Here is a 57,671-nt window from a genome sequence, read left to right as displayed (position 1 = left end):
GTGTCGATCACGCGTTGACCGCGCATGGTAAAGCTGGGCGTGTTGGACCCGCGCGGCGACTGGGAGACAGTAAGCGATGGGGCGACACGCCCAAGATCCAGCAGCGTCTGCACCCCTTCCGCGCGCAGAGCGTCGCCGCTTTTGGCGGTCACGGCCACCGGGACGTCGATCAGCCGCTCCTCCTTCCGGCGGGCCGTCACCACTATGTCTTCCGAACCGTCAGGCGCCTGAGCGGCTGAAATGGGTTGATTTTGCGCCCAGGCCGGCGTCGCGGCGGACAAGGCGATCCCGCTCGCAGCCTGCAGTAATATGGATGCCGATATCTTCATCATCTTCCTCCCCTTTTTGATGTTCAGATTATATTTCGGTGGATGCATGCCCTGGGCGCCACCAACCCGGCGCCGCGAAAGTCAAGGCGAAGGACAGCGCCAGCAGCGCGGCGAACATCATCCATACCGGCGCATAGTCACCCGTCGCATCGGAAATCAGTCCGGCGAATATCGGGCAGACCATGCTGATGGGGGCCATCGCCGCGCGCGTCCATCCCAGTGCGCGTCCATAGCTGCCCAGGCCAAAGATCTTCGCGACGATCCCGCCCCAGACTGGCAGCATCGCGCCAAGGCCAAAGCCGAACAGCATCGCGCCCCCGAGCAGCATCGGGTAGAGCAGGCCGGTCGCAAGGACGATCAGACCGGATGCCATGAGAGCCAGGCCGATGCGCAGCGCAATGACGGGCGACAATCTGTCAGCGGCAATGCCGAATACCAGCTTTCCCGCCACCGACGTTGCGCCGATCACGGACAGCAGGGCTGAACCTTCCAGGCTGCTGAAGCCGCGCGATACGGCAAAGGCGACGATCGAAACCATGGTCCCCGTATTGGCCCCGATCATGGCCCCGATCGTCAGCGTGACGATCCAGAAGGCAGGGGAACGGAACATTTCACTAAGGCTGATGGGCGGGCCGCCGGGCCGGCGAAGGGCGAGGGGAAGCCGCTCATGCTCGGCTATGTTGTCGGGCAGTCGCGCCAGGAACCAGATCGGCGGTATCAACACCAGCATCAGGACCGCGTAGATCAGGAAAGTCGCGCGCCAGCCGAAGCGCGAAAACAGAATGTCCGTCAGTGGTGGAAAGATGACGGCGGCAACTGCGGTCCCGATCACGGAGAGGCCGATCGCCAGGCCGCGACGTCTTTCGAACCAGTGCGACACCAGGATGTTCGTGACCACGGTACCGATGCAGATGTCCGCCAGGGCGATAAGCGTGCTGAACACCAGCAGGACCTGCAGGATCGAGGACGCGGTCGACACCAGTGCGAAACCGGCGGCGGTGCCCAGCACGCCCAAAAGCGCAACGCCCTTGATCGGCCAACGCTCGGCCATCATCCCCACGGGGGCCGAGCCGAGATTGCCCAGCAGCAGCACCATCGTGTAGCCGATGTTGATGGTGGCCCGATCCGCGTTGAAGCTTTGGGCGAAAGCCAGGGCGTAATTGCCGTAGGCATAATAGACAGGCCCGGCGCCCAGCATCAGCATGGCGAAGCAAAGTGCGACGACGGCCCAGCCACGATATATGCCGGCGGACCCCCCAGCGCTTTGGCTGGTCGTCCCATATGAAGATGGGCGCCTTGTCACGATCCTGCTCCTCCCGCGCAGCCCTTGTATTTTATGGCCTTGGGTTGCCGGGCGAGATTCCATACAACTTGTATGGTGGTCAATGACAAGCTTGCCAGTCGGGGCGGCTTGCGGCCATAATCGTCAAAACATCACATGGGCGTAGGATATGGGCGTAGGATGACATTGGCGGCAGAATCGACCTGTGGTGCGCCGGTTGTCAGCACTGCGGCGGCGCGTCGGCGGGCAAGCGGGCCGCGAGGACAATCGCAGGGGGACGTGCGAACTCGCCTTGTCATGGCGGCGACGCGCCTGTTTGTCGAGCGCGGGTTCCTCCAGACAAGTGTCGAGGATCTGCTGGGTGCGGCCCGGATCAGCCGCGCCAGCTTCTACACCTATTTTGAGAACAAGATCGCCTTGCTTGCTGCGCTGGCCGATGACCATATCGAACGCAGGATGCGCCATTTCCATGATCTGGCGCAACTCGGCCGGCCCGATGTGGAGCAAGTTGCCCTGTGGTTCAGAAAAGTGGGCGAAACGAGCCAGGAGCAAGCCGGTATCGTCCGGCTCATGCGTCTGGCTGTCGCACTGGATCCTGATCTGATGCGGCGGTTCGTCAGGGCTCGCGATAAATATGCGGAGATCCTGGGGCAGAATTTCCGTCGACTGGACCTTGCGATCAGCAATCGCGAGGAACGGGAAGAACGTCGCGCGGCGGCCCATCTCCTGATAATTCAGGTGGAACAATTCGCATCCAGTTCGGCCGACGGCACCTGGTATCTGGATGTAGACATTACTTCGCGAACTTTCGCGCGCTCATTGATGCAATATGCTTGAAGACGCTCGGGTGAATGCGGTCGACGCCTGATCTTTCGTCCATTGCTTCCCGATGGGATGAACCGGGCTGATCCACAACATGGCGGCGATGAGGCGGGTCATGCCCGTCGGCGACAGAGCGGAACCAGGGCGCTTGTTGCGGCGTCACGCCAAACGCCCATCCCTCAAACCAATGGAATGCGTGCCGAGGCTTCCGGTCCGATCAGGGCGGCCAGCAGCCGGATGCCCTTTTCAAGCCGATCCCGCGTCAGCGCTCCACCGATCGAGATGCGCAGTGCCGGGGCCGCCGCCGACCTATCGACGGCAAAGGCCTCGCCGCCCACGACCGATAGCCCATGCGGTCGCAACGCTTCCATCACCGCGGCGCCATTGATGTCGGCAGGAAGCGGCACCCAAAGATGATAGCCTGTTTCATGGGCCCGGAAGCTGCCTTCATGGAGCCATTTCCGTACGAGAAGTTGCCTTGCGGCAGCCTCGCTGCGAATTTCGGCGACAAGGCGCTCGAACAGGCCGTCCCCGACCCATCTCGCCACTATTGCGGCATTGAGCGGCGGGGCCATGATGGCGGTGTCATGGACATCGGCCGCCAGCCGCCAGGCATCGGCCACGCCGGGCGCGCAAAGCCAGGCGACGCGAAGACCCGGGGACAGGATCTTGGACGTGCTCGCAATGTGCCAGCTCTGCTCTGGTGCAAAGGAAGCGATGGGTGGCAGCGGGTCTTTCGGCAACAGGCCATAGGCGTCATCCTCGATCACGATCAGCCCATGGCGTCGCGCAACGGCGGCGATCGCCTTGCGACGGCTTACCGACATCGTCGCCGTTGTCGGATTGTCGTTGGTCGGAACGACATAGACTCCCCTGAGCTCGGCGGTCCGGCAAAGGGCGTCGAGCGCATCGGGATCAATGCCTTCGCTGTCCGAGCCGATCGCGACCAGCCGGATGTCGAAGCGGCGAGCGAGCGCGAGCACTCCCGGATAGACATTGCCGGCCACTGCCAGCACGTCTCCTGCCCGCAACTCGGCGCTGAATATCGCGTGGAGCGCATGTTGGCCGCCGGCTGTGACCAGCACAGTGTCGTCCAGGCAGGGTATGCCGCGCTTCTGCAGCAATTGGGCGCCGGCTTCTCGCGTAGCCGGCATTCCGCCTCGCGGCGGATAGGAGAGGGAAAGTGACTCATGATCGCCGAGCAAGGCTTCGGCGGTGCGCCTATATTCTCTCGACAGCAGGCTGCCAGCCTGTTCGGGCGGTGCGTTCATACCCGCGTCGCCCAGCCTGGCGAGCGCATATTTCGGTGTTTCGACCCTTTGTTCCCGTACGAAGCTGCCGCGACGGCCATCGCTTTCGATAAGGCCCAGTCGCTGCGCTTCACCATAGGCGCGGGTCACGGTCGTCAGGTCAATGTCCAGCGCATCGGCAAGGACGCGTTGCGGGGGCAGGCGCACGCCCGCGGTCAGCCTGCCTGCCTTGATATCCAGCATCATTGCATGGGCAATCGCGAGATATTTCGGCCCTGCCACTCCATCTATGTCGGGCATCCAGTTTTGCATGGATCAATCCTTGAACTGCATGCCTTCACAATCCAGACAAAAGGCCATCAATCGTCAAAGGCCTTGCCGGAGCCGTTGCCATAGAGATGCGCCCAGACCTTTTCCGTGCCCGCTTCCTGTGCCCTGTTCACATATTGCGACGCGACAAGCCAGCCTTTGATCGGTCGTAAAGGCAGCAGGCAACCCAGGATCATGAGTGGAGCCGAGACCAACATATGGACCCACCATGGTGGCGTGAAGGCGACCTGCAACCACACCACCATGAAGGTGAGCGGAAAGGCGATGATGCAGAGCGAGAAAAAGGCCGGGCCGTCGTCCGGACTGGCGAATCGATAGTCCAGGCCGCAGCGGTCGCAGGTCTGCGCGATCTTGAGCCAGGATGCGAACATCCGCCCCTCGCCGCAGCGCGGGCAGTCGCCATGCCACCCTTTGCTGAGGATCCATTGGAATTTGTCGCTACCGTTGGTCATGGGTCTGTTCCGAATCGTCATTGCTGATGCCGACATAGAATATTATGTATGGAAAATATAGCGGTATATGTATGGATATACGAGCCTATCGCCGCCGCGATCCCAAGATTGCGGCGGGCGTCTTCAATTACCTGGGCCACCTTGTCCGGCATTCCGATCAACGGGGTCCACCATCACATCGAAGCCGCTGAGAATGGGCATGGCATTGATGGTCTGGCGGCCTTGGATCAGGCTGGTCAGGCTGTTCACATTGGCGCCTCGCCCGTCGCCCCAACCGTGCGGCATGGTCACGACGCCTGAACGCAGATTGCGGTCCGGGGCCACCGTGACGCGCAGCTCACCATGTGCCGAGCGCACGCGAGCAAGGGCACCAGGGACGAGTCCCCGGGAAGCCATGTCGTCGGGATGCATGCTGAGCGGGTTTTCGGGCATGCGCCGCGCGATCGATGGCAGGTCATGGTACATGCTGTTCTGCACATGTCGCACCCGTCCGCAGACAAGGCGTAGTGCAGAGGTTTGACGACGGACCCCGGCCAGCGTCTCAAGTTCAGCCAGGACGTCGCTCGGCGCCACCTGGAAGCGGGGCGGGCAGGGCTCGGCGGGTTTGACGCACATGGGATCCCCGCGCAACACGACCCCCCGCTTTTCCGCCAGCAGATCCTCCGCCGGGAAGGCCGAATGGCGCAGGAGGATACGGAACAGGTCCTCGGTCTCAGGGCGGGTCTCCATGGAGATCGGCACGTCGTCGAAAATGATCTTGTGGCCGGTGCGCTTTGCGAGTTCCCAGAAGACCTGCCAATCCTCGATCAGTTCGCTGTTCTCAGGCGGCCGGGCAACCATTTGCGCGAACTGGTGGAAGGGTTCGTGCAGGGTGTAGCTCTCCCAGTCGCGGCTGCGTATATCGGCCCGTTCCAGCATCATCGGCGGCGGCAGGATGAAATGGGCGAGCCGCGACGTCTCGTTGAGGAAAGGGTCGATCGATACCAGCAACTGCAAATTGCCGAAGGCCGCTGCTGTTTCGGCGGTTTCCGCCAACGCATTGACGGGATTGCCGCCATCCACCACGAGCGCGCGAACAGCGCCTGTCCCGGTTCCCAGGATCGCCTGCGGAAGGATGGCACTCATGCGCTCACCCATCAGAAGGCCGTATCCCCAGGCGTCACGCCAACCGCTTTCCCAGCCGCGCGTTGGCGCAATCGCCTGCGCGCGGCGCGGCCAGCGAGCCCCCAGCACACCCGGATTGCCGATCGCATCGCCCTCTCGCGCGAACCGGCCGCACAGCACATTGAGACATTCGACAAGATGTTCCGTGAGATTGGAAAAGGCGCCCATGTTCGCCCCGGTGCCCGATGCTGCAGCGCCCCGCTTGCGCCGCCCGTCAGGATGCGGTTCGGCAAAGTCGCGGGTGATCGCGACCAGGTCTTCGGCCGCGATGTTGCAACGCTGCGCCACATGGTCGACAGTGAAAGGTGCAAGGGCGTCCCGCAGCGCTTCCACGCCCTCCACATTATGTTCGCAAAACTCCCTGTCGGCCCAATTCTCCTCCAATATCAGGCGCAACATGCCCGCGACCAACGCCGCATCTTCGTCCGGCAGCGGCTGCAGCAATCGGTCGGCAAAGGCGGCCGTCTCCGTCCGGCGGGGATCGATCACCAGCAGGCGCGTGCCGCGTGCCTTGGCTTCTTTCAGGGCCTTGACCGGGTTCTGCATCACCATGGTGAAAGTGGATAGCGACACCAATGGATTGGCGCCGATGACCAGCAGGACTTCGGCGTTTTCATAGGGGTCCTTGCCAGCCTCCCACACGCCCAGCCGGTCTGCGGTTATCCACTTGGCGGACTGGTCTATGGTCATGGTCGAAAAGAAGCTGTGTGATCCCATCGCCGCCAGCCAGGCCGGCAACATATGCGCTGCCAGGCTGTTGGTGTAGTTCATGGTGCCGCGAAAGCCGGCGACCGCATCCGGGCCATGCTCGGCCAGGATCTTCCCCAACCGTTCGGCGATCTCGTCCAGCGCTTCGTTCATCCCCACCTGGACGAAGCGGCCATCGTCGGTGCGCCGCAAAGGGTGCAGGATGCGATTGGGGCTGCTGTGCGCCTCGCCGAGCGTCAGCCCCTTGATGCAGGCATAGCCCCTTGTAAGCGGATTATCGGGATCGCCCCGGACGCGATCGACGCGGCCCGCCGCATCGAGCTCCACGATGATGCCGCATTGGCCGGCGCAGATCCGGCATGTCGTGATGCGGCTGATATCAGTTTCATGGGGTGCCGCCTTCTTCATGCCACTCTCCCGGTCGAAGATGTCGCCATGTCCATTCCATTATGCCAGAATGGGAAACGCCCTGCACCGCATTGGTCCCGCCCGGACCTGCTGTCGAGGAGCGATCGTCGCGGGAGGGTGGCAGCGCATTCACGGGATGCGCGAAGGGAAGGTGGACATGGCACAATCATGGATAATAAGGGGCGGACATATTTGGTCCGGCGAGACCGGCGATGTTCGCGAGCGGGCGGACGTGCTGGTGACGGGCGACCGAATTGCAGCTACGCAGCTGCCTGGCACGCCTGCGCCGGCCGGCGCGCAAGAGGTGGACGCAAGCGGCGCGACAGTGATTCCCGGCTTGATCGATGCGCATGGTCATCTCAGCTTTCCGACAGTCACCTATGCTTACGAGATAGAGGACACCCCGCCTGAAGAAACTGTTCTTATCACGATGCACAATGCGCGGATCATGCTGGATGCGGGTTTCACAGGTGTGATCGGTGCGGGATCGCCCAAGCTGCGATCGGAGATCGTGATCCGCAACGAAATCGAGGCGGGGCGCATTCCGGGGCCGCGCCTGCTGGCCTCGACGCCCACCCTGACTGCGACCGGCGGGCTTAACGACACGGCGCAACTGCATCAGCGGCGCGATGTTGCGGCGGCTGTCGTCGATGGCGCGGAAGCATGCCGCAAGATGGTGCGGCTGGGTTTTCGCGAGGGGGTCGACGTGGTGAAGGTCAACATGTCGGGCGATGATTTCTTTCCGCGCCCGACCGGCCGAACCACGACCCTGGCAGAGGACGAAGCGCAGGCGATCGGAGAGGCGGCGAGGGAACTAGGTCTGCTGGTAAGCGTCCATGCGCGCTCGGCGGAATCGATCAAGCGGGCACTGCGCGCCGGGGCCACGCTCATCAATCATGCCGACTTTGCCGACGATGAAGCGCTGGACATGCTGGAGGCTGCCAAGGATCGCATCTTTGTCGCGCCGACAATAGGATATTACCACAGTCTGCTGCATGACAGCCCGTTTGACCGCGCGACAATTGATCGCATGGGTGTTGAACCTGCGATGGAAAGCAACATTGCAGTGCACAGTGAATTACGGCGCCGGGGCGTCCGCGCGGTGATTGGCGGCGATTATGGCATGCCCTGGCAGCCCAATGGCGCCAATGCCCGTGACGTGCAGCATTTCGTGAGCTACCTCGGCTATACGCCGGCTGAAGCGCTGTACGCCGCGACCGCCAATGGAGGCGAGCTGATGGGCAAGGGCGCCGGGCGGATTGCTCCGGGCATGTTGGCTGACATGCTGTTGATCGACGGCGATCCCATTGTTGATCCGCGGCTCCTCGCCGATGCCAGGGCGCTCCGGGCGGTGATGAAGGGGGGGCAATGGCACAAGGCGCCCACCCCGATCAGCCGTTCGGTGGAGGAGGCTGCCTGACCTTGATGATCCAGGGACAGCCGCTGGAGCGTCGCGTGGGTTTCCGGGAATGGAGCGCCGGCGCGGGAAGCAGCGGATCGGCTGGAGCCGCAATGACAAGCCGATTACATAGGAGAAAATGATGCCAGCCGACACGCCGCCTTATCCAGGTTTCTTCCAGGTCGCCTATGTCACCCGCGATATCGACAGGGCGCAGGCGCAGTTCGCCGGCACCCATGGCATAGCGCGCTTTCTGGAGATGCGCGACATACGCTACCCCACGGGGCCGGGCCGCGAAGCGCATTGCCATGTTTCCCTGGCCTATGTCGGCGCGACGGAAATCGAGATCATTCAACCGATCGACGGGGACGTGGCCATTTACGTGGAGGGCCTGCCCCAGGCTGAAGGCCCTGTCGTTCGGTTCCATCATCTTTGCCGGCGCTTTGCGACGCGAGAGGCATTCGATGCGGAACTGGACCAGCTCCAGGCATCGGGCCGGACGCTGCCGATCCGCGGTGATGTCGACGGGGTGGGCAGCTATTATTATTGCGACATGCGAAACCTGTTGGGCCACTTTGTCGAAGGCATCGTGTTTGACGATGGAGCGAGCGACTGGCTCGCCTCCATTCCCCGCTTCTGATGGATCACGCCTGTTGCCTGTCGGGCAACGGGCTGAATGCCGATCCGTCCCGGGACTTGCCATTTGAGGGGTAGGCAAGGTCCGTTCGGGCGGCGGCATCAGCTCCCTGATCATGTCTCGGGCTCGGGCGGGCGGCCGGGGCCAAGGCCGTGACGAACGGCCAGCCGACCTCTCTCTGTGCGGCAGATCGCACATGCGTCGGTGGCCGATTCATCGCCGCCTATGATTGCACAGGGCGCAGCAGCAGCAGTGCGCCCGCCGCCGTCAGCGATCCCAGCGCCATGGCGAGCGCGACGATGGGCAGGCCGAAATTCAGGCTGAAGAGGAAACCGGCGATGATTGGCCCCAGCGCGGCGCCGCCCCGGCCCAAGCCGATCACTACCCCGGTGCCGCCGCCGCGCACGGAGGTTGGAAAGGATTGCGCGATGATCGCATAAAGGCCCACCACGCCCGCATTGGTGAAGAAGCCGGCCGCCGCTGCCACACCGGCAAGGCCTGAGAGGCTGGATTGCCCCTGGCCGAAGATCGTGACCATGACCGTGGAAGCCAGCATCGCGGCGATGACCAGCGCCCGAATGCTGATCCGCCAGCTCAGCAGGCTCAACAGCATCGCTCCGGCCAGGCCGCCGACATTGGCCCAGACCAGCACTCCGCCCGCGGCGGACGCAGCATATCCCATGTCGACCACGATCTTGGGCACCCATTTCAGGATGAAATAGAAGGTCATGATATGCGCGAAATAGGCGGCCGTCAGCAGGATGGTGACGCGAGCCAGCCCAGGCGCGAACAGCGCCGCGACCGATGCCCTGGGCGCGATCCCGTCGGGTGGAGGCAGGGCGCTCACCGGCTGATGCCGGTAGCGGACGAGCAGCGCGTTGACGCGCCCTAGCGCGCCCTCGGGCCGCCTTTGGAGCAGGAAGCCGATCGATTCAGGCAGCAACATATAGGCGAGAGGCAGGAAGAAGCCCGTCATGATGGCGCCGAACAGGAACACGTTGCGCCATTCGCCCGAAACCAGGATCAGGGAGGCGATGGAACCGCCGGCGATCGCGCCGATCGGATATCCGGCCGCCATGACCGCCACCGCCAGACTGCGTGACCGGGCATTGGAGAGTTCCGCCACCATCGCATTGGTGGACGCAAGCATCCCGCCGATCCCAAGGCCCGTCGCCAGACGGATGGCGGACAGGGAAAATATGCTGAAAGCCTGCGTGGCGGCCAGCATGCCGCCTGCCATGATGACCAGGCAGAGGAGGATCGTCGGGCGCCGGCCCATGCGATCGGCAAGCCCGCCCAGCAGTACCGATCCCGCCGCCATGCCGATCAGCTCCATCGACAGCACCAGCCCGAGCGCGGCGCGGTCCACGCGCCATTCGGCCGCAATGCCGGGCGAGGCGAAGCTGATCGCCAGCACGTCGAAACCGTCCAGCGCGTTGAGCAGAACGCACAGGATGATCGCCGCGATCTGCGAGCGCGCCATCGGCGCCTCATCCAGCAGGCGTCTGATGTCCCCCTTTTCTCCCGTCATCCTCGTCCTGCCTTCTTTTTTCAATCGACCGCGAATATATCCAGCCGCACATGGTCGCGATAGCGTGCAGCCGTGCAAAGGAAGATGGTGTGCCCAAGCCAGCCGTGGACATTGTCCTGGGCGACATCGAACCGCGGTGTGGTGCGGAAATAATAGAGCGCCGGATCGACATCCTCGCCTGCGGCGATCCGCGCCAGCACGGCGGCGGGCCCATGGCGATAACCGGGATTGACGATGGAGATGTTCGTCCCGTCCCTGGCTTCGATCGTATAGCGGGCAAATATGTCGGCGGTGCCGTCTGCGCGGATCGATTGCCAGTCCGCACCGCCGGCAAGCACCTTGCCCTCAAGCCGTGGCCCCTCGACAGTGCCGCCGGTGATCGGAATGATCCGCTTGCGTACGCCATCGACCATGCCCAACTCCCGCGGTTCGCCGATCAGTACGCGCAGGCGCATCGCCAGGCTCAGCGCGGGCACCGCCAGCGCGGGTTCTGCGGCCTTTGCCGCGGGGGCGATCGTCCCGCCCAGCGCCATGCCGGGCATGGCCTTCAGCAGCGCGCGGCGGCCGACTTCGTCGGTCATTCCGGCAATTCCGGGCCGAACAGCAGCCTCATCGCGTTCTGCTTCACGATCGGCGCCCGGACTTCCGGCTTGAACCCGGCCTCGTCAAAGGCGGCGATCCACTTGTCCGGCGGGATCAGCGGGAAATCGGAGCCGAACAGGAATTTATGCCCAAGCTGCCCATTGGCGTAGCGGACGATCTGGTCAGGAAAATAGCGCGGGCTCCATCCCGACAGATCGATGAAGATATTGGGCTTGTGCAGCGCCATGGAGAGGGACTCGTCGGTCCAGGGCCAGCCGGGATGCGCAAGGATGATCTTCATCCCCGGAAAATCGACCGCAACGTCATCCACCAATATGGGCTGGCCATATTTCAGGCGAATGCCGCCCCCGCCCGCCATTCCCGATCCCATGCCGCTATGGCCGGTGTGAAAGATGACCGGCAGTTGATGATCGTTGATCACCTCATAGAGCGGCCAGGCCATGCGGTCGCCGGGATCGAAATTCTGCAGCGGCGGATGGAATTTGAAGCCGCGCACGCCATGATCCTCGATCAGCCGCCGTGCCTCTATCGCGCCCCGTTTGCCCTTGTGCGGATCGATGGAGGCGAAGGCGATCATGATATCGCTGTTTTCCGCCGCTGCTTCCGCGATTTCCTCGTTCCGGATGCGCTGGATGCCGGTGCCCGCCTCCATGTCCACGGTGAACATGACGAAGCCGATCTGCCGCTCGCGATAATAGGCAAGGGTTTCCGGGATGGTCGGCCGGCGGCGAGGCGCCTTGAAATAGCGGGTGGCCGCATCGGCAAATTCACCGAAGATCGGGTCTTCGGGGTCATGGCAGCTGACCTCCGCATGCACGTGCATGTCGATGGCCCCGAGTTTGGCGAAATCCGCGCGCGTGGCTGCCATGATTCCCTCCGTTCGGCCTTTTCAGCCCGCCCTGGGGGCCGTCAGCATCAATGCGTCCAGCGCCACCGCTCCCTTGCCTTCGGGGTAGACGATCACCGGGTTGAGGTCGATCTCGCGAATGGACGGTTCGGCCAGCAGCACGCGGCCCAGCGTCGCGATGATCTGCGCCACGGCCTCCACGTCAAGTGCCGGCGATCCGCGAAAACCGCGAAGCAGGACGGCTTGCTTGAGCTGATGCAGTTCGCGCACGATCGCGTCCACCGGCAGGTCGGGCGTGAAAAGGCGCACATCCTGGAGGATCTCCGCCGTGACGCCGCCGAAACCGGCCAGGATCACCGGGCCCCAATCGGGATCGCCCTTCGCGCCGATGATCAGTTCCACGCCGCGCTCGCCCATGCCCTCCAGCAGGGCGCCGTCCAGCGTCAGTGCCGGGTCATGAGCCGCGACATTGGCGTACAGGCGCGCCCAGCCCGCCCGCAACTCGTCCGCATCGCGCAGGTTGAGCACCACGCCCCCCGCGTCGCTCTTGTGGCTGAGGTCGGCCGACTGCGCCTTAAGAGCGACCGGATAGCCGATCGTTTCGGCAGCGGACATTGCCTGTTCGACGCTGGTGCAGAAAGCGCCCTGGGGAAAGGGGATGCCGAATCGCGCCAATATCGCCTTCGCCCGATATTCGGGAATGACGCCGCCCTGGTCGGGCAGGGCGGCAGCGCCGAGCGGGCTGGTGTCGCCTTCGCTGAAGTCACGGCGGGCATGGTCGTTGAGGCGCTTCAATGCCCGCATCGCGCGTTCGGTCGAAGGGAAATAGGGGATGCCGAAGGCGCGAAGCTGATGGATATAGTCCTGCGCCACGTCGGCGCCCTCGTCCAACCCGGCGAAGATCACCGGCTTGGCAGGCCGCAGTTCGCCAACGGCACGCAGGATCGGAGGCAGCTTGATGCCGACGGTCACGGGATCGGTCTGGATGATCCCCGCGACGATGCTGCCGAACCGGTCGTCGTCGAACAGGGCGGCGAGCGTGCGGTAATAGAGGTCGGGATCGACCAGCCCCTGGGCCGTCAGGTCGAGCGGGTTGGAGACGCTGACGAAATCGGGCAGGGCGGCGCGCAGGGCGGGGGCATTGCTATCGTCCACCTTCGGCAGATCGAGGTCGAGCGCCTCGCAAAGGTCGAGCGTCAGCGCCTTGAACGCGCCGCTCTCTCCCAGCACGGCGACCCCGCCAGCGGGAATGGTCGGGCAACGCAGCGCGATTTCCGCAATGTCGCCCAGTTCCTCCAGCGTTTCGGCGAAGATTACGCCGGCGCGTTCAACCTTCACGCGCATCAATTGATAATCGCCCGCCATGGCGCCCGTATGAGTCGCGGCGGACTCGCGGGCCGCGCTCGACTTGCCGGGATGAAGCAGCACAATGGTCTTGCCCAGTGCCCGCGCGCGCCGGGCGGCGGCCAGGAAGCGCCGGGGCTTGCGGAACTGTTCGACGATCATGGCGATGACCTGGGTGGAGGCATCGTCCAGCAGATAGTCGACATAATCCTCCACTCCGGAGGCGGCTTCGTTACCGGTAGAGATGGAGAAGGAAAGGCCCAGGTCACGGCTTGCCAGCGTGGTGCCGAGGACACAGGCCATGGCGCCGCTCTGGGAGACGATGCCGATACCGGCGCGGTCGCCCAGCGGCCTGGCGTCCGTCTCGACGAAGGTCAGCGGCACGCGGTCGATGAAGTTGGTCATGCCAAGGCAATTGGGGCCTTCGACCACCATGCCCGTTTCCGCCGCGATCCGGCCGATTGCCCGCTGTTCGGCAAGGCCGTCCTCGCTGCCTTCGGCGAACCCCGCCGAGAAAATCACCGCCGCGCCCACCTTGCGGGCGGCGAGCGCCTGTACCGTTTCCAGCACTGCGACCCGCGGGATGGCCAGCACGGCGGCGTCCACGCCTTCCAGCAAGGCATCGACGGAGGGCAGGCAGGGGCGTCCGCCAATCTCCGCCCTTTTGGGGTTGATGAGGTGGATGTCCCCGGCAAATCCGTTGCGGGTCAGGTTGGAGAGCACTGACGCCCCCAGCGCGCCCGGCTTGTCCGACGCGCCGACGATCACGACCGAGCGGGGCCGCAACAGTCGGTCGAGCGAGGCGGCGGGCGCAGCGGGCAGGTTCAGGGTGTCGACCGTCATGGCCTGTCTCTCCAAAATCTGTCTGTCAGGACGGGCCGCGGGGCGGGGCGGCCCGATCGGTCGTCAGGCGCTCTGCCTCGACTTGTCATAGGCGCCCAGGCCCGGCTTGTAGCTCTTTTCGTCGATGAACTGCTTGATGCCTTCCTTGCGGCCTTCATTATCGTAGCTGTTGGCGGCCTCCTGCGCGCGGACCAGATAATCCTCGGCATTGTCATAGGTCATCTCGCGGACCCGGCGAATGGCATCCTTGGTCGCCTTCAGGGCCACCGGATTCTTGGTCAGCAGCACATTGGCGACCTGGGTGACGCGATCCTTCAACTGCGCGAGCGGCAGCGCTTCATTGACGAAGCCCCATTCGGCGGCCTTCTTGCCATCGACATTCTCGCCCATCAGCGAATGGTACATGGCATTGCGGAAATTGGTCAGCTCCGTGGCGACCTTGGCCGCGCCGCCGCCAGGCAGGATGCCCCAGTTGATTTCGGAAAGCCCGAACTGTGCCTCCTCGGCCGCAAAGGCCAGGTCGCAGGCAAAAAGCGGACCATAGCCGCCGCCGAAGCACCAGCCATTCACCATGGCGATGGTCGGCTTCTGATACCAGCGCAGCCGCCGCCACCAGCCATAGCTTTCCCGCTGTGCGTTGCGCGTGCCGGCCAGGCCATGTGCTTCGGTTTCGCGGAAATATTCCTTGAGGTCCATGCCCGCCGACCAGGCCGATCCTTCCCCGGAGAGGACAAGGACGCCGACATCGGCCCGAAACTCCAATTCGTCCAGGACGCGCATCATCTGGCGATTGAGGCGCGGCGACATGCAGTTGCGCTTGTCGGGTCGATTGAAGCTGACCCAGGCGATGCCGTTCTCGACCGTGAAGGCGACGGTTTCAAGCTCGGACTGTTCGACATTGTCGACATGCAGGATGTTGGTCATGGGAAAATCTCCGACAAAATCAGGAAAGATCGGTTCGGCCAAATTCAGATGGGATAATGGCCGGGCTGGGTCTCCATCGTGATCCAGCGCAATTCGGTGAAGCTGTCGATGCCGGCCTTGCCGCCAAACTTGCCATAGCCCGATGCCTTGACCCCGCCGAAGGGCATCTGGGCCTCGTCATGGACGGTCGGGCCGTTGACATGGCAGATGCCCGACTGGATCTGGCGCGCGACCTTCAGCCCGCGCGCGGTGTCGCGCGTGAAGACGGAGGCGGACAGGCCATATTCGCTGTCGTTGGCCAGCTCGATCGCATGCGCCTCGTCGCGGGCGCGAACGATGCCCACGACTGGGCCGAAGCTCTCCTCGCGAAACAGCTTCATGTTCGGGGTCACGTAATCGATGACATGGGCGGGCATCAGGACGCCGTTCGCGTCGCCGCCGTTGAGCTGCTTCGCGCCGGACGCGACCGCATCCTCGATCAGCGAGCGCACATGCGCGACCGTTTTGGTGTCGACCACCGCGCCCAGCGGCGTTTGGCCCAGGCGCGGGTCGCCAACCGCCATGGTGCTTGCTTTCGCCCGGAACTTTTCCGCAAAGGCATCGGCAACGGCATCGACGACGATGATCCGCTCGGTCGACATGCAGATCTGGCCCTGGTTCATGAAGGCGCCGAAGGCCGCCGCCTTCACGGCTTCGTCAAGATCCGCGTCCTCCAGCACGATCAGCGGCGCCTTGCCGCCCAGTTCGAGCAGGACCGGCTTCAGATGTTCGGCGCAGCGGCGCGCAATGATCCTGCCCACCGCGGTGGAGCCGGTGAAATTGACGCGACGCACCGCAGGATGGTCGATCATCGCTCCCACCACGTCCGCGGCGTCCTGCGGCGCATTGGTGATGAGGTTGACGATGCCGTCGCCAAGTCCCGCCTCGACAAAGGCCTGGATGATGAGGCCGTGCGTGCGCGGGCATTGTTCGGACGCCTTGAGCACCACCGTGTTGCCGCAGGCGAGCGGCACGGCGATCGCGCGGGTGGCAAGGATGATGGGAGCGTTCCAGGGCGCCATGGACAGCACCACGCCTGCCGCTTCGCGGACGGCCATGGCGATGCATCCGGGCTTGTCCGATGGAATGACCTCACCGCCGATCTGTGTGGTGAGGCTGGCGGCCTCCCGCACCATGGCGCTGGAAAGGGCGATGTTGAAACGCGCCCAGCCTTCGGTCGCGCCAATTTCCTCCATCATCGCATCGACAAAGTCGCCAGCCCTTGCGTCGAGCGCATCGGCCGCCTTCATCAGTGCGGCGCGGCGGGCGTTGGGGCCAAGCGCGGACCAGGCCGGAAACGCCGCCTTGGCCGCTTCCACGGCGGCGATGGCGTCATCCACGGTGGCCGCAGCGGCGCGGGTGGCGATGTCACCGGTCACGGGATTTGCGCGGTCGAAGGTGGACATGGCGGCACGCGATTCGCCGCCAATAACCAAGAGAATTTCCGATGCAGGCATATCCTGGCTCCTCATTATTGTTATGTAACATAGCAATATTGATTGTTCTGGGCAATAGCACTATTTCGAAGGTCATGGAAAAGCCGATCGCCGCCAAAACCCTGCAGGATCCCGTCGTTTCGCGGCTGGGCTATCTGTTGCGCCGGGCATCTTCCGCGATGATGACGGATCTTGGCGGCGCGCTGGCGGAGGTCGGGCTGCGGCCGGTGGAAGGCACGATCCTGATTCTGGTCGGCGCCAATCCGGGGTGCATCCAGATCGAACTGGGACGGATGCTGGGGATCAAGCGCGCCAATATGGTGCCTCTCGTATCGGGGCTCGCAGGGCGCGGCTATCTTGAAAAGACGCCGGTCGACGGACGGTCTCTGGCCTTGACGCTGACGGAGGCGGGGGAGGCGATGCGTCGGCAGGTCGAACAGATCATGGACGCGCACGAAGCGCGCTTTGCGCGATCACTGGCGGGGCAGGATCAGGCGGCGCTGCGCACGGCGCTTCTGACGATCGCGCAGGCCGGGCAGGATGATATGGCCTGACCGGTCGTCCTGCCCGCGATGACGCCAGTTGACTGGCACCATCGCCGATCAACAGCCAGGGCTACGCCGGAAACGGCCGGGCGCTCATTCCACTTGATCGACATGGAGCGCGCCCCGCTGCAACTGGTCCCGCTCGATGCTCTGGAACAGCGCGGTGAAATTGCCCTCGCCAAAGCCCTCGTCCTTCTTGCGCTGGATGAATTCGAAGAAGACAGGGCCGATCTGCGGTTGCGCAAAGATCTGGAGCAGGAGGCGGGGGTCGCCGTCCTGCGTCGATCCGTCGAGCAGGATGCCGCGCGCCTGCAACTCGCCCACCGGCTCGCCATGGCCGGGCAGTCGCTCTTCCAGCATCTCGTAATAGGTGGCGGGCGGCGCGGCCATCAGCGGCACGCCCAGCGCCTTGAGCCTGTCCCAGGCAGCGATCAGGTCGTCGCACAGCAGCGCGATGTGCTGGATGCCCTCGCCATTATAGGCGCGCAGGAACTCCTCAATCTGGCCGCCGCCCGCCTTGCCTTCCTCGTTCAGGGGGATGCGGATCTTGCCATCGGGCGCGGTCATCGCCTTGCTGGTCAGGCCGGTATATTCGCCCTTGATGTCGAAATAGCGGATCTCGCGAAAGCCGAATACGCGCTCGTAGAAGCTGGCCCAATGGGCCATGCGGCCGCCATAGACATTGTGGGTGAGGTGATCGATGATCCTGAAGCCCGCTCCTTCGGGGTGACGTTCCACGCCCGGCTCATAGACAAAGTCGATGTCGTAGATCGACAGGCCGCCATTCTCGTCCTCGTAGCGGTCGATGAGATAGATGATCGATCCCCCAATGCCGCGCACGGCGGGCAGGCGCAGTTCCATGGGGCCGGTGCGGACCTCCACCGGCTCCGCCCCGCGCGCGATGGCAAGGTCATATGCCTTGGCCGCATCCTTCACCCGCCAGCCCATGCCGCAGGCGGATGCGCCATGCTCCGCGGCGAAATAGGCGGCCGGGCTGCGCGGCTCGTAGTTCGCGATCAGGTTGATGCCGCCCTGGCGCCACAGTTGCACGTCCTTGGAGCGGTGACGGGCGATCAGGATGAAGCCCATGGCGGCGAAGACCGGCTCCAGCAGGCCCTTTTCGGGCGCGCTGAACTCCACGAACTCGAAGCCGTCGAGACCGATGGGGTTGTCGAACAGGCTCATATCTTCTTCCTCTCTGGTTCTGGTTGGCTGGCGATGCTATCGGTCACTGGGCTCAGGGCGGCCCTTCCGCGATCGCGTCACAGCCTTCCGCCGCGGTGCAGTGGAGAATGGCGGGGGGACGTCACGCGTTCGCCTTCCCGTGGGCATAGGCCTGCGTGCCCGCATGGAGGACCCGATCCGTCGGCAACAAGCAGCCTACGTCGATCGCTTCCTGATCGCGCAGGCGATCGTAGATCGGTCCCAGATCAGCGTCTCGCGTCTGCTGCAGCAGGTCTTCGAAGCTGTCGATCACGAAATAATTCTGCTGGTAATCGTCGATGCGGTACAGCGAGCGCATGACCCGTTCCAGGTCGAAACCGATGCGGTTGGGTGACGGATCATCGATGGCGAACAGGCTTTCTCCGTAGGACGACACGATACCTGCGCCATAAAGCTTGAGATCGCCGCCGTCCCGGATCAGTCCGAACTCGACCGTGTACCAGTAGAGCCGCGCAAGGGCATCGATCATGCCCAGCCTGGCGGCGCGCAACCCTCCCTCGCCATAGGCCTGCATATAATCGGCGAACACCGGATGCACGAGCAGCGGCACATGCCCGAACACGTCATGGAAGATGTCCGGTTCCTCCAGGTAATCCAGCTGCTCGGGCGTACGGATGAAGCGCCCCGCGACGAAGCGGCGGTTGGCGAGATGCTCGAAAAATATCTCGTCGGGAACGAGGCCCGGCACGGCGACGACCTGCCAGCCGGTTGCGCGGAACAGACGATCGTTGAGTTCGTCGAAATCAGGAATGCCCGGTTTCGACATGCGAAGTACGTCAAGGCCTTCCATGAAGGCAGGTATGACCCTGGTCGGCAGCATATTGGCCTGGCGGGCAAACAGCCGGTCCCACATCGCATGTTCGGCCGCGCTATAGGACGCCCAGTCCTGGGGGACGGTCCAGTCGGCTGCCGCTCCGGGCGGCGGTGCATCCATATGTGCCATGCCGAGATAATAGCAGCATTGCGTGAAAATCCGTTTCAATTTTCCAGTTAAATTGCGAAAAGGTGAAATAGATTCATCATATTTTACGGATTTACGAAATAATTTCTGTCAACGGTATCCACGACCTGCCGCTCGCAGTATTTTCCAACAGGACGATGACGTTGCGGCGGTCAGTGGTTGTTATGATATTGGAGTATATCAATCTCCTCACCGGATATTTGCTGCCCTCGTGGATCATCGCGTCGCGGCGGATGAGCCCACTCCACATCAACCGGACAGCGGCCGGCGGAAGAAACCGCGTGATTGCGACGATACGGGCTTTCCGAATCGGGCGAATCCTTCTTTGGTGCAGGATGCGGCGCGATCAGGTCGCCACGCGATATATGAAGATGAAGGGTTCATGGAAGCAGACGGCGCCATATTGAAGGATGAGGATTATGCGGCGCTGGCGGAATTCCGTTTCGCCTTGCGGCAGTTTCAGGCGTTCAGCAGCGACCGGGCGGCCCAGATGGGGCTTACCCCGCAGCAGCATCAGGCTTTGCTCGCGCTGCGGGCCGCTCCTGCGGAGGATGCCACTGTCGGTTATGTAGCGCGGCGCCTGTTGTTGAAACCCCATAGCGCGACCGGACTGGTGGATCGGCTGGAAAAGCTGGGATTGGTGACGCGCCATGCCAGCGCCACCGACCGGCGGCGATCGCAACTGCGTTTGACGCCGGATGCGTTGGACTTGCTGGCGAAGCTGTCCGCCACGCATCGGGACGAGATCCGCCGGCTGCGCCCCTTGCTCAACCAGTTGCTGGCGCGCTTTGCATAGAGCAGTGCATTGCCGTGTTCGATCGGGCAACTGACGGCGAAGCCGCCGCAGGATCATGCGACAGTCATTTGCGCGCTGCCGTAAGCGCGCGAGCACCGGGAAGCAGTGCCCTCAAGGCCCCCGTCAAGGTCCCCGTCGGTGATGCAGGCGCGGAACCGCGTCGGACTGGCGGCGGATCAGGCTGCAGTTCAGTTGCGCCAATCCCTTGACGTCCAACTCGTCTCCGCCCTTCATCGCTTCGGCCAGCAGCGTCATGGCGGCGCGACTCATATCGCGGATCGGCTGGCGAATGGTGGTGAGCGTGGGCCAGATCGCGGCGGCAAGCGGCGTGTCATCGAAACCGCAGACGGTCAGATCGGCCGGCACGTTGATCTGCCGCTGATGCGCGATGGTGATGGTCGCGGCCGCCATATCGTCATTGCAGGCGAAGATGGCCGTCGGCGGCGTCTCCAGGCTGAGCAGATGCGCTGCCGCTTCCAGCCCGGAGCGGTAGCTGAAATCACCTTCGACGATATAGTCCTCTTCGACCGGCAGGCCCTGTGCCGTCATCGCGGCGCGAAAGCCTTCCAGCCGCCGCGCGCTGGAACGATGCTGGGGATTGCCCTGGATGAAGGCGATGCGCCGGTGCCCCAGGTCAATCAGATGCCGCGTCATCTCGCCTGCGGCCTGCCGGTCGTCGATCGCGACCACCATCATGCCACGGCTTTCGTCCGGCGCGATCGCGACCCATGGAATGCCGTGCCGGGAGAGCGCCTGCGCCAGTTCGTCCCAGTCGCACAAAGGCGGGGGCACGATGACGCCGGATACGCGGGCTTGCAGGATCTGGGCGATGATATCTTCCACGGCGGCGCCGGTTTCGCATAGTTCGACCACCAGATGGAGATGATGCTTCGCGGCCTCGTCCAGCCCACCCAGCAGCAGTTCGCCCAGATAGGCCGAAGTGGTGGTGTTGCGGTAAAGAAGGGCTACCCGCCGATCCTCTCCGCCTGCCAGCGCCCGCGCGGAGGCATTGGGTGCATAATTCAGGTCCGCGATCGCCTTTTCCACCCGGGCGCGGGTTTGGGGGCTGACCCAGCTCTGCTTGTTGGCGACGCGCGACACGGTCATCACCGACACGCCGGCTCGCGCAGCGACTTCCCGGATTGTCGGCGGCTTTCGTTCGTTCATGATCGCTCACCGCTTAGCCTTTGTGGCCATTGAATGCCAGTCATGGATTGCCCGGCGCGTAGGGAAAGTTGAGCGACTTATACCAATTCAGATCATGGTCCGGCGCCGCCGCGTCAGCGGGCAGTGGACGTTTGGATATGGACTGGAAATAGGCGATGCTGGCGTCGCGCCACCATTTCGCCTCACGATGCTGGATGCCCAGGAATGTCCGGGTCTGGGCGAAGCGTTCCGCGTCGATGAAGGGGCGCAGGCTGTCCCATGTCCTGCGCATGGCCGCGACATAGGCCACGCCTGCATCATAATGATGGATGAGACCGTTCCACAGTGTCTCGCCCGATTTCAGCTTCGCGTCCCAACCGACATGATGGAACCAGAGGAGGTCGCGTTCCGGCGTCGTTTTCGGGTTTGCCAGCATCTTCGCGACCGGCGGCGCATATTGGGCGACGGCATTGCTGCCGGTCTTCGTCCGGTCAAAGCCGATCCCGCCGGCGTCCGCCTTGTGATAATAGACCGGGTTCCATTCGGGCCGCGCCAGGTCCGAAATCCAGGGCGCAGGGCCGTAATGATGGCCAGTGCCCATGACATGGGCGAGGCCAAGCGGCGTCATGTAATCGACCGCCGCTTCACGCGATCCCATCATCATTGCAACGACAGGATCGAGCAGCCTGGCGTCGGTCGAGAAGGTCTGCGCCGCCCATTCGCGGGCGATCGCCTCCGCCGGGAGATCGGGATTCCAGGCGAGGCGACCGAAGGCATACCAGTCCGCCTGGTTGAAGATCGATCCGCTCCAGTCGCGGTCGGCGCCGATATTGGCGACACCGGCAATGCCGGTCAGCTTGTGGCCCTCCAGCGATCCGTCAATCACCCTTGCCACCGTCGATCCCTTGCCGCGGGCGAAGGTGTCGCTCTTCAGCGTCTCCTCGAACAGGGGGCCAAGATAGGTGAGATGGGTCGATTGGCCGAGATATTCCTTGGTGATCTGGAATTCCATCATCAGCGGCGTTCGGGGCATCGCCCCGAACAGCGGATGGAATGGCTCGCGCGGCTGGAAGTCTATCGCGCCATTCTTCACCTGCACCAGCACATTGTCGGCGAACCGGCCGTCCAGCGGCTTGAAGTCGTCATAGGCCTGTTTCGCTCGGTCGTCCGGATTGTCATGCGCGTAGACGAAAGCGCGCCACATCACGATCCCGCCATGCGGCTTCACGGCGGCGGCCAGCATGTTCGCGCCGTCGGCATGGGTGCGCCCGTAATCCTGGGGTCCGGGCTGTCCTTCGCTGTTTGCCTTCACCAGGAAACCGCCAAAATCGGGGATGGCCCTGTAGATTTCGTCGGCCTTCGCCTTCCACCAGGCGGCAACGGCGGGATCAAGCGGGTCGGCGGTCTTCAGGCCGGAAAGCTCCATCGGGGCTGTCCATTTCACCGACAGATAGACCTTGATGCCATAGGGCCTGAACACGTCCGCCAATGCCGCCGCCTTGGCGATATAGGGTGCCGTCAGGCTATCCGACCTGGCGTTCACATTGTTGAGCACCGTGCCGTTGATGCCGATCGAGGCGTTGGCGCGGGCATAGTCGGTGTATCGCGGCCCCTTCCAGTCCGGCAGGCGCCACCAGTCCCAGATGGATTGTCCGGCATAGCCGCGCTCCACCGTGCCATCCAGATTGTCCCAATGGTTGAGCAGCCGCAGCTTCATGCGCGGGGCGCTGCGGATGTCCAGCCGATCGAGCGAAGCGCCGGTTTCCGCCAGCCGCAAATAGGCATAGGCGCCATAGAGCAGGCCCGCATCGCCATTGGCCGCGATCAGCGTTACTGGCTGGCCGTCCACGGCGATGCTGCGGATTGCATAACCCTCCTCGCCCAGCCCATCGAGCTTGATCGGCAGATCAGGTGCTGACGCTGGCGTGGCGAGCCAGATCGCGCCGGCCCTCGGTCCATCGACGAGCAGCGGCGCCGTACCACTTGCAGCGGAAAGGCCGCGCAGCAGTTCATCCCGCGCGGCGATCGCCGTCGCGCTGCGACCGGGCGCGACAATGGCCGTTGCGTGACGCGCCAGTTCGCCGTCGTCTGCCACCTTTGTGTGACGCAACCATAGATCATAGCCGTCCTCCGCCAGTGCCGGCGTGGTCATCAGGGCGGTTGCCACCGTCCAACAAAACAGGCGCGCAATCATGGCTCCCCTTCCTCTCCTGTGTCACGGCCACATCGAAGGCCATTGACAGGTTCCTATTGCATGAGCAATGTTACCGTTATCAGTTTTAATCCGGCCAGTTCCAATCCGGCAAGCGAAAAGCGCGGCCTTGGCGAAAAAGGGGGGAGAGGTGTTCGTGATCCGGTCCTGTACGCTGTCATGCGCGGTTTCGGCGGCAGCCCTGGCCTTTGCCGCGCCCGTTGCGTCCGTCGCGGCGGCGCCCGCATCCGCGACCTCCAGGCCGCTCTACAAGGATGCGAGCGCTCCCATCGAATCGCGGATCGATGATCTGCTGGCGCGCATGACGCTGGACGAGAAAATCGCGCAGATCACGGCGGTATGGACCGACAAGGTCAAGATATTCGACGACCGGCTGCAACTTGATCCGCCGAAGCTGGCGCAGGTCTATCCTCATGGTATCGGGCAGTTCACCCGCCCTTCGGACGCCAAGGGCGCCTTCTCCCCTCGAGAAGTGCCCGGCCGCGATCCACGCCAGACCGTGGCGCTGGTCAACGCGCTGCAACGCTGGGCGACGACGCAGACGCGGCTGGGCATTCCGATCCTTTTCCATGAGGAAGGTCTGCACGGCTATGCGGCTGTTGGCGCTACCAGCTTTCCGCAGTCCATCGCGATGGCCTCGTCCTGGGACCCGGACATGCTGCGCGAGGTGAATGCGGTCATCGCCCGCGAAATCCGTTCGCGCGGTGTCAGCCTCGTCCTTTCGCCGGTGGTCGACATCGCCCGCGATCCGCGTTGGGGGCGGATCGAGGAAACCTATGGCGAAGACCCCTATCTGGTCGGAGAGATGGGCGTGGCCGCCGTGGAGGGCCTGCAGGGCAAGGGCCATGCGCGCCTGCTGCTGCCGGGCAAGGTGTTCGCGACGCTCAAGCATCTGACGGGCCATGGCCAGCCCGAAAGCGGCACCAATGTCGGTCCGGCGCCGGTTTCCGAACGCGAACTGCGGGAGAATTTCTTTCCGCCCTTCGAACAGGTGGTGAAACGCACTGGGATCGAGGCGGTGATGGCCAGCTATAATGAGATAGACGGCGTGCCCTCGCATGCCAATCACTGGCTGCTGCATGATGTGCTGCGCGGTGAATGGGGCTTCAGGGGCGCGGTGGTCAGCGACTATTCGGCGATCGACCAGTTGATGAGCATCCACCATATCGCCGGCAATCTGGAGCAGGCGGCGGGGCGTGCTTTGGAGGCGGGCGTGGACGCGGACCTGCCCGATGGCCTGTCCTATGCGACGCTCGGCAAGCTGGTCCGCGAGGGCAAGGTCAGCGAGGCACAGGTCGATCAGGCGGTACGGCATATGCTGGAACTGAAGTTCCGCGCTGGCCTGTTCGAAAATCCTTATGCGGACGCTGCTGCCTCGGAAAAGATCACGAACAACCCCGAAGCCCGCGCCCTGGCGCTGAAGGCGGCGCAGCGATCGATCACCCTGCTCAAGAATGACGGCATGTTGCCGCTGAAGCCCCAAGGCGCCATCGCCGTGATCGGGCCGAGCGCCGCCGTGGCGCGTCTGGGCGGCTATTATGGCCAGCCGCCGCACAAGGTTTCGATCCTCGACGGCATAAAGGCCAAGGTCGGCGCCAAGGCGAAGATCGTCTTCGCGCAGGGCGTCAAGATCACCGAAAATGACGACTGGTGGGAGGATAAGGTCACGAAATCCGACCCCGCCGAAAATCGCCGGCTGATTGCCGAGGCCGTTGAGGCAGCGCGCAATGTCGACCGCATCGTGCTGACGCTGGGCGATACGGAGCAATCGAGCCGCGAAGGCTGGGCGGACAATCATCTGGGCGACCGGTCCAGCCTCGATCTCGTGGGCGAACAGCAGGAACTGTTCGATGCGCTCAAGGCGCTGGGCAAGCCGATCACCGTGGTCCTGATCAACGGCCGCCCTGCCTCCACCGTCAGGGTGTCGGAACAGGCGAACGCGATTCTCGAAGGCTGGTATCTGGGCGAGCAGGGCGGCAATGCCGTGGCGGATGTGTTGTTCGGCGACGTCAATCCGGGCGGCAAGCTGCCGGTGACCATCCCGCGCTCGGTCGGGCAATTGCCGATATTCTACAATGTGAAGCCGAGCGCGCGGCGCGGCTATCTGTTCGACACCACCGACCCACTTTATCCCTTCGGCTTCGGCCTCAGCTATACGAGCTTCGACCTGTCCGCGCCGCGCCTGTCGCCCGCGAAGATCGGCGTGGGCGGAACGACCAGCGTGTCGGTCGACGTGCGCAACAGTGGCCAGCGCGAAGGCGATGAGGTCGTGCAGCTCTACATCCGCGACAAGGTCAGTTCCGTCACCCGGCCGATCAAGGAGCTGAAGGGCTTTCGGCGCGTGACGCTGAAGCCCGGAGAGGTCCGCACCGTCACCTTCACGGTCGGGCCGGAAGCGCTGCAGATGTGGAATGATCATATGGACCGCGTGGTCGAGCCGGGCGATTTCGAGATCATGACCGGCAACAGTTCGGTCGCACTGAAATCGGCAACGCTGACGGTGGCGCCATGAGGGACTTTGCGCGTCGCCAGGCGTTGGGCCTGTTCGCCTCGACATCGCTGATGGCGGCGGCACCCGCTGCCGCTAGGGGGAAGGCGGGACCGCTCTACAAGGATGCCTCCGCCCCCATCGACCTGCGCGTCAGGGACCTGCTGGCGCGCATGACGCTGGAGGAGAAAGTCGGCCAGATCATCGCGCTTTGGGCGACCAAGGCCGACATCATGGACGATCTGACCTTCTCGCCCGCCAAGGCGAGCAGGGCCTATCCTGACGGTTTCGGCCAGATCACCCGCCCGTCGGACCGGCGTGGCGCGTCCAACGGATCGACCCAGGCAGGCGGCGTCGGTGCGCGCTGGCGCACGCCTGCGGATACGGTCGCCTTCATCACCGCTGTCCAGAAATGGGCGATGGAGGAAACGCGGCTGGGCATCCCAGTGCTGTTCCATGAGGAATCGCTGCATGGGCTTATGGCGACGGATGCGACCATGTTCCCCATGGCGATCGGGCTCGCGGGCAGTTTCGACCGCCAGTTGATGGAGGATGTCCAGTCCGTCATCGCCCGGGAGGTCCGGGCGCGCGGTGTCCATCTGGCGCTTTCCCCGGTGGTGGACATCGCCCGCGATCCGCGCTGGGGCCGCATCGAGGAAAGCTTTGGTGAAGATCCCTATCTCTGTGGCGAGATGGGCGTGGCCGCGGTGCGCGGCCTTCAGGGCGAAGGCAGGCAGATCGGCCCCGACAAGGTCATGGCGACGCTCAAGCACATGACCGGCCATGGCCAGCCCCAGGGAGGCGAGAATATCGCGCCCGCGCCGATTTCCGAGCGGGAGCTGCGCGAGAATTTCTTTCCACCTTTCCGCGCCGTGGTGAAGCGCACGGGCATCGCCGCCGTCATGCCGTCCTATAACGAGATAGACGGCGTGCCCTCGCATCAGAACCGCTGGCTGCTGAACGACATATTGCGCGGCGAATGGCATTTCGACGGCGCGGTGGTCAGCGATTATGGAGCGGTCCACGAACTGGACAGCATTCATCATGTCCAGCCCGATGCGGAAGCGGCGGCACGCGCCGCGCTGCGGGCGGGCGTCGATTGCGAGCTGCCCGATGGCCAGACCTACCGGACGCTCGTCGAACAGGTCCGTGCGGGCAAAGTGCCGCTTGAGGCGGTCGATCTGGCCTGCACCCGGATGCTGACGCTCAAGTTCCGTGCGGGCCTGTTCGAAAATCCCTGGCCGCGCAAGGATCATGAGCGGCTGATCGGCAATGCTCAGGCGCGCGCCCTGGCGTTGAAGGCTGCGCATCGTTCGATCGTCCTGCTCAGCAATGACGGCACGTTGCCCCTTACCCCCGGCGCGCATGGCAGGGTGGCGGTGATCGGTCCCAATGCCGCTGTCGCGCGACTGGGCGGTTACAGCAGCATTCCGCGCCAGACCGTCTCCCTGCTGGAAGGCGTGCGGGCAAAGCTCAAGGGCAAGGCGGAGGTCGTCCACGCCCAGGGCGTCTTCATCACCCGGAATGAGGATCGCTCGGCGGACGAGGTGCTGCTGGCCGATCCGGCGCGGAACCGCGAACTGATCGCGCAGGCGGTCGAGCTTGCGAAAACGGCGGACATCATCCTTCTGGCTATCGGCGACACGGAACAGACCAGTCGGGAAGGCTTTGCGAAGAACCATCTGGGCGATCGTACGAGCCTGGACCTGCTGGGCGAGCAGAACGATCTTTTCGCGGCCTTGAAGGCGACGGGCAAGCCGGTGGTGGTATGCGCCATCAACGGCCGCCCGCCCAGCTATGCCGCGGTGGCGGAGGGCGCCAATGTGCTGCTGGAATGCTGGTATCCGGGGCAGGAGGGCGGCACGGCCATGGCCGACATATTGTTCGGGGACGTCAATCCCGGCGCGAAGCTGCCCGTGACGGTGGCGCGCGACGCTGGGCAGATCCCGATCTTCTACAACCGCAAGCCGTCGGCCCGGCGCGGCTATGTGTTCGAGGATATCTCGCCGCTTTTCCCCTTCGGCTTCGGCCTCAGCTACACCCGTTTCGAATTCGCCCCGCCCCGCCTGTCGTCGCCGCGCATCGGCACGGGTGGCGAGGTGACGGTGGAGGTCGATGTCCGCAATGCGGGGCAGAGGGCAGGGGATGAGGTCGTCCAGCTTTATGTCCGGGACCAGACCGCCAGCGTCACCCGGCCGATCAAGGAACTGAAGGGCTTCGAACGCATCACGCTGGCTCCCGGCGAAAGCCGCACCGTGCGCATCACGCTGACGCCCGCCGCATTCGCGCTCTGGAATCTCGACATGGAGGAGGTGGTCGAACCCGGCCTGTTCGACATCATGACCGGGCCGGACAGCGAGAATCTCCAGAAAATCACGCTCGAAATTATCTGAACAGGACCATTTCAATGCCCAAGATCATCGATGCCAAGGTCATCGTCACCTGCCCCGGCCGCAATTTCGTTACCCTCAAGATCATCACCGACGAAGGCGTATATGGCGTGGGCGACGCGACGCTCAACGGCCGCGAACTGGCGGTGGCAAGCTATCTGGCCGACCATGTCCTTCCCTGCCTGATCGGGCGGGACGCGCACCGGATCGAGGATATCTGGCAATATCTCTACAAGGGCGCCTATTGGCGGCGCGGCCCCGTCACCATGACCGCCATCGCGGCGGTCGACATGGCGCTGTGGGACATCAAGGGCAAGATTGCGGGTCTTCCGGTCTATCAGCTTCTGGGCGGGGCCAGCCGGGAAGGCGTGATGGTCTATGGCCATGCCAATGGCGCGACCATAGAGGATACCATCAACGCCGCGCTGGAATATCAGGCGCAGGGCTACAGGGCGATCCGCCTGCAATGCGGCGTGCCGGGCATGGCATCGACCTATGGCGTGTCGAAGGACAAATATTTCTACGAACCCGCCGACGCCGATCTGCCGACCGAAAATGTCTGGAACACGTCCAGATATCTTCGCGTCGTGCCTGAACTCTTCAACGCAGCCCGCGAAGCGCTGGGCTGGGACGTGCACCTGCTGCACGACATCCACCATCGCCTGACACCCATAGAGGCGGGGCGTCTGGGCAGGGATCTGGAGCAATATCGTCCCTTTTGGCTGGAGGATGCGACGCCGGCGGAAAATCAGGAGGCTTTCCGGCTGATCCGCCAGCATACGACGGCGCCGCTTGCCGTGGGCGAAATCTTCAATTCGATCTGGGATGCCAAGGATCTGATCCAGAACCAGCTTATCGACTATATCCGCGCCACGGTGGTGCATGCGGGCGGCATCACGCATCTGCGCCGGATCGCCGCGCTGGCCGATCTCTATCAGGTCCGCACCGGCTGCCACGGCGCGACCGACCTGTCGCCGGTCTGCATGGCCGCCGCGCTGCACTTCGACCTCAGCGTGCCCAATTTCGGCATTCAGGAATATATGCGGCACACGCCGGAAACCGATGCTGTCTTCCCCCATGGCTACACGTTCGAAAGCGGCATGATGCATCCGGGCGAGGCACCGGGCCTGGGCGTCGACATCGACGAGGATATGGCCGCGAAGTACGAATATAAGCGCGCCTTCCTGCCGGTGAACCGGCTGGAAGACGGCACCATGTATAATTGGTGAATCTCATGATGCAGGCGCTCCCGAAACCTTCAGGAAAAGTCCGCTGGGTGGTCTGCAGCCTGCTCTTCGCGGCTGTGGTGCTCAGCTATGTCGACCGGCTGGTCCTGCCGACATTGAAGCCCGATCTTCAGGCCCGCTATGGCTGGAGCGAGAGCGGTTATGCCGACCTCGCCATCTGGTTCCAGGCGGGCTACGGCGTTTCCTATGTCTTCTTCGGACGGCTGATCGACCGGATCGGGGCGCGGGCAGGCTATGCGCTGGCGGTTGGGCTTTGGACCGTCGGCCATGTCATGCACATCTTCTTCACCTCGACGGCGGGCATGCTGCTTGCGCGCATTCCGCTCGCCATCGGGGAGGCGGGAACCTTCCCCGCCGCCATCGCCGCGACCAATGAATGGTTCCCCAGGAAGGAGCGCGCCTTCGCCATCGGCATCTTCAATGCCGGGTCCAATGTCGGCGCGATCCTGACGCCGCTGATCGTGCCGGTCATCGCCGTCACCATGGGCTGGCGCTGGGCCTTCATCCTGACCGGCCTGCTGACCGTGGTCTGGCTGGCGGCATGGCTCGTCTTCTATCGCCGCCCGCGGGAGAAGAAGGCCCTCTCGCCGGAAGAACTCGCCTGGATCGAGGCAGACCCCCAGGAACCGCAGCGCCCGGTCAAGTGGCGCATCCTGTTCCGCCACCGCCAGACCTGGGCCTATATCGCCGCCCGCTTCCTGATCGATCCGGTGTGGTGGACCTTCCTCTTCTGGCTGCCGGACTTCTTCAACAAGCAATATGGCGTCAGGATGCTGGACTTCGGCCCGCCGCTGATCGCCGTCTATCTGCTGGCGGATGTCGGATCGGTCACGGGCGGCTGGTTGTCCTCTCGCCTGATCGGCCGGGGCATGAGCATCAACCGCGCCCGCAAGACGGCGATGTTCTGCGCCGCGCTCTGCGCCCTTCCCATCGCCTTCGCCGCGCAGGCGCCGGGCCTGTGGGTGGCGGTCGGCCTGATCGGCCTCGCCTGCGCCGGGCATCAGGGTTTTTCCGCCAATGTCTATGCCCTGCCCGGCGACCTCTTTCCGCGCTGGATGGCGGGATCGGTCGTCGGCCTCGGCGGCCTGTCGGGCGCCATCGGCGGCATGCTGATGGCGAAGTTCGCCGGCATGATCCTGGAAAGCGTCGGCAGCTTCCAGCCGATTTTCATCGTCGCGGCCTGCGCCTATCTGGTCGCGCTGCTGGTCGTCCACCTCATCGTGCCGCGCTACGCGCCAGTCACCCTATCGGAATCCCGTTCATGAAGCCGCTGAAGCTCCACCCCGACCGCCTTTTCCCTGCCGATCCGCGTACCCGCGACATTGCCCGCGCACTGCACGCCACGGTCAGGGATCTGCCCATCGTCAGCCCGCATGGCCATACCGATCCGCGCTGGTTCGCCTATGACGATCCCTTCGCCAACCCGTCCGAACTGCTGATCGTCCCGGATCATTATGTGTTCCGCATGCTGATGAGCCAGGGCGTGAAGCTGGAGGAGCTGGGCGTGCCGACCCGGGACGGCAGTCCCACCGAAACCGATCCGCGAACCATCTGGCACAGGTTCGCCGCCCATTATCACCTGTTCCGGGGCACCCCGTCCCGCATGTGGCTCGACTGGGTCTTCGCCGAAGTTTTCGGCATCGATGTCCGGCTGTCCCCGGACACAGCAGATCATTATTACGACATCATCGACGCGGCGCTGAAAACGCCCGACTTCCGTCCCCGCGCCCTCTTCGAGCGCTTCGATATAGAGGTCATCGCCACTACGGAAGGACCGCTGGACCCGCTCGATCACCATCGCGCGATCCGGGCGTCGGGCTGGGGGGGCAGGGTCGTCACCGCCTATCGGCCGGACCCGGTGATGGACCCGTCCGTGCGCGGCTTTGCCGACAATGTCCGTGCGTTCTGCGCCATGGCAGGGGAGGAGGCGGGGAGCTTCGCGGGCTATCTGCGCGCCCATGAAAAACGCCGCGCCGACTTTCGCGAGGCCGGCGCCACCTCAACCGACCATGGCCATCCCACGGCCTTCACCGCGCATCTGGGCAGGGCGGAGATCGAGGCGCTTTATGCCAGCGTCATGTCCGGTCCCGTCAGCGCCAGCGATGCCGAACTGTTCCGCGGCCACATGCTGGTGGAAATGGCGCGCATGTCGATCGAGGACGGCATGGTGATGCAGTTGCATCCCGGCGTGCACCGCAGCCATAATGCAGCCGTCCTGACACGTTTCGGCAGGGACAAGGGCGGTGACATCCCGGCAGCCGGCGAGTTCGTCCAGGCGCTCAAGCCCCTGCTTGACCTCTATGGCAATGATCCCCGGCTGACGCTGATCCTCTTCACGCTGGATGAGGATGTCTACTCCCGCGAACTCGCGCCGCTGGCGGGCCATTACCCTGCCTTGAGGCTCGGTCCGCCCTGGTGGTTCCATGACAGTCCGGAAGGGATGCGCCGCTTCCGCGAGCGCGCGACAGAGACGGCGGGCTTCTACAACACGGTCGGTTTCAACGACGACACCCGTGCCTTCCTGTCGATCCCGGCGCGGCACGACATGGCGCGCCGGATGGACTGTGCCTGGCTGGCGCGGCTGGTGGCCGAACACCGGCTGGAGGAGGATGAGGCGTTCGAACTGGCGCGTGCCTTGTCCTACGATCTGGTGAAGCAGGCCTACAGGCTGTGAGGCGGCTGTCCTCCGCGACGCTCGATGCGCTGCCCGATGATGTGATCCGGCCTGCCTATGATCGCGCTGCGGTCAGGGCCGGCGTCGTTCATCTGGGCATCGGCGCCTTTCACCGCGCGCATCAGGCGGCGGTGTTCGACGACGTGCTGAATGCCGGCGACCTGCGCTGGGGCATCGTCGCCGCGTCCTTGCGCTCGCCGCGGGTGCGCGACCAGATGGCGCCGCAGGACGGCCTCTACACCATGCTCGTGCGGGACGGCTCGTCCGAGCGCGCCCGGATCATCGGCGCAGTCCAGCGGGTCATCGTCGCGCCGGAGGAGCCTCTGGCGCTGCTGGATGCCCTCGCATCGCCTCACACGCATATCGTGACGCTGACCATTACGGAGAAGGGCTACAAGCTGGACCCCGCTACCGGCGAGTTGATCGAGCATGATCCGCAACTGGCGGCGGATCTGGCCTCGCTCACCCGGCCGCAGACGGCACCGGGCTATCTGGTGGCGGCTCTGGCGAAGCGGAAGGCGTTGGGCCTGCCGCCCTTCACGGCGATCTCCTGCGACAACCTGCCGCATAACGGCCGAAGGCTGCGCAACGCCGTACTGGCGCTCGCGCACCGTCACGATGCCCCGCTGGCGGAGTGGATTGCGGAAGAAGGGGCCTTTCCAGAAACGATGGTCGACCGGATCGTGCCCGCCACCACGGCGGAGGATGTGGCCGCCCTCGCGGCACGTCTTGATGTGGCCGACCACGCTATGGTCAAGACCGAACCCTTCACCCAATGGGTGATCGAGGATCGATTTTGCGGCCCGCGTCCGGAATTCGGAGCGGGGGTGCAACTCACGGCGGCCGTCGCCCCCTGGGAAGAGGCGAAGCTGCGCCTGCTGAATGGCGCGCATAGCGGCATTGCCTATCTGGGCGGCCTGGCCGGTATCGAGCATGTGCATGAGGTGCTGGCGCTGCCCGCGGCGCGTGCCTTCGTCGAGGCCCTGTGGGACGAGGCGCAGACGACGCTGTCGCCGCCGCCCGAACTGAACATCGCCCTCTATCGCCGCGAGCTGATGGCCCGTTTCGACAATCCGACGCTGCGCCATCGCACGCGGCAGATCGCCATGGACGGATCGCAGAAGCTGCCCCAGCGCCTGCTCGCCCCGATCGCTGCGAGGCTGGCAACCGGGAAGGGGATAAAGGCGCTTTCGCTTGCCGTGGCGGCCTGGCTGCGTTGGCAGGCGGGACAGGATGATCTCGGCAATGCGCATGACGTCGACGATCCGCTTGCAGGCATGATCGCCGCCCGCCTGAAGGGTGCGGGCACAACGGAGGAGCGGGTCGCCGCGATCCTGCGCGTCGACGCTGTCGTTCCGCCCGCATTGGCGGAGAATGGGGCCTTCCGCATGGCGCTGACGCGCTGGCTCGCCATGCTCGAAACGCAGGGCGCGCTGGCCACGCTGGCGAGCTTTCAGGGAGAGATATGATGCAATGGGCGAAGATCGGCGCTTCTGCCGCCGCGCTTGCGATCGCCGCCGCGGCGCAGGCCGAACCGCCCCGGCTGGTCCGGCAGGGCAGCGCCACGCAGATCAGCGTGCAGGGCAAGCCGATGCTGCTGATCGCAGGCGAGCTGGGCAACAGCAGCGCGTCTAGCGCAGCCTATATGGCGCCGCACTGGAAGCGGCTGAAGGCCATGCACCTCAACACCGTGCTGGCGCCAGTCTCCTGGGAACTGATCGAGCCGGAGGAGGGCAGATTCGACTTTTCCTCGGTGGATGCACTGATCCGCGATGCGCGGGCCAATGATCTGAAGCTGGTCATCCTCTGGTTCGGCGCCTGGAAGAACAGCATGTCGACCTATGTGCCCGCCTGGGTGAAGCGCGACCAGGGCCGCTTTCCGCGCGCGCGGCTGCCCAATGGGCAGGGCGTCGAAATCCTCTCCGCCATGGCTCCTGCGACGCTGGAGGCCGATCAGAGAGCCTTCGCCGCGCTGATGGCGCATATCAAGGCGGTGGATGACAGGCAGAACACGGTCCTCATGACCCAGGTGGAAAATGAGATCGGCATGCTGCCCGTTGCCCGCGACTATGGCGCATTGGCCGATGCGGCGTTCAAGGCGCCGGTGCCCGCCGAACTCACCACCTATTTGCAGCAGCATCGGGACGCTCTGGTCCCGCAGATGAAGCGCCTGTGGGAGGAACAGGGGAGCAGGACCAGCGGCACCTGGTCTGAAGTGTTTGGCCCAGGCCATGCGGCGGAGGAAATCTTCACCGCCTGGCACTATGCCCGCTTTGCCGATGCGCTGGCCCGTGCGGGCAAGGCCGTTTATCCGATGCCCCTCTATGTCAATGTGGCGCTCAACCGCCCTGGCCGCCTGCCCGGCGAATATCCGAGCGGCGGACCGCTGCCGCATCTGATCGACATCTGGAAGGCGGGGGCACCCGCGATAGATTTCCTGGCCCCGGACATTTATTTCCCGAACTTCGTCGACATCGTGAACATCTACAAGCGGCCCGACAATCCGCTGTTCGTCCCCGAAGCCAATAATGCCGACCATCCCCAGGTGCCGGGCAACGCCTTTTACGCCATAGGCAAGCTGGACGCGATCGGCTTTGGCCCCTTCTCCATCGAGTCGATCGACGAGAAGCCGGGCGCCTTGGGCGAAGCCTACGACCTGCTGGAACAGCTCAGCCCCCATATCCTGGCCGCGCAGGGCGTGGGTCGCATGTCGGCTTTTCGCCCGAAATCGCTCTATGACGAAACGCTGGTTCAGGAGCCGGTTACGGAGACGATCGGCAATTACCGCTTCACCGTGGCCTTTGCCGATATCCAGAAGCCTGTCGCCACCCCTGATACCGGTAACGCAGCCGGCATCATCATCCAGACAGGGCCGGAAGACTATCTGATCGCCGGGCAGGGCATCACCGTCACCTTCGCTCCGGTGGGAGCAGGCCCGAGTCTCGCCGGGATCGACAGCGCCTGGGAAGGGCATTTTGATGCCCACGGCACCTGGATCGCAGGACGGTTGCTGAACGGCGACCAGACCTATCAGGGGCGTCATATCCAGCTTCCCACCGGCGATTTCCAGATCCAGAAGGTCCGCTTGTACCGTTACCAATAATCATGGCTCCGGTCTTGACAAAATAAACTCAGGGTTTATCAAAGCCGAACTGATAGCGCTACCAGATATGCTCACCGGATAGGCGGGAGCCGCGCTCAGGAGGGGATTTTCAAATGGTTGATTCTCATATTCGCTCTTTTCGCCTGGCGCTCTGCGCGGCCTCGGCCTTTGGCGCGCTGACGCTGGCTCAGGCCGCGATCGCCCAGGACAGCGCGGCCCAGCCCGCTCCTCAGCCCGTCGCCCAGCAGGATGAAGCAGCCGACATCGTCGTGACCGGTATCCGCGGCAGCCTGCAAAGCGCTACCAACGCCAAGAAGAACGCAGTCGCCTTCGGCGACTCCATCTTTGCGGAAGATATCGGCAAGCTGCCCGCGACCAACCTCGCCGAAACGCTGAACCGCATGCCCGGCGTGCGCCTGGCCCGCGACATCAGCGGCGAAGGGACGCAGGTCGCGATCCGCGGCCTCGGGGCCAGCTTCACCCGTGTTCTCCTGAACGGCTCCCAGCTTCAGGTCGCCTCTGACGGCGGCACGAATGGCGGCAGCGCCAACCGGGAGGTCGATCTCGACTTCTTCCCCTCCGAACTCTTCACCCGCCTGGATCTTGCCAAGACGCCGTCGCCCTCGACGCTGGAAGGCGGCATCGCGGGCACCGTCAACCTGCGCAACGCCCGTCCCTTCGACAAGCCGGGCACCCATGTCACCGTGGTGGCGCAGGGCCAATATACCGACAGCAATGAGAAGCTGAGCCCGCGCGGCGCGATCGTCGCCAGCCACACGACGGATAGTTTCGGCATCCTGGTGGGCGTGGCCGGCGTCAAGACGAAGACGCGCGTGGACGGCTTTGATACGGTCGGCTGGACTGACGGCAATCTGGGAATGGTCAATGGCGTGGCCGATCCCGGCGGCAACAATTTCTTCTGGGCCTCGACGGTTCCCGCCAATGCAGGCCATGGCCTCATTCCCGGTCAGCCGGTCGATGTCGTCGCGACTTCGGGCCTGACCCGCAGCCAACTCAGCACGGCATTGCTTCCCCGACTGGGCCGCAACACCCTGACCGATGGCGACCGTTCGCGCATTTCCGCCCTGGCCTCGCTCGAATGGCGGCCCAGCGACACGCTGCACTTTGCCCTCGACGGCATCTGGGCCAAGTCGAAGCGCGACTATTCGCGTATCAACATGAACTGGCAGGTCCGCAATTCCGGTCCCGGCACCGGCGCGCAGGCGACCGGCGGCATGATTCCCATCGACCTCACCGTCGACGACAACGGGGTCGTGACTTCGGGTACCTTCGCCAACTCTTCCTTCTTTCTGGAGGCGAGCCAGTTCAAGCAGACGACGAAGTTCTGGAACATCAATCCCAGCCTGAGTTGGCAGCCGACCGAAACGCTGAAAGTCGACCTCAGCGCCAATTATTCCAAGAGCCGTTTCTTCCGCGAACAGCCGACCTTTGCGTTCCAGACGCCGCCCAATTCGGGCGTGGACGTCTATTATGACAACAGCAACGGCTATTATCCGTCGATCACGACCAATATCGACTTGAACGATCCCAATCTGGGTTGGCAATGGTATCGCCAGAATGTTGCGCTGGTCCGCCGCAAGACGGAGACCAAGGGCGCGCATCTGGATGTCACCCTGGGCGACGCGATGTTCAACGTGAAGGTCGGTGCCGCCTATGACCGGGCGACCCGCTCCATCCGCGCCTATGATAACAGCCAGGCCTATCAGCTCTCGGTCTGCGGAACGGGCTGCACCGGTGCCACCGGATCGATCCCGACCGGCGCCATTCCGCAATATCTGATGCCGATGACGGTCAGCAATTTCGGGCATCTGGCGGGTCGCAACATCGGCTACAACGCCTTCATCATGCCCGATTTCGGCGCGATCAAGGACGCCACCGACTATTACAGCTATCGCGACAGCGCGCCGGAAACGCGCGGCGCGGTGACGGGCGGCGCGACGGGCGACATGGATGAGAAGGTGTGGGGCGCCTATTTCGAACTGAACGGCGTCACTACCATTGCGGACCGCGACCTGCACATCAATGCCGGCATGCGCTACGCCGCCACCAACCAGCTGGTGGTCGGACCCAGCCAGGTGGGTGCGGCGATCGTCGACATAACCTCGCGGTCGAAATATGATAATTTCCTTCCCTCCATCAACCTGACCTACGACATTGCCGACAATGTGAAGCTGCGCGCCTCCGCCTCGCGGACCATGACGCGGCCGGATGCGAGCCAGATCCTGCCGGGCGTGACCTTCACCGATCCTACGGCACTGGTAGCCAATGCAGGCAACCCGGATCTCAAGCCCTATACTTCCGACAATTATGACATGGGTGGTGAGTTCTATACGGGCGGCATTGGCTATGTCGGCCTTTCGCTGTTCATGAAGAACGTTCAGGGTTTCACTGTCATCGATCCGCGGGATGTCACCTTCGCCTCGCTCAATATCCCTTATGACAGCCTCCTCGCGACCCAGCAGCAGGCATTGACCAACCGTGCGGCATCGACCGGCGTGCCGATCAATGACCTGACCGTTTCCGTGGACCGGCCGATCAACCTCAGCGACCTCAAGATCAAGGGCATTGAGGCGACCTGGGTGCAGCCGCTCGACTCCCTGGTGAAGGGGCTCGGCTTCTCGGCCAATGGAACCTATCTCAAGCAGTCTTCGAAGCTGATGCCGGGGCAGGCGACGAAGCTGGTCGCGACGGGTGTTTCCAAATGGTCCTATAATCTCCAGGGATTCTATGAAAATAACGGCCTCTCGATCAGCCTGAACTATGTCTGGAACGACAAGTCGATCGCAGTCAACGCGCCGCAGAACGGCATTACTGGCGCGGCCCTGCGCAATGATGCCCGTGGCCAGCTCGATCTGTCGGCAGGCTATCAACTGCCGTTCCTCAACAAGGCGATGCGCCTGACGCTCGACGTGCTCAACATCACGAACGAGCCCATCCGCACAACATTTGAATATGATAATGCCCCTTATTCGATCTATTATCCGGGACGAACCATATTGGCGGGCATCCGCGCGAACTTCTGATCCTCCCCCAAGGACCCTGGGCCGGTTGCAAGACCGGCCCATTTTTCTATCGTCAAGGACAAGTCCATGCGATTGACCTTTGCTCCCGTCCTGCTCCCCCTGGTGGCGTTCGTCGCGATGCCGGCCTGGGGGGCGCCGTGCCGGGGGCAATGGACCGTGGCCTGGGCATCCGCCCAGATGGCGCCGAACGGGGACAATGCGCTGGCGCCGGGGACATTGACGGACAGCAGCCTGCGGCAGGTCGTCCGTCCATCCATTGCGGGGAACCGGCTTCGGGTGCGCCTTTCCAACCAGACGGGTACCGCGCCTCTGCACTTGAAGGGCGCCAGCATCGCGCGGGCGCTGCGCGCGGGATCAGCGGCGATCGACGCGAAGACCGTCATCCCGCTCCGCTTCGACGGGCGCAGCGAAGTGACGATCCCGGCCGGGGCCGATTATCTATCCGATCCGATAGGCTTGCCGGTCCGCGCCTTTGACGATCTGGCGATCACCATCGCCTTTGCCGAGGAACCGTCGGGCCAGACCTCTCATCCCGGATCGCGGGCGACATCCTGGCTGCTCAGGGGCGACCATCTGGGCGATCCCGCCATGGCGGGCGCGCAGGCCGTCGACCATTGGTTTTCGCTCGCCGCGCTGGAGGTGGAGCGCTGCAAGGCGGCGCAGTTGATCGTCGCGCTCGGCGATTCCATCACCGACGGCCGGGGCTCGACCACGAACGGCAATGATCGCTGGACCGACCGTCTCGCCCAGCGGTTGCAGGCCGATCCGGCGACGCGCCATCTGGTGATCGTCAATCAGGGCATCGGCGGCAACCGCCTGCTGAACGACGGTCTTGGGCCCAATGCGCTTGCCCGGCTGGACCGAGATGTGCTGGCGCAGCCGGGCGTGCGTTATCTGATCCTGCTTGAAGGCATTAACGACATCGGCACGCTCACCCGCGAAACGCCGGTCAGCGACGTGGAGCATGCCCGCCTGGTATCGCGCATCATCGGCGCCTACCGGCAGATCGTGATGCGCGCCCGGGCGAAGGGCATCAAGGTGATCGGCGGCACCATTCTGCCCTTCGGGGGCAATGATTATTATCATCCCGACGCCCGGAACGAAGCCGACCGGCAGGCCGTGAACCGCTGGATCCGCGAGCCGGGGAATTTTGACGATGTGGTCGACTTCGATCGGGCGATGCGCGATCCGGCCCGTCCTGACCGCCTGCTCCCGCGCTATGATGTGGGCGACGCGCTGCATCCCTCGCCGGAGGGCTATCGCGCCATGGCCGAGGCGATACCGCTCGATCTCTTCAACTAGCCGCCGGCGCGTTCATCCCCTCTGTTTCGAGGTGCGCATGCAGCCTGCACTCGCCCCTCATCCTTTCGGGCAGGGCGGATTGCCAACCGCGATCCTGCCATTATGAATCGACAGCGACGATATTGTCGGACTTGATGAAGCGGGGCGCCAAGGAATGCCATGGACGACATGACCAGCATCCCGACCGATCCCTTTGCAGCGCTCGGCCTGCGCAATCATCCGCTGCGCGCATCCCTTTCGCGGGAAATGCATGTTCGCGGCCTGTCCCGCTTCGATGCGCCTGCCCTCGCGCTTCAGTTCGTGCTGCTGGTGGACGAAGCGCAGGCCGAAAAGGGCATTGCCCTGCTGTCCGAACGTTTTCCTGCCCTCAAGCCCGGCGATCGCTTCCTCGCCGGCCGGGTCGGTGACCTCCATTTCTCCTGGGAGCGTCATACCGAATTCATGACCTACAGTTTTCTCGCGCCGGTCGAAGGCGCGAGCTTGTTCGACCTCGCGCCATTTGCCGATGTGCCCGCCTGGATGGCCGACATGCCGGGCCGGGTGATCCGGTCGACACAGATCGCGATGGTCATGAATGAACCGCCGCCGGCCGCCATCGCCGCGCATTTTGCCACTGAAGACCTTATCATCTCCGATGTGGCGGACGGTCATGCCCGCATCTGGAGCGACTTTCGCCTGCATGGCGATGGTTTCGGCCGACTGCTCATCCATGACAGGGGACTGGTGGGCGACGAAAGTTCGCAACTGGTCCAGCGGCTTCAGGAACTGGGCAATTACCGCAAGATCGCCCTCCTGGGCCTGCCCGAGGCGCAGCAGGCGACGCCTCTGCTGAACGGGCTTGAACAGCGGCTGACGGCGATCACGAGCCGCGTGGCGCAAAAGGATGCCGACGCTGATCAGGTGCTGGAGCTGCTTTCCGCCCTGAGCGCCGAACTGGCCGAGATCGTGGCGCGCACCCGCTACCGCATGAGCGCGACACAGGCCTATGCGGAAATCTGCCGCGACCGCATCCGCCGCCTCGCGGTCGCGCCCGTGCGCGGTTACCGATCGCTCGACGATTTCACGGAGCGACGGTTGCTGCCGGCCATGCGGACCTGCGATGCCTTCAACCGTCGGCTGGAGGATCTGGCGCAGCGCGCCGCCTGGACCAGCGCCCTGCTGCGCACCCGGGTCGACACCGCTCTCGCGCGGCGGAATCGCGATCTGCTGGCATCCATGGATCGCCGGACGGCGCTGCAATTACGGCTCCAGCATACGGTTGAAGGGCTGTCGGTGGTGGCGATCAGCTATTATGCACTGGGCCTTTGGCATCATCTGAAGGAAGCGCTGGAGCATCAGGGATTGCATCTGCCCGGCTGGATCGACGTCGCGCTTTTCCCGCTGACGATCATCGGCGTTTTCATAGGGGTCGGCCAGATCAGGAAGGTGAAGCGGCCGTCCGGTGACGGGCATTAGGGCGGGTTTCGAAACGCGAAAATGCGTGCCGGTTCGGCAAACTCCGCTAAAACGCTGATCGAGTTTGTTCGCCGGCGGGACGATGGAAATGATAAATTGCGAATTGCTTGATCTTCGCGCGCTGGTCGCGGTGGCGGAGGGGCGAAGCTTCCATCGCGCGGCGCAGCAACTCAACCTGTCGCAACCCGCGCTCAGCCGGCGGATACAGAAGCTGGAAAGCGCCGTGGGATCGGTGCTGATCGAACGCACGACGCGAACGGTGCGGCTGACCCCGTCGGGGCGTGAGGTGCTTCCGCTGATCCGACGCATGTTGGACGAATTCGACGGCTCGCTCATCGGGCTCATGGCCCAGGGGGAGCGGCAGGCGGGTCGCATCACCCTGGCCAGCGTGCCCAGCGCCACGGTGCGGTTCATGCCTGAGGTGCTGCAGAAATTCGGGGAGGATTATCGCAACACCCGCGTCCGAATCCTGGACCTGTCGGCCACCGAATGCGCTGAGGCAGTCAGAACGGGGGAGGCGGAATTCGGCCTGTCGCTGCCGGTTTCGACGGACGCCGACCTCTCCTTCTCGCCATTGCACGATGATCCCTACGGGCTTGTCTGCCACCGGGACGATCCGCTTGCCATGCTGCCGAATGTCGGCTGGGGCGATCTGGTGGGCAAGCGGCTGATCACGGTCCACAGGGCGAGCGGTAATCGCACCACGCTGGAGGCTGGGCTGGCGGCCCAGGGCATCCAGCTCAGCTGGTTTTACGAGGTGACCCGCCTTACGTCCGCGCTCGCCCTGGTGGACGCAGGCCTTGGCCCCTCCGTTCTTCCAAGGCTTGCCTGCGCAGGCCCTGAAGCGCGCGATCTGGTGTGGCGTCCTCTTGGCGAGCCGGTGATCGTCCGCACGATCGGACTGCTGAAGCGCCCTGCGGCCCCCATCTCACCCGCGGCCGAGCGGCTCGTCACCCTTTTGTCGGAGGCATGGGCTTCGGCCTGACCTCTCCGATCGTTGCGCCGTCCCAGCGCGCCAGAAGCAATGTGGCGCTGATGTTGGCAAGGCCGCTGGTGGTCGCCCTGATGGCGGACAGCACGCGATCGACGGCGATCAGCATGGCGGTAGCCCCCACCGGAATGTCCGGCAGCAGCGACAATGTCAGCAACAGGGCCGAGAAGCCGCTGCCCGTGACCCCCGCGGCTGTCTTCGACGTCACCAGCATGACGAGCAGGTAGAGGGCGAGCCTGTCGGGGGGCAGTGGAATGGCGAGAGCCTCTGCAAGAAACAGGGTGGCGACGGTCAGGTAGACGGCGGTGCCGGCAAGGTTGAGCGTATAGCCCAGCGGCACGGTCAGACCGACGACAGCAGGACTTGCGCCCAGTCGCTCGAGTTTGGTGATGAGGCGGGGGAGGACGACCTCGCTCGACGATGTGCCGACGACGATCAGCAACTCGTCGCGGAAATGACGGATCAGCTTCCATATCGGCATGCCGGTCGCGAGCCGAACCGCCATGAGGAGGCAAGAGGCCAGCATCAGGCACGCGATGGCGAGGGTCGCGATCAACATGCCGAGCGAACCGATGAAACCGATGCCATAGGCGCCAACGGTATAGGCAATCGCGCCAAAGGCGCCGACGGGAGCGAGGCGCACCAGAAAGCCGAATATCGTGAACTGCAATTGCGTGAGCGCCCGCAGGCCCCGGACGATCGGCTCGCCCGAAGCGCCGATCCGGACCAGTCCGAATCCCACCAGTCCGGCAATGAAGAGGACCGGCAGCACGTCGCCGGCCGTGAAGGCGGAAAAGAAGGTGTCCGGTATCATGCGCAGCAGGAATTCGCCGGGACCGTTGATTGGTGGGCCCGCCAATTGCCGATGCATATCTTGGTTCATGGCGACGGAATGCAGGTTCAGGCCAGCTCCGGGCTGCATCAGGCCGGCGACGACGGTTCCGGAAAGAAGCGCCAGGATGGTGATCGCCAGAAAGACGATCAGCGCGCGGACAATGGTTGAACCGGTGCGCAGCGCGCCGCCATGCAAAACGATGCCGTCGACGATCGTGCAGAACAGGATGGGCGGAACCATCATGCGCATCGTCTTGATGAAGGCTATGCCTAATGGGCCGAGGGCCACGCCCGCATTGGGCCAGACATATCCCAGGATGGTCCCCGCAACCACCCCCAGGATCATCTGAACATATAGCTGTCGCAACAAGCCCCGCCTCCAATTTATGCGTAAAATGCATCACATGGACCATTCATTGCATTTGATAAAAATATTCGGACCCGCTTCTATCGTCAACTGAATGCAGGCGCCGGCAGGATCTTCTTCCTGCCAGCGGACAGAATGGATTTGAAGGAGAGGTGCAATGCAAATGGCATGGAGCGATCCGTCGTGACCGCGATGCTGTCGGCCCTGCGCCGCAATGTGTCGCGCGCATCCATGGCGACCTTTGCGGCATTGCTGCTTTCCGCCTGCCAGACCTCCGCCGACATGGCCGCCCGGCCCGCCGAAATCCACGTGCTGACATCGGGCGGTTTCAGCGCGGCCTTTGACAGGCTCGCCGCGCAATATCGCACCGAAACCGGCACCCGGATCGTGACGGAACATGGGCCATCCATGGGCGAAACCAGCAACGCGATTCCCGCGCGCCTTGCCCGCCATGAACCGGCCGACGTCGTCATACTCGCGCGTTCCGCACTGGATAAGCTGGTCGCCGCAGGTCAGGTCAGCCGCGGCACGGAGATCGATCTGGGGCTCTCCAAGATCGCCGTGGCGGTCAAGGACGGCGCGCCCATTCCCGACATCTCGACCGCGGATGCCGTCCGGACGGCCTTGCTCAACGCGAAGTCGGTCGCATGGTCCGACAGCGCCAGCGGTGTCTACATCCAGACGACCATGCTGGACAGGCTGGGCGTCGCTGATCAGGTTCGTCCCAAAGGGCGGATGATCCCCGCTACTCCGGTCGGCGAGATCGTGGCGAGGGGGGAGGCCGAGATCGGTTTCCAGCAACTCTCCGAACTCAAGCCGGTCAAGGGCATCCGCATCGTCGGGCTGCTGCCGGACTCGCTCCAGAAGGTGACACCCTTTTCCGGCGGCATCGTCGCCTATTCGCCCCAGCCCGAAACGGCGCGGGCCCTGCTCGACTATCTCTCCTCGCCCAAGGCCTACAGCATCATTCGTGAAAGCGGCCTTGAACCGGCATCGCAAAAGGTGACCCCATGACCGCCCAGACCCACACGGCCTCAGCCGATTTCACTGAAGCGGCAACCGACAGGAAGAAGTCGGCCTTCAAATCCATCTTCATCGTGGCCAGCGGCAACTTCCTGGAGATGTTCGACTTCATGGTGTTCGGCTATTACGCCACCTACATCTCGAAGGCGTTCTTTCCCACCGGCAGCGAGTTCGCCTCGCTGCTGCTGACATTGATGACTTTCGGCGCCGGATTCCTCATGCGGCCGGTCGGCGCGCTGGTTCTGGGCGCCTATGTCGACCATCATGGCCGCCGCAAGGGGCTGCTGCTCGTGCTGGGGCTGATGGCGCTCGGTACGCTCGCCATCGCGATCACCCCGACCTATGAGCAGATCGGCCTTGCGGCGCCGCTCATCATCCTGGTCGGCCGGCTGGTCCAGGGACTTTCCGCCGGCGTCGAGGTCGGCGGCGTGTCGGTCTACCTGAACGAGATCGCACCGCCGCATCGCAAGGGCTTCTTCACATCCTGGCAGTCGGCCAGCCAGCAGGCGGCGGTGGTGTTCGCCGCGCTGATCGGCCTCATCGTCTCGACGAGCCTGCCGCCTGAAACCATGCAGGCCTGGGGCTGGCGCGTGCCCTTCATCATCGGCTGCGTGATGATCCCCTTCCTCTTCATCATCCGCCGCCATGTCGAAGAGACCGAGGCGTTCCTGAACCGCAAGGAGCATCCGCAGATCGGCCAGATCGTGCGCATCATCGGCGCGAACTGGGGCATCGTGCTGCAAGGCGCGCTGATGGCGGTCATGACCACCGTGTTTTTCTACATGATCACCGCCTACACCCCGACCTTCGGCAGCAAGGTGCTGAACCTGGACGCGGGCGACAGCCTGCTCGTGACTGCCTGCGTCGGCCTCACCAACTTCATTCTGCTGCCCGTCATGGGTGCGCTGTCGGACAAGGTCGGCCGCCGCCCGTTGCTGATCACCGCGACGTTGCTGGGTGCGGCGCTTGCCTATCCGCTGATGAGCTGGCTGGTGGCTGATCCGACCTTCGGCAAGCTGCTGGCGGTGGAACTGCTGCTGGCCGCGATCTACGCCACCTATAACGGCGCCTTCATCGTCTATCTGACCGAAGTCATTCCGGGCCATGTCCGCACTGTCGGCTTCAGCCTGGCCTACAGCACGGCGACCGCGATCTTCGGCGGCTTCACCCCCGCGATCAGCACCGCCCTCATCGGCGCGACCGGGGACAAGGCGATCCCCGGCGCCTGGTGCGCCGCCGCTGCGCTTCTTTCCCTGCTCGCCCTGCTGATCGGCAGTCGCGCCAATCGCAAGGCCATCGAACAGGACTGAGACTTTCCTCGCTTCAACCTGACAATATAAGATCTGGGAGACTATTGATGCACAAGCAACTGAAGGGCCTTTTCGCGCAAGGGGCGGCGTTGATGCCGCTGGCGATCGCACTGACCGTGATGACGCCTTCGGGCGCGGCGGCGCAGGACGCGACAGCCGCGCCTGCTGCTGATCCGGCCGTGACGCAGGATGTGGCGCCGCAGGATGTGGCGGCCCAGGATGTGGCTGCCGATCCGGCTGCCGCTTCCGTCGACGACGCATCGATCGTCGTCACCGGCAGCCGCGTCGCCAACGGCTTCAAGACGCCGACGCCAGTCACCATGGCGAGTTCCGAGCAACTGCGCGTGGCCGCGCCGACCAACCTTGCCGACGGCCTCAACCAGTTGCCCGCCTTCAACGGCAGCACCAAGACGTCCAGTCCGTCAACCACCAACAGCCGTGGCGGCAGCAGCGGCCAGAATCTGCTCAACCTGCGCGGGCTGGGCGCGCAGCGGACGCTTATCCTGCTCGACGGCCGGCGCCTGCCCGCCACCAACAGCGGCGGTTCGGTCGACATCAACATCATTCCGCAGGGCCTTGTCAGCCGCGTCGATGTCGTGACCGGCGGCGCTTCGGCGGCCTATGGTTCCGACGCGGTGGCGGGCGTCGTGAACTTCGTGCTCGACACGAAATTGCGGGGCTTCAAGGCGGAGGCGCTGACGGGCATTTCCACCCATGGCGATCTGCCCTCGTTCGGCGGTTCCTTTGCCTTCGGCACCGCGGGCGCGGACGATCGGCTCCGTTTTGTCGCGGGTATCGATTATTTCTACCAGAAGGGGCTGCGCGCCGACCAAAGGACGCATCGCGACTGGTTCGACGACAATGCCGGGCAGATCGTCAACCCGGTGGCCGGCGCTCGCCCGCTCAACCTCATCATCCCCTCGATCCGCAGCTCGATCGGCACCTATGGTGGCCTGATCAGCGCCGGTCCGCTGCGCGGCACGCAATTCCTCGCCAACGGCGTTTCGGCGCCTTTCGATTATGGCACGATCACCGGCACGGCTTTCCAGAGCGGTGGCGACGGCGCGAGGGCGAATATCGGCCTTCAACCGACGCAGGAGCGCTATAACGGCTTTGCCCGCGCCGAATTTGACCTGTCGTCCGCCACGACGCTGTTCGTCGAGGGACTCTACGCCCGCAGCCATACCAATCAGGGCGCTTTCGTCAGCCAGAATGTCGGTTCCAACGCGGCCTACACCATCTATCGCGACAACGCCTATCTGCCGGCGGACATCCTGGCCCGCATGGTGGCGGCCAATGTCCAGTCCTTCCAGCTCGGCCGGTTCGAGGGCGAATTGCCGCTGGTCGAGAATGAATCGACGATCGATGTCTATCACGGGTCGATCGGCGTGCGCGGTGAGCTTGACGGCACATGGAAATGGGACGCATCCTATAATTTTGGCCAGTCGGACCAGGAACTGCGGTCGAACAACCTCACCATCGCGCGCAATCTCTATGCTTCGGCCGATGCCGTGCGGAACCAGGCCGGACAGATTGTCTGCCGTTCGACGCTCGCCGGCCTCGATCCGGGCTGCACCCCGCGCAATCTGTTCGGACCGCAGGCCCCCAATCAGGCGATCACCGACTATGTGACCCGTGACAATGTCCTGAACCTGCGACTGCGCCAGCAGGTCGCCGCGATCAACGTCCGGGGTGATCTGGGCGACAATCTGCAAATTGCCGGACCGATCTCGGTCGCGGCCGGCGTCGAATATCGCAAGGAGACGGCGAAGCAGACGACTGATGCCCTGTCCCCCACGCGCATCGATTTCACCGGCATTCGCGGTGGCCCGGCCGCGCTTCAGGGGCGTCAAGGGCCCTATCGTTTCTTCAATCCGCTGCCTTTTTCCGGCGAATATGACATTCGCGAAGGCTATCTGGAAATTGCCGTGCCCGTGCTCAAGGACAGCCCGATCGCCCAGTCGCTGGACCTCAATGGAGCGGTCCGCTACGCCGACTACAGCACGTCGGGCGGGGCGACGACGTGGAAACTGGGCGGCAGCTGGCAGTTGAACGACGCGCTCCGCTTCCGCGGCACCTGGTCGCAGGATATTCGCGCGCCCAACCTGCTCGAACTGTTCAACCCCGCGACGCAGTTGAACGGCAATGTGGTCTACAATGGCGTGACGACGCCGCAGGTCAATTTCGCCACCGGCAACCCCAATCTCAAACCTGAACGGGCGAGGACCATCACCTTCGGCGGCGTCTATCAGCCGAGCTGGCTCCCCGGCTTCCAGGCGTCGGTCGACTATTACAAGATCAAGCTCAAGGACGCGATCACCACGCTGGCGGAACAGCGGGTGGTCGACGAATGCGCGGCGGGCAACCAGGCCCAGTGCGCGAACATCACGGTGCTGCCTTCGGGATCGCTCAGCATCCTGCGCCCCAACCTCAACCTGGCGGAGCAGACCGTCGCCGGCATCGACTTCGAAATCGGCTACAAGACCGATTTTGCCGGCGGCAATCTCAACGTGCGTCTGATCGGCAATCATGCGACGGAAAATAATTCGCAGACTCCCGGGTCTCCGGTGCGCGAGGCGCTGGGCGAGACGATCACGCCGAAATGGAGCGGCGTGCTTCAGGCGAACTGGTCGAACGAAGCCTTCTCGCTGTTCGTGCAGGAGCGTTTCATCAGCGCAGCAAAGCTGGATGCCACGCGGATAGAGGGCATCGACATCAACGACAACAGCACGCCCGCGGTGTTCTACACCAATGTCACGGCGACCTATAATCTCCACATGGGCGGCGGCAAGCAGCAGGTCTATCTGTCCGTGGCCAATCTGTTCGACCGCGATCCGCCGCTGTCGCCTCCGCCGGTGACGACGTTCACCACGGCCGCCAGCAGCGCTTATGATCCGATAGGTCGCTATATCACGGCGGGTGTCCGCATATCCTTCTGATCCTTTGGGGAGCGCGTCCGGCCCGTCGCGCTCCCCGCCAATCCGGGGAATGGAAAATGACCATCGACCGTCTTGCGACCATGCGACCCGTATCCAGGCATGTGGTCGATCATATGCTCTCTGGCATGCTGGGTCAGACGAGCGATGTGCTGATGATGCAATATGGGATCAGCTACAATACCTGGCGAAAGATCCGCGCGGGCGACCCGATACGCAAATCTGTCGCGGAGCGGCTGGAGCAGCGTATTCTGGGCAAGAGCGGTACCTAGAGCATCGTGCGGAAAAGTGGGAACCGGTTTTCCGCGCAAAGGATGCGACAACAAAGAACCCACAGCATCGTGCGGAACAGCGGGAAACGGTTTTCCGCCTGGAACATATCTTTCGGCCGCAACATGGCCTATGAAGGCACTGGTGCAGTTCGGGTGGTCGACGGTCTGGAAGCATGAGTTTGCAAAAGAGTGTCTGAGCGCCGGCGGAATTATCGCGTCATTGCGTTGGTGGTGGCTTTCGCCCTGTTCATGCAGCAACTGGATGCCACCGTCCTGACCATCGCGCTGCCGGCCATGTCGCGCGATTTCGGTATCCCGGCTTCGGGCCTCAGCCTCGCGCTCACATCCTATCTCGTCGCGCTCGCGGCATTCATCCCTGCCAGCGGCTGGGCGGCTGATCGTTTCGGCTCACGCACCATCTTTTGCAGCGCGATCGCCATCTTCATGGCGGGGTCGGTTGCCTGCGCCTGGTCGAACAGCCTTCCGACGCTGGTTGGCGCGCGCTTCTTTCAGGGTATCGGCGGCGCCATGATGGTGCCGGTCGGCAGGCTGGTCCTGCTGCGCAGCGTCAGCCGGGATGACCTGGTCGCCGCCTTGTCATGGCTCGTCATGCCGGCCCTCGTGGGGCCTATTGTCGGACCACCGCTGGGCGGGCTGATCGTGACCTATCTGGACTGGCGCTGGATCTTCTACATCAACATCCCGATCGGCGCGGCCGGGCTGGCGCTGGCGATCTGGCTCATTCCCCAGATAAGGGAAGACGACGTGGCGCAGTTCGACGCGCGGGGCTTCGTTTTGTCGGGACTGGCGCTCGGATGCCTCATCTTCGGTCTGGAACTTGGCAGCCATGCTGTCGGGCTGCCGGTCATCATCGCACTTCTGGGATGCTGCGCGTTGTTCTTCATCGCCTATCTAGTGCATGCCCGTCGAACGAAAAACCCGATCCTCGATCTTTCGCTCATGCGCATCCGCACCTTTGGCCTTTCCGTGGCGGGCGGCACGCTGACCCGCATCGCGCAGGGCGCGCAACCCTTCCTGCTGCCGCTGCTTTTCCAGATCGGCTTTGGCATTTCCGCAGCCCAGGCGGGCACGATCATGGCGGCGACAGCGATCGGCGCCCTGGCCATGAAGCCGATCGCGCCGTCGGTCATCCAGCGGTTCGGCTATCGTGCATGCCTGATGGCGGGAAGCGTGGCGGCTGCAATCGCCATCAGCGGCTGTGCCCTGTTCAGTCCGGCCTGGCCCCAGCCTGCACTGGGCGCGGTGCTGCTCATATCCGGATTTTTCACGTCCTTGCTGTTCACCGGGTACAATGCGCTGGCCTTTGTCGATGTCGACCAGTCGAAAATGAGCGCGGCGACCAGCCTCTATGCGACATTCCAGCAGATCAGCCTTTCGCTGGGCATCTGCTTCGCCGCCAGCCTGCTCGAACTCCGGGGTTCGATGGACGCGGCCAATTTCAGCGGGATATTCATCCTTATCGGCCTGGTGGCCTTTTCCGCGACCTTCACGAACCGGCTCCTGCGGCCAGATGCCGGCACTTCCTCCCCTCCGGCCCAGGCCCTCGACCAGGCATGAGCGGCTGAGCGGAACGCCGCGCCGGCTTGCCAATATAGGTTCTTACGCGTACCTTTAAATTCGATGGCGACATCGGATATGGAGGCATGGGTGCAGAACTTCTTCAAGGGCTTCTTCCAGTTCGGCTATGTAACCCGCGATGTGGAGGCGGCCGTCGCGGCGTTCCGCGACAGGTTCGGCGCGGTCGAATTCATGGTGAACGATCCTCCGGCGATCGACGGCCGGCCAGCGCCCACCCGACGCATAGCGCTCGCCTGGATCGACAATGTGATGACGGAGATCATCGAGCCCGATCCCATGCAGAAGACGATCTATGACGATCATCTTCCTCCCGTCGCCGGGCCGATCCGGCTGCACCATTTCGGATATCTGATCGACGATCATCAGGCGATGCTCGATCGCCTTGGGGACATGGGTTATGATGTGCCCATGGCCGGCTCGATGCCGGGCGCTCTCGACTATATTTACGCGGACACACGCCGCGATCTGGGAGTCTGGTCAGAATTTATCCGCCTGGACGAGGGCGGAAAGGCCTTCTTTGGCGCCGTGCCGCGTAACATGACGGGGTGATAAGAACGATCGTTCCTTAGATGCGCGAACATCTCTGAAATGAATACGAATATTTGCACGAATAATTGGCATATTGACTGTATTCGCTGAAAATATAATAAACTTGGCGAAACATATACAAGGAGAGAGTCGTGCAGCCGATATTGGCGGGCAAGGTGGCTGTCGTCACGGGCGGCGCATCGGGGATCGGCCGGGCGACGGCGGAACTGCTCGCGGCGCAAGGTGCGGCCGTGATGATCGCCGATCTGGACGAAAGCAATGCGGGCGCGGCGGCGGATGCCATAGCGGCATCGGGCGGGCGGGCGCTGGCATTGCGCGCCGACATGCGGGAAGAGGGCCAGGTGCGGGCGGCGATCGAAGCGACCGTCGCACATTTCGGCGGCGTCGACCTGCTCGACAACACCGTGTCCTACAATGCACCCGAACAGACCGGCGCGGACGGCGAAATCCACGAGATGGATGCCGCAATCTGGAACCGGGCGCTGGAGATCAATCTGCGCGGCCCGATGCTGGCCGCCAAATATTGCATACCCCAGATGCTGAAGCGCGGCGGTGGCGCGATCGTCAATATCTCGTCGACCGCCGGCATATTGTCGCTGGGCACCGTCCCCGCCTATGCGGCGTCGAAGGCGGCGGTGCACAGCCTCAGCCAATCGATCGCCACCGCCTATGGCAGGCGCGGCATCCGCTGCAACACCATAGCGCCCGGCTTCATCGATACGCCCACGACGCGGAACATGGGCGATCAGTTCTTTCAGATGACCCTGGACAATAATGTACTGCCTTATCTGGGTCAGCCGGACGATATAGCGCAGGCGGCGCTGTTCCTGCTGTCGGACGCGGCCCGCTACATCACGGGTCAGTTGCTGGCGGTCGACGGCGGACAGACCATCCACCTGCCGGTGGTCGCGGATATGTGGCGCATGGCGGCGGGCAAGCCGCTGGTCGAGACAGCGTGAGGAGAGACGGGATGCAGACGCATGGACGGCTGAACGGCAAGGTGGCGGTGGTCACCGGCGGGACCAAGGGCATAGGGCAGGGCATCGTCCTGCGCTTCCTCAAGGAGGGGGCTGCGGTGGTCTATTGCTCGCGCAGCCCGGAGAATAACCGGGAGAATGAGGCGCTGATCGCCAGCATCCCCGGCGCGGCGGATCGGGCCCGCTTCGTCGCCGCCGATGTCGGCAATCGGCAGCAGATGGAAGATCTGGTGAACAATGCGGCCGAACAGTTCGGCCGACTGGACATCGTCGTCAACAATGCTCAGGGGATCGCGCCGGTCCGATCGATAGAGAACAAGCCGGATGCTGACTATACGATGACGCTGATGACTGGTTTCTACCAGTCGCTCTGGACCAGTCGTGCGGCGGTTCCGCACATGCGCAAGGTGGGCGGCGGGAGGCTGATCTATTTTTCCAGCCACTGGAATATCTGGGGACAACCCTATGCCAGCGACTACAACATCACCAAGTCTGCCAATGAGGCGCTGACGCGCAGCGCCGCGCGGGAGTTTGGCAAGGACAATATCACGGCCAACTGCATCACGCCGGCGGGCGATAGCTGGGCCTACAAGAGTTGGGCCGACCAGAACCGGGAAATGGCCGAAGCGAGCGTGCGGCAGTTCCCGATGCGTCGCATGGGCGATTGCGAGGTCGACATTGCCGGCGCGGTGCTGGGTCTTTGCAGCGACAATGGCCGCTTCATCACCGGACAGGTCTTCTGCGTCGACGGCGGCGTATGGGCGACCGCGCCGCTCCAGATGCATGAGGAGGGCACGGATATCCACAAGGGCCATAGCCAGACCGCCGTCGAACTGACGGTTTGAGCGCGGGGAGGACAGGATGGGATTGATCGAAGGGCAGGTCGCGATCGTCACGGGCGCGGCCAATGAATTGACCCAGGGCATTGCCCGCCGCTTCGCCCGGGAAGGTGCGAAGGTTGTGCTGGTGGACCGCGATCAGGACGCCGCGCAGGCGGCTGCGCGCGCCATCCCGGATGCGGAAGCGCGCAGCGCGGACCTTGCCGATCCAGCCGCCGCGCGGGCGCTGGCCGATGCCGTGGTGCAGGCGCATGGCCGGATCGACATAGTGCTGAACGGCGCCCACGCGGCTCTGAAGTGGGACCGGCTGGCAGACAGGCAGGCGGCGCCGGACTTCACGGCGGCGTTCAACGACGTGCTGCTCAGCGCGCTCAACATGATGCAGGCCGCCTATCCTCATATGAAGGCGGCAGGCACCGGACGCATCGTCAATCTGGGGTCGATCTATGGTCCGACGGCGAACGAGGGCGTGACGGATGCCGTCACCATGGATTTCGCGCTGACCGGGCTCAGCCGGTCGGCGGGCGTCGAATGGGGAAAGGACGGCATACTCGTCAATTTCCTGCAGGCGGCAGTGCCCGATATCGGGGTCTTTGCGGAGTATCGGGCGAAGAAGGGCAGAAGCATCGAGACGCTGATCGCCAATACGGCGATGCCGCGCCTCGCCGATCCGGTGGAGGATGTTGGCGGCGCGGCGATGTTCCTGGTGTCGGACGAAGCCTGCTTCATTCTGGGCCACCGCGTGCTGGCCGATGGCGGACAGCATCTGACGGCCGCGATCTTCGAACCCGGCGCGGAGCGGTGACGAAGGGCTTGACCAGCATGGCCGCGAACAGCTGGGCGAGGCCGTCCCGCCCCTTCCTCTGATCCACGACAGGCGGCCGGCCGTGGCCGATCGCCTGCGCCAATGCGGTAGCGCGTGGTGTCAGAGCTTCTTGAGATCCTCAGCCGTCAGGCTTGTGACCAGCCCCTTGTCGCCTGCGGACAGGGTCGCGGCCGGGATGGAGACGAAGCGGCCCCTGTAGATGATCTGAACCGATGCCGGCGCGCCTTCGCCATTCTGGATGATCCGGTCGATGAATCCGACGCGGACGCCATCGGCGGTCTTGACCATGGTGCGCGTCTTGATGGCGGGAGCCTCCTGCGCGATCGCGACGGAGGAAAGGGAAAGGGCGGCCGCAAGCGAGAAAAGATATTTCATATATGCCTCATAACTGATCTGGCGGGCCGCTATCATGTTGTTCGGGCGGGAACAAAATCAAAGCGCGGTTGCCGCCAAGCGATCACCTATATGAACGATGCTGCTGGCCGGCCTTGCAGCGGCGGGCTGGGCGGCGATGTCGGCATTGAATTTCGTCGGGTTTCAGAGCATGGAACCTGCATGCATAATGAACAGCGACATGCCGATGCGTCGGGACAGCTTGAACCCCTGGCCCGGCCGGAAGCCCTGACGGAAATGGTGGCTGATCGACTTCGCAGCGCGATCCTGTCGGGCGCCCTCGCTCCCGGCACGCATCTTAGCGTGCCGGAAATCGCCAAGCGGCTTGGCGTCAGCCGGACCCCGGCGCGGGAAGGGCTGATCGCCCTGGAACGGGAGGGGCTGGTGGAGCCGCGGGCGAGCGCCGGCGTCGCCGTGATCGCGGGCGGTACCCGCGACATTCTCGACCTGCTGGATATTCGCGAAGGGCTGGAGATCGTCACGGTGCGCCGCGCAGCCGAGCGCATGGATGCGGATGGCATCGCCAAACTCAAGGCGCTGTTCGCGCAGCATGAGGCGGTGGTCGCGCAAAATGATCTGGCCGGCCATGTCGAACTGGACGCTGCCTTTCACGGCATGATCCGCGAGGGGGCGTGCAATGGGCGTCTGGCGCGTCAACTGGTGCAGATCGATCAGCAGTTGCGGGTTCTCAACAGCCGTCTGTCGCGTGCGCGGGGATGGAGCGGCCGTGCGGTATTGCGTGATCACAAGGCGATCATCGATGCCATAGAGGCAGGCAATCCCGACGCTGCCGAACGCCACATGCGCGCCCATATCGAGCGAACGCGCACTTTCCAGCAACGGTCAGCCGGACAGGCTGAATAACGGTCCACAGCGTGTTCACCGCATAGGCGATGCTTGAACGCCCATGCGCCGGGCCAGTCGATCCTCTGCATGTTGCATGTATACTGATGCGACTGACAGGAGGAACCGGGGATGATTCGACTGGATGGACGCGTCGCGATTGTCACCGGCGCCGGACGGGGAATGGGACGGACCCATGCGCTCCTGCTCGCCGCGCGCGGAGCAAAGGTGCTGGTGAACGACTATGGCGGCGCGCAATCGACCCTGACTCCGGGCAGCATTTCCCATGCGCAGTCGGTGGTGGAAGAGATCCGTGCGGCAGGGGGCGAGGCGGAGGCGGATGCCGCCATGGTCGGCACGGGCGAATCCGCGAGGGACATTGTCCAGCACGCGCTGGATGCTTTCGGCCGTATCGACATATTGGTCAACAATGCCGGGGGATCGTTGATCGGCGAACCCGATGCCTTCGCCGATGAAGAGATCGAAGGTGTTTTGCGGACCAATTTCATCGGACCCTACATGCTGTTGCGGCGTGTCTGGCCGCTGATGCGCGATCAGGGTTTCGGCCGGATCGTCAATGTCATGTCATCGGCGGTGCTGGGGGCGGGGCATTTGGGCCCATATGCGGCGGGCAAGGCCGGGTTGCTGGGGCTGACCCATGACGCCGCCTTTGACGGGCGACCGCATAATATCCTGGTGAACGGAGTCTTCCCGACCGGCGCCTCCCGCCTGACGGAAACATCGCATGAGGATCTGGCGCTCTGGTACCGAACCCATTTCCAGCCGGAAAAGGTATCGGCGCTGATCGCCTATCTGAGCAGCGAGGAACTGGATTTCAGCGGCGAAGTCTTCAACGTCGGGGGAGGGCGCGTCGCGCGGCTGGCCATCTTCGACAATGACGGTCTGTTCGATCCGGCGATCACGCCGGAGAGCATCGCCGCGAATATCGACCTGATCCGCGACCTGAGCCAACCCACCATCATCCCCACCCTGTGGGCGCAGACAGAGCGCTATTTCGCCCACATTCCCTGGACGGGCGGCAGGGCGGGGCTGTTCTGAACAGCAGGAGGACAAGATATGGAAGGACCGCTCAAAGGAAAGGTCGCGCTCATCACCGGCAGTGGATCGGGCATGGGCGTGGGCATCGCGCTTGCAGTCGCCAAGGCGGGAGCGGCCGTCGTCTTGGTGGGACGGACGGTTGAGACGCTGGAACGCACGCGGGCGCAGATCGAGGCGGCCGGTGGGCGCGCGATGGTCGCGCCGTGCGACGTCACCGACCGCGCGCAGGTCGACGCCACCGTGGCGCGCGCCCAGGCGGAACTCGGCCCCATCTGGCTGTTGGTGAACAACGCCGTATCGACCGACAACCGGCCGATCGAGGATGTGGATGACGCCAATCTCGACCTCGTCCTGCGGTCGGCGATCCACGGCTCGCTTTACATGATGCAGGCGTGCTTCCCCACGATGAAGGCGCGGGGCGGCCGGATCGTGAATTTCGGCTCTGGCGGGGCGACCATGGGCCTGCCGGAAGTGGGCGCCTATGCGATCGCCAAGGAGGGCGTCCGGGGGCTTACCAAGACTGCGGCTACAGGCTGGGGCCAATATGGAATCACGGTCAATACCGTTTGCCCCATGGTTGCGACGCCGCTGTTCGACAGCTGGTGGCAAAGCCTGAGCGAGGCCGAGCGCGAACATCAGCTATCGATGATCCCGATGCGCCGAATGGGCGAGGGGGAGCAGGATGTCGGCGGCCTCATCGTCTTTCTGGCAAGCGAGAATGCCGGCTACATCACCAGCCGCACACTGCACGTGGACGGAGGGCGTGCCTTCTATGACCGCTGACCGGAGGGGCACGGCACCAGCCTCGTCCTGACATATATCATCAACAGGCTTGATATTTTGCATGCAACATGCAAATAAGTGCTGGAGGTGTTCCCATGACGATTATTCTCGATCCTACCGCATCGCTGGTCCACGATATTGCCGATCCCGGTCCCCCTGCGGGCGATCTTCAAGGCAGGAAGATCGCGATCCGCATCGACATGCTGTGGCGCAGTTGGGACTGGGTCAGTGAAATATGGGCCGAAAGGCTGCGCACCGAAGGCGCGGAGGTGACCTTCTGGCGAAGCTGCGGCCGCACCGGCGAGGAAGGCGAACAGGCCGACCGTGAATATCAGGCGTTGCTGGCGCAGAGCGACATGGCCATTGTCGGCCTGGGCAATTGCGGGTCCTGCACAAGCTGGACCATCGCTGACGCGCTGACGGCGGCCGCCACCGGAATACCGACCATCGCGGTGGCCACCGCCCATTTCGAAGGTCTGGCCAGGAATCTGGCGAAGCGCGGCGGACGATCGGGTCTGCGCCTTCACATCCTTCCCTATCCTCTCGATATCCTTCCGAAAGAGCAGGTCCATGACATTGCAAGAAACCACTATCGATCGTTCCTGCGGGATTTCGGGGTGCGAAGCGGACTGGCTGAGCAGTCGGCGGCATGAGGTCGACGACGATATTGTCGCCTTCAACAATTTCGCCATGGCGCAGGGGTGGGGCGACGGGCTGCCGCTGATCCCGCCGACGCAGGCGCGGGTGCAGGATTTCCTGATCGCAGGCGGGCGATTTCCAGACGAGCTGATTGCCGTGCTGCCGCCGCTGCGCGCCGAATGCACGGTGGAAAAGATCGCGATCAACGCCGTCATGGCGGGCTGTACGGGCGAGTCCATGCCGCTCTTGTGCGCCGCGATCGAAGCCATGGCGGACCCGAAATTCGATCTTGCGGGCCTCAACGCCACCACCGGGTCGGTGGTGCCGGCGCTGATCGTCAACGGCCAGATCCGCAACCGGCTGGACATTCCCTGCCAGGCCGGCTGCCTGGGTGGAGTCGCCGGACCCGCAGTGGCCATCGGCCGGGCCATTCGTCTGATCATGCGCAATGTGGCGGGCCAGTTGATCGGCGCCACGTCGCAAAGCGTCTACGGCA

At 63.9% G+C, this 57,671-nt stretch carries 47 protein-coding genes (2 of these 47 running past the window's edge); 30 read left to right on the top strand and 17 right to left on the bottom strand.

Annotated elements, in window-relative coordinates; genetic code table 11:
- Both MRBLSP13_RS01920 and MRBLSP13_RS01915 read right to left on the bottom strand, forming a co-directional pair.
- Positions 1 to 332: the beginning of a TonB-dependent receptor gene (locus tag MRBLSP13_RS01920; protein ID WP_363736374.1), read on the bottom strand. Its footprint begins 1,912 nt before the window's first position; only the first 332 of its 2,244 coding nucleotides appear in the window; its start codon is at positions 330 to 332; its stop codon lies off the left edge, out of view.
- 25 nt (positions 333 to 357) lie between these two features.
- A complete protein-coding gene (locus tag MRBLSP13_RS01915; RefSeq protein WP_363752319.1) occupies positions 358 to 1,533 on the bottom strand; it encodes an MFS transporter in 1,176 nt (391 codons plus the stop codon).
- Between the two features lie 357 nt (positions 1,534 to 1,890).
- Between MRBLSP13_RS01915 and MRBLSP13_RS01910 the strand changes: the two genes are divergently transcribed.
- Positions 1,891 to 2,448 carry a TetR/AcrR family transcriptional regulator gene (locus MRBLSP13_RS01910; protein WP_363752316.1) on the top strand — a complete coding sequence of 186 codons (558 nt, stop codon included), beginning with the start codon at positions 1,891 to 1,893 and terminating at the stop codon, positions 2,446 to 2,448.
- Between the two features lie 164 nt (positions 2,449 to 2,612).
- Here the strand turns inward: MRBLSP13_RS01910 and MRBLSP13_RS01905 are convergent, their stop codons facing one another.
- From MRBLSP13_RS01905 to MRBLSP13_RS01895, 3 genes are all read right to left on the bottom strand, one after another.
- Complete coding sequence (locus tag MRBLSP13_RS01905) at positions 2,613 to 3,995, bottom strand: PLP-dependent aminotransferase family protein (protein ID WP_363736370.1); 1,383 nt, start codon at positions 3,993 to 3,995, stop codon at positions 2,613 to 2,615.
- A gap of 47 nt (positions 3,996 to 4,042) precedes the next feature.
- Positions 4,043 to 4,465: a DUF983 domain-containing protein gene (locus MRBLSP13_RS01900; RefSeq protein ID WP_363736369.1), complete on the bottom strand. Its 423-nt coding sequence runs from the start codon at positions 4,463 to 4,465 to the stop codon at positions 4,043 to 4,045.
- 123 nt (positions 4,466 to 4,588) lie between these two features.
- The gene (locus MRBLSP13_RS01895) at positions 4,589 to 6,745 is read right to left on the bottom strand and encodes a molybdopterin-containing oxidoreductase family protein (RefSeq protein ID WP_363752313.1); all 2,157 of its coding nucleotides are present in this window, start codon (positions 6,743 to 6,745) and stop codon (positions 4,589 to 4,591) included.
- Positions 6,746 to 6,902: 157 nt separating this feature from the next.
- On the opposite strand from MRBLSP13_RS01895, the gene MRBLSP13_RS01890 reads away from it, so the two are divergent.
- Together MRBLSP13_RS01890 and MRBLSP13_RS01885 are read left to right on the top strand one after the other, a co-directional pair.
- Positions 6,903 to 8,165, top strand: coding sequence for an amidohydrolase family protein (locus MRBLSP13_RS01890; RefSeq protein WP_363736366.1), 1,263 nt, complete (start codon positions 6,903 to 6,905; stop codon positions 8,163 to 8,165).
- A 118-nt stretch (positions 8,166 to 8,283) separates the two neighbouring features.
- Positions 8,284 to 8,784 carry a VOC family protein gene (locus MRBLSP13_RS01885; protein WP_363736365.1) on the top strand — a complete coding sequence of 167 codons (501 nt, stop codon included), beginning with the start codon at positions 8,284 to 8,286 and terminating at the stop codon, positions 8,782 to 8,784.
- A 220-nt stretch (positions 8,785 to 9,004) separates the two neighbouring features.
- On the opposite strand, the gene MRBLSP13_RS01880 is transcribed toward MRBLSP13_RS01885, so the two are convergent.
- The 6 genes from MRBLSP13_RS01880 to MRBLSP13_RS01855 all read right to left on the bottom strand — a co-directional run bounded on the left by MRBLSP13_RS01880 (position 9,005) and on the right by MRBLSP13_RS01855 (position 16,318).
- Entirely contained in the window at positions 9,005 to 10,312 is a 1,308-nt protein-coding gene (locus tag MRBLSP13_RS01880) for an MFS transporter (RefSeq protein WP_363736364.1), read from the bottom strand.
- A 20-nt stretch (positions 10,313 to 10,332) separates the two neighbouring features.
- The gene (locus tag MRBLSP13_RS01875) at positions 10,333 to 10,893 is read right to left on the bottom strand and encodes a DUF3237 domain-containing protein (protein ID WP_363736362.1); all 561 of its coding nucleotides are present in this window, start codon (positions 10,891 to 10,893) and stop codon (positions 10,333 to 10,335) included.
- Positions 10,890 to 11,783 carry an amidohydrolase family protein gene (locus MRBLSP13_RS01870; protein WP_363736360.1) on the bottom strand — a complete coding sequence of 298 codons (894 nt, stop codon included), beginning with the start codon at positions 11,781 to 11,783 and terminating at the stop codon, positions 10,890 to 10,892. Before MRBLSP13_RS01870 ends, MRBLSP13_RS01875 begins: the two co-directional genes overlap by 4 nt.
- A gap of 21 nt (positions 11,784 to 11,804) precedes the next feature.
- Positions 11,805 to 13,949 (bottom strand): acetate--CoA ligase family protein, encoded by a 2,145-nt coding sequence (locus MRBLSP13_RS01865; RefSeq protein WP_363752310.1) that lies wholly within the window; start codon positions 13,947 to 13,949, stop codon positions 11,805 to 11,807.
- Positions 13,950 to 14,012: 63 nt separating this feature from the next.
- The gene (locus MRBLSP13_RS01860; protein ID WP_363736357.1) at positions 14,013 to 14,873 is read right to left on the bottom strand and encodes a p-hydroxycinnamoyl CoA hydratase/lyase; all 861 of its coding nucleotides are present in this window, start codon (positions 14,871 to 14,873) and stop codon (positions 14,013 to 14,015) included.
- Between the two features lie 44 nt (positions 14,874 to 14,917).
- Entirely contained in the window at positions 14,918 to 16,318 is a 1,401-nt protein-coding gene (locus MRBLSP13_RS01855; RefSeq protein WP_363752307.1) for an aldehyde dehydrogenase, read from the bottom strand.
- 125 nt (positions 16,319 to 16,443) lie between these two features.
- Here MRBLSP13_RS01855 and MRBLSP13_RS01850 point away from each other — a divergent pair, with 125 nt between their 5' ends.
- Positions 16,444 to 16,902 (top strand): MarR family winged helix-turn-helix transcriptional regulator, encoded by a 459-nt coding sequence (locus tag MRBLSP13_RS01850; protein WP_363736355.1) that lies wholly within the window; start codon positions 16,444 to 16,446, stop codon positions 16,900 to 16,902.
- An 84-nt stretch (positions 16,903 to 16,986) separates the two neighbouring features.
- Here the strand turns inward: MRBLSP13_RS01850 and hppD are convergent, their stop codons facing one another.
- Both hppD and phhA read right to left on the bottom strand, forming a co-directional pair.
- Positions 16,987 to 18,078: a 4-hydroxyphenylpyruvate dioxygenase gene (hppD, locus tag MRBLSP13_RS01845; protein ID WP_363736353.1), complete on the bottom strand. Its 1,092-nt coding sequence runs from the start codon at positions 18,076 to 18,078 to the stop codon at positions 16,987 to 16,989.
- Positions 18,079 to 18,199: 121 nt separating this feature from the next.
- Positions 18,200 to 19,060, bottom strand: coding sequence for a phenylalanine 4-monooxygenase (phhA, locus tag MRBLSP13_RS01840; protein WP_363736889.1), 861 nt, complete (start codon positions 19,058 to 19,060; stop codon positions 18,200 to 18,202).
- 400 nt (positions 19,061 to 19,460) lie between these two features.
- Between phhA and MRBLSP13_RS01835 the strand changes: the two genes are divergently transcribed.
- The gene (locus MRBLSP13_RS01835) at positions 19,461 to 19,874 is read left to right on the top strand and encodes a MarR family winged helix-turn-helix transcriptional regulator (RefSeq protein ID WP_133651376.1); all 414 of its coding nucleotides are present in this window, start codon (positions 19,461 to 19,463) and stop codon (positions 19,872 to 19,874) included.
- Positions 19,875 to 19,997: 123 nt separating this feature from the next.
- On the opposite strand, the gene MRBLSP13_RS01830 is transcribed toward MRBLSP13_RS01835, so the two are convergent.
- The gene (locus MRBLSP13_RS01830) at positions 19,998 to 21,041 is read right to left on the bottom strand and encodes a LacI family DNA-binding transcriptional regulator (protein WP_133651375.1); all 1,044 of its coding nucleotides are present in this window, start codon (positions 21,039 to 21,041) and stop codon (positions 19,998 to 20,000) included.
- 40 nt (positions 21,042 to 21,081) lie between these two features.
- Positions 21,082 to 23,214 (bottom strand): alpha-glucuronidase family glycosyl hydrolase, encoded by a 2,133-nt coding sequence (locus tag MRBLSP13_RS01825; protein ID WP_363752304.1) that lies wholly within the window; start codon positions 23,212 to 23,214, stop codon positions 21,082 to 21,084.
- A 154-nt stretch (positions 23,215 to 23,368) separates the two neighbouring features.
- Between MRBLSP13_RS01825 and MRBLSP13_RS01820 the strand changes: the two genes are divergently transcribed.
- The 11 genes from MRBLSP13_RS01820 to MRBLSP13_RS01770 all read left to right on the top strand — a co-directional run bounded on the left by MRBLSP13_RS01820 (position 23,369) and on the right by MRBLSP13_RS01770 (position 41,920).
- Complete coding sequence (locus MRBLSP13_RS01820) at positions 23,369 to 25,744, top strand: glycoside hydrolase family 3 N-terminal domain-containing protein (protein WP_363752301.1); 2,376 nt, start codon at positions 23,369 to 23,371, stop codon at positions 25,742 to 25,744.
- A complete protein-coding gene (locus MRBLSP13_RS01815; RefSeq protein ID WP_363752299.1) occupies positions 25,741 to 28,113 on the top strand; it encodes a glycoside hydrolase family 3 N-terminal domain-containing protein in 2,373 nt (790 codons plus the stop codon). The genes MRBLSP13_RS01820 and MRBLSP13_RS01815 overlap by 4 nt, the downstream gene beginning before the upstream one ends.
- A gap of 14 nt (positions 28,114 to 28,127) precedes the next feature.
- Positions 28,128 to 29,339, top strand: coding sequence for a D-mannonate dehydratase ManD (gene manD / locus MRBLSP13_RS01810; protein ID WP_363752297.1), 1,212 nt, complete (start codon positions 28,128 to 28,130; stop codon positions 29,337 to 29,339).
- A gap of 8 nt (positions 29,340 to 29,347) precedes the next feature.
- Positions 29,348 to 30,622, top strand: coding sequence for an MFS transporter (locus tag MRBLSP13_RS01805; protein WP_363752592.1), 1,275 nt, complete (start codon positions 29,348 to 29,350; stop codon positions 30,620 to 30,622).
- Positions 30,619 to 32,031, top strand: coding sequence for a glucuronate isomerase (gene uxaC / locus MRBLSP13_RS01800; protein WP_363752295.1), 1,413 nt, complete (start codon positions 30,619 to 30,621; stop codon positions 32,029 to 32,031). The genes MRBLSP13_RS01805 and uxaC overlap by 4 nt, the downstream gene beginning before the upstream one ends.
- Positions 32,028 to 33,500 (top strand): mannitol dehydrogenase family protein, encoded by a 1,473-nt coding sequence (locus MRBLSP13_RS01795; protein WP_363752293.1) that lies wholly within the window; start codon positions 32,028 to 32,030, stop codon positions 33,498 to 33,500. The genes uxaC and MRBLSP13_RS01795 overlap by 4 nt, the downstream gene beginning before the upstream one ends.
- Positions 33,497 to 35,134 (top strand): DUF5597 domain-containing protein, encoded by a 1,638-nt coding sequence (locus MRBLSP13_RS01790; RefSeq protein ID WP_363752290.1) that lies wholly within the window; start codon positions 33,497 to 33,499, stop codon positions 35,132 to 35,134. Before MRBLSP13_RS01795 ends, MRBLSP13_RS01790 begins: the two co-directional genes overlap by 4 nt.
- Before the next feature lie 113 nt (positions 35,135 to 35,247).
- Positions 35,248 to 38,178: a TonB-dependent receptor gene (locus tag MRBLSP13_RS01785; RefSeq protein WP_363752288.1), complete on the top strand. Its 2,931-nt coding sequence runs from the start codon at positions 35,248 to 35,250 to the stop codon at positions 38,176 to 38,178.
- 66 nt (positions 38,179 to 38,244) lie between these two features.
- Positions 38,245 to 39,480, top strand: coding sequence for an SGNH/GDSL hydrolase family protein (locus MRBLSP13_RS01780; protein ID WP_363752285.1), 1,236 nt, complete (start codon positions 38,245 to 38,247; stop codon positions 39,478 to 39,480).
- Between the two features lie 159 nt (positions 39,481 to 39,639).
- Positions 39,640 to 40,935, top strand: a complete 1,296-nt coding sequence (locus MRBLSP13_RS01775; RefSeq protein WP_363752282.1) for a DUF3422 domain-containing protein — start codon at positions 39,640 to 39,642, stop codon at positions 40,933 to 40,935.
- A 103-nt stretch (positions 40,936 to 41,038) separates the two neighbouring features.
- The gene (locus tag MRBLSP13_RS01770; RefSeq protein ID WP_363752279.1) at positions 41,039 to 41,920 is read left to right on the top strand and encodes a LysR family transcriptional regulator; all 882 of its coding nucleotides are present in this window, start codon (positions 41,039 to 41,041) and stop codon (positions 41,918 to 41,920) included.
- Here MRBLSP13_RS01770 and MRBLSP13_RS01765 read toward each other — a convergent pair.
- A complete protein-coding gene (locus MRBLSP13_RS01765) occupies positions 41,886 to 43,130 on the bottom strand; it encodes a cation:dicarboxylate symporter family transporter (RefSeq protein WP_363752277.1) in 1,245 nt (414 codons plus the stop codon). The two genes, MRBLSP13_RS01770 and MRBLSP13_RS01765, sit on opposite strands and share 35 nt — an antisense overlap.
- Before the next feature lie 165 nt (positions 43,131 to 43,295).
- Between MRBLSP13_RS01765 and MRBLSP13_RS01760 the strand changes: the two genes are divergently transcribed.
- From MRBLSP13_RS01760 to MRBLSP13_RS01720, 9 genes are all read left to right on the top strand, one after another.
- Positions 43,296 to 44,141 (top strand): substrate-binding domain-containing protein, encoded by an 846-nt coding sequence (locus MRBLSP13_RS01760; RefSeq protein ID WP_363752274.1) that lies wholly within the window; start codon positions 43,296 to 43,298, stop codon positions 44,139 to 44,141.
- Positions 44,138 to 45,460 carry an MFS transporter gene (locus MRBLSP13_RS01755; protein WP_363736331.1) on the top strand — a complete coding sequence of 441 codons (1,323 nt, stop codon included), beginning with the start codon at positions 44,138 to 44,140 and terminating at the stop codon, positions 45,458 to 45,460. Before MRBLSP13_RS01760 ends, MRBLSP13_RS01755 begins: the two co-directional genes overlap by 4 nt.
- Positions 45,461 to 45,507: 47 nt before the next feature.
- The gene (locus tag MRBLSP13_RS01750) at positions 45,508 to 48,399 is read left to right on the top strand and encodes a TonB-dependent receptor plug domain-containing protein (RefSeq protein WP_363736329.1); all 2,892 of its coding nucleotides are present in this window, start codon (positions 45,508 to 45,510) and stop codon (positions 48,397 to 48,399) included.
- 56 nt (positions 48,400 to 48,455) lie between these two features.
- Positions 48,456 to 48,668 (top strand): hypothetical protein, encoded by a 213-nt coding sequence (locus MRBLSP13_RS01745; protein ID WP_133651359.1) that lies wholly within the window; start codon positions 48,456 to 48,458, stop codon positions 48,666 to 48,668.
- Positions 48,669 to 48,857: 189 nt separating this feature from the next.
- Entirely contained in the window at positions 48,858 to 50,246 is a 1,389-nt protein-coding gene (locus tag MRBLSP13_RS01740; RefSeq protein ID WP_363736327.1) for a DHA2 family efflux MFS transporter permease subunit, read from the top strand.
- Positions 50,247 to 50,309: 63 nt separating this feature from the next.
- Positions 50,310 to 50,816, top strand: coding sequence for a VOC family protein (locus MRBLSP13_RS01735; protein WP_363752271.1), 507 nt, complete (start codon positions 50,310 to 50,312; stop codon positions 50,814 to 50,816).
- Positions 50,817 to 50,947: 131 nt separating this feature from the next.
- On the top strand, positions 50,948 to 51,775 hold the full coding sequence (locus MRBLSP13_RS01730; protein WP_363752268.1) for an SDR family NAD(P)-dependent oxidoreductase: 828 nt from the start codon (positions 50,948 to 50,950) through the stop codon (positions 51,773 to 51,775).
- 11 nt (positions 51,776 to 51,786) lie between these two features.
- Positions 51,787 to 52,638 (top strand): SDR family NAD(P)-dependent oxidoreductase, encoded by an 852-nt coding sequence (locus MRBLSP13_RS01725; RefSeq protein WP_363752265.1) that lies wholly within the window; start codon positions 51,787 to 51,789, stop codon positions 52,636 to 52,638.
- 16 nt (positions 52,639 to 52,654) lie between these two features.
- A complete protein-coding gene (locus tag MRBLSP13_RS01720) occupies positions 52,655 to 53,437 on the top strand; it encodes an SDR family NAD(P)-dependent oxidoreductase (RefSeq protein WP_363752262.1) in 783 nt (260 codons plus the stop codon).
- Positions 53,438 to 53,557: 120 nt separating this feature from the next.
- Here the strand turns inward: MRBLSP13_RS01720 and MRBLSP13_RS01715 are convergent, their stop codons facing one another.
- Entirely contained in the window at positions 53,558 to 53,833 is a 276-nt protein-coding gene (locus MRBLSP13_RS01715) for a hypothetical protein (protein ID WP_133651354.1), read from the bottom strand.
- Between the two features lie 180 nt (positions 53,834 to 54,013).
- Here MRBLSP13_RS01715 and MRBLSP13_RS01710 point away from each other — a divergent pair, with 180 nt between their 5' ends.
- The 5 genes from MRBLSP13_RS01710 to MRBLSP13_RS01690 form a co-directional block, all read left to right on the top strand.
- Positions 54,014 to 54,715 (top strand): GntR family transcriptional regulator, encoded by a 702-nt coding sequence (locus MRBLSP13_RS01710; RefSeq protein WP_363736319.1) that lies wholly within the window; start codon positions 54,014 to 54,016, stop codon positions 54,713 to 54,715.
- A gap of 111 nt (positions 54,716 to 54,826) precedes the next feature.
- Positions 54,827 to 55,753 carry an SDR family NAD(P)-dependent oxidoreductase gene (locus MRBLSP13_RS01705; protein WP_363736316.1) on the top strand — a complete coding sequence of 309 codons (927 nt, stop codon included), beginning with the start codon at positions 54,827 to 54,829 and terminating at the stop codon, positions 55,751 to 55,753.
- A gap of 18 nt (positions 55,754 to 55,771) precedes the next feature.
- Complete coding sequence (locus MRBLSP13_RS01700) at positions 55,772 to 56,536, top strand: SDR family NAD(P)-dependent oxidoreductase (RefSeq protein ID WP_363752259.1); 765 nt, start codon at positions 55,772 to 55,774, stop codon at positions 56,534 to 56,536.
- 95 nt (positions 56,537 to 56,631) lie between these two features.
- Entirely contained in the window at positions 56,632 to 57,189 is a 558-nt protein-coding gene (locus MRBLSP13_RS01695) for a UGSC family (seleno)protein (RefSeq protein WP_363752256.1), read from the top strand.
- Positions 57,107 to 57,671, top strand: the 5' portion of a protein-coding gene (locus MRBLSP13_RS01690) for a hypothetical protein (protein WP_363736312.1). It continues 536 nt past the right edge of the window; the window shows 565 of its 1,101 coding nt (coding positions 1–565); the start codon lies at positions 57,107 to 57,109; its stop codon lies beyond the right edge, outside the window. Before MRBLSP13_RS01695 ends, MRBLSP13_RS01690 begins: the two co-directional genes overlap by 83 nt.

The organism is Sphingobium sp. LSP13-1-1.1 (assembly GCF_040676415.1).
GTDB lineage: Bacteria > Pseudomonadota > Alphaproteobacteria > Sphingomonadales > Sphingomonadaceae > Sphingobium.
Note: the sequence above shows the minus strand (reverse complement) of the source record. Positions and strands in the feature narration are given on the sequence as shown.

What these genes read in the sequence shown, in the direction of transcription:
- MRBLSP13_RS01915 (WP_363752319.1), bottom strand. Translation starts at nt 1,533, where the DNA reads ATGCTGATGCTGGGCGCCGGGCCTGTCTATTATGCCTACGGCAATTAC.
- MRBLSP13_RS01905 (WP_363736370.1), bottom strand. Translation starts at nt 3,995, where the DNA reads ATGCAAAACTGGATGCCCGACATAGATGGAGTGGCAGGGCCGAAATAT.
- MRBLSP13_RS01900 (WP_363736369.1), bottom strand. Translation starts at nt 4,465, where the DNA reads ATGACCAACGGTAGCGACAAATTCCAATGGATCCTCAGCAAAGGGTGG.
- MRBLSP13_RS01895 (WP_363752313.1), bottom strand. Translation starts at nt 6,745, where the DNA reads ATGAAGAAGGCGGCACCCCATGAAACTGATATCAGCCGCATCACGACA.
- MRBLSP13_RS01890 (WP_363736366.1), top strand. Translation starts at nt 6,903, where the DNA reads ATGGCACAATCATGGATAATAAGGGGCGGACATATTTGGTCCGGCGAG.
- MRBLSP13_RS01885 (WP_363736365.1), top strand. Translation starts at nt 8,284, where the DNA reads ATGATGCCAGCCGACACGCCGCCTTATCCAGGTTTCTTCCAGGTCGCC.
- MRBLSP13_RS01880 (WP_363736364.1), bottom strand. Translation starts at nt 10,312, where the DNA reads ATGACGGGAGAAAAGGGGGACATCAGACGCCTGCTGGATGAGGCGCCG.
- MRBLSP13_RS01875 (WP_363736362.1), bottom strand. Translation starts at nt 10,893, where the DNA reads ATGACCGACGAAGTCGGCCGCCGCGCGCTGCTGAAGGCCATGCCCGGC.
- MRBLSP13_RS01870 (WP_363736360.1), bottom strand. Translation starts at nt 11,783, where the DNA reads ATGGCAGCCACGCGCGCGGATTTCGCCAAACTCGGGGCCATCGACATG.
- MRBLSP13_RS01865 (WP_363752310.1), bottom strand. Translation starts at nt 13,949, where the DNA reads ATGACGGTCGACACCCTGAACCTGCCCGCTGCGCCCGCCGCCTCGCTC.
- MRBLSP13_RS01860 (WP_363736357.1), bottom strand. Translation starts at nt 14,873, where the DNA reads ATGACCAACATCCTGCATGTCGACAATGTCGAACAGTCCGAGCTTGAA.
- MRBLSP13_RS01855 (WP_363752307.1), bottom strand. Translation starts at nt 16,318, where the DNA reads ATGTCCACCTTCGACCGCGCAAATCCCGTGACCGGTGACATCGCCACC.
- MRBLSP13_RS01850 (WP_363736355.1), top strand. Translation starts at nt 16,444, where the DNA reads ATGGAAAAGCCGATCGCCGCCAAAACCCTGCAGGATCCCGTCGTTTCG.
- hppD (WP_363736353.1), bottom strand. Translation starts at nt 18,078, where the DNA reads ATGAGCCTGTTCGACAACCCCATCGGTCTCGACGGCTTCGAGTTCGTG.
- phhA (WP_363736889.1), bottom strand. Translation starts at nt 19,060, where the DNA reads ATGGCACATATGGATGCACCGCCGCCCGGAGCGGCAGCCGACTGGACC.
- MRBLSP13_RS01835 (WP_133651376.1), top strand. Translation starts at nt 19,461, where the DNA reads ATGGAAGCAGACGGCGCCATATTGAAGGATGAGGATTATGCGGCGCTG.
- MRBLSP13_RS01830 (WP_133651375.1), bottom strand. Translation starts at nt 21,041, where the DNA reads ATGAACGAACGAAAGCCGCCGACAATCCGGGAAGTCGCTGCGCGAGCC.
- MRBLSP13_RS01825 (WP_363752304.1), bottom strand. Translation starts at nt 23,214, where the DNA reads ATGATTGCGCGCCTGTTTTGTTGGACGGTGGCAACCGCCCTGATGACC.
- MRBLSP13_RS01815 (WP_363752299.1), top strand. Translation starts at nt 25,741, where the DNA reads ATGAGGGACTTTGCGCGTCGCCAGGCGTTGGGCCTGTTCGCCTCGACA.
- manD (WP_363752297.1), top strand. Translation starts at nt 28,128, where the DNA reads ATGCCCAAGATCATCGATGCCAAGGTCATCGTCACCTGCCCCGGCCGC.
- MRBLSP13_RS01805 (WP_363752592.1), top strand. Translation starts at nt 29,348, where the DNA reads ATGCAGGCGCTCCCGAAACCTTCAGGAAAAGTCCGCTGGGTGGTCTGC.
- uxaC (WP_363752295.1), top strand. Translation starts at nt 30,619, where the DNA reads ATGAAGCCGCTGAAGCTCCACCCCGACCGCCTTTTCCCTGCCGATCCG.
- MRBLSP13_RS01790 (WP_363752290.1), top strand. Translation starts at nt 33,497, where the DNA reads ATGATGCAATGGGCGAAGATCGGCGCTTCTGCCGCCGCGCTTGCGATC.
- MRBLSP13_RS01785 (WP_363752288.1), top strand. Translation starts at nt 35,248, where the DNA reads ATGGTTGATTCTCATATTCGCTCTTTTCGCCTGGCGCTCTGCGCGGCC.
- MRBLSP13_RS01780 (WP_363752285.1), top strand. Translation starts at nt 38,245, where the DNA reads ATGCGATTGACCTTTGCTCCCGTCCTGCTCCCCCTGGTGGCGTTCGTC.
- MRBLSP13_RS01775 (WP_363752282.1), top strand. Translation starts at nt 39,640, where the DNA reads ATGGACGACATGACCAGCATCCCGACCGATCCCTTTGCAGCGCTCGGC.
- MRBLSP13_RS01760 (WP_363752274.1), top strand. Translation starts at nt 43,296, where the DNA reads ATGGAGCGATCCGTCGTGACCGCGATGCTGTCGGCCCTGCGCCGCAAT.
- MRBLSP13_RS01755 (WP_363736331.1), top strand. Translation starts at nt 44,138, where the DNA reads ATGACCGCCCAGACCCACACGGCCTCAGCCGATTTCACTGAAGCGGCA.
- MRBLSP13_RS01750 (WP_363736329.1), top strand. Translation starts at nt 45,508, where the DNA reads ATGCACAAGCAACTGAAGGGCCTTTTCGCGCAAGGGGCGGCGTTGATG.
- MRBLSP13_RS01745 (WP_133651359.1), top strand. Translation starts at nt 48,456, where the DNA reads ATGACCATCGACCGTCTTGCGACCATGCGACCCGTATCCAGGCATGTG.
- MRBLSP13_RS01735 (WP_363752271.1), top strand. Translation starts at nt 50,310, where the DNA reads ATGGCGACATCGGATATGGAGGCATGGGTGCAGAACTTCTTCAAGGGC.
- MRBLSP13_RS01725 (WP_363752265.1), top strand. Translation starts at nt 51,787, where the DNA reads ATGCAGACGCATGGACGGCTGAACGGCAAGGTGGCGGTGGTCACCGGC.
- MRBLSP13_RS01720 (WP_363752262.1), top strand. Translation starts at nt 52,655, where the DNA reads ATGGGATTGATCGAAGGGCAGGTCGCGATCGTCACGGGCGCGGCCAAT.
- MRBLSP13_RS01715 (WP_133651354.1), bottom strand. Translation starts at nt 53,833, where the DNA reads ATGAAATATCTTTTCTCGCTTGCGGCCGCCCTTTCCCTTTCCTCCGTC.
- MRBLSP13_RS01710 (WP_363736319.1), top strand. Translation starts at nt 54,014, where the DNA reads ATGCATAATGAACAGCGACATGCCGATGCGTCGGGACAGCTTGAACCC.
- MRBLSP13_RS01705 (WP_363736316.1), top strand. Translation starts at nt 54,827, where the DNA reads ATGATTCGACTGGATGGACGCGTCGCGATTGTCACCGGCGCCGGACGG.
- MRBLSP13_RS01700 (WP_363752259.1), top strand. Translation starts at nt 55,772, where the DNA reads ATGGAAGGACCGCTCAAAGGAAAGGTCGCGCTCATCACCGGCAGTGGA.
- MRBLSP13_RS01695 (WP_363752256.1), top strand. Translation starts at nt 56,632, where the DNA reads ATGACGATTATTCTCGATCCTACCGCATCGCTGGTCCACGATATTGCC.